The organism is Curtobacterium sp. NPDC089185, from assembly GCF_040685235.1.
GTDB classification, from domain to species: Bacteria; Actinomycetota; Actinomycetes; order Actinomycetales; family Microbacteriaceae; genus Curtobacterium; species Curtobacterium citri.
Window position 1 is genome coordinate 111,888 of sequence record NZ_JBFBHK010000008.1, and the last position, 42,400, is coordinate 154,287.

At 71.8% G+C, this 42,400-nt stretch carries 39 protein-coding genes (1 of these 39 running past the window's edge); 22 read left to right on the forward strand and 17 right to left on the reverse strand.

Going from position 1 to position 42,400, the window contains the following annotated elements; genetic code table 11:
- The 4 genes from araA to AB0N84_RS10655 form a co-directional block, all read right to left on the reverse strand.
- On the reverse strand, window positions 1-1,360 hold the 5' portion of the coding sequence (araA, locus tag AB0N84_RS10640) for an L-arabinose isomerase (RefSeq protein WP_363545991.1). The gene continues 158 nt to the left of window position 1, outside the view; only the first 1,360 of its 1,518 coding nucleotides appear in the window; its start codon is at window positions 1,358-1,360; its stop codon lies beyond the left edge, outside the window.
- Window positions 1,357-2,067, reverse strand: a complete 711-nt coding sequence (locus AB0N84_RS10645; RefSeq protein WP_182045600.1) for an L-ribulose-5-phosphate 4-epimerase — start codon at window positions 2,065-2,067, stop codon at window positions 1,357-1,359. Before AB0N84_RS10645 ends, araA begins: the two co-directional genes overlap by 4 nt.
- Complete coding sequence (locus AB0N84_RS10650) at window positions 2,064-3,827, reverse strand: FGGY-family carbohydrate kinase (RefSeq protein ID WP_363545994.1); 1,764 nt, start codon at window positions 3,825-3,827, stop codon at window positions 2,064-2,066. Before AB0N84_RS10650 ends, AB0N84_RS10645 begins: the two co-directional genes overlap by 4 nt.
- Window positions 3,828-4,441: 614 nt before the next feature.
- Window positions 4,442-5,446 carry a LacI family DNA-binding transcriptional regulator gene (locus AB0N84_RS10655; RefSeq protein ID WP_363545997.1) on the reverse strand — a complete coding sequence of 335 codons (1,005 nt, stop codon included), beginning with the start codon at window positions 5,444-5,446 and terminating at the stop codon, window positions 4,442-4,444.
- A 139-nt stretch (window positions 5,447-5,585) separates the two neighbouring features.
- Here AB0N84_RS10655 and AB0N84_RS10660 point away from each other — a divergent pair, with 139 nt between their 5' ends.
- Entirely contained in the window at window positions 5,586-7,586 is a 2,001-nt protein-coding gene (locus tag AB0N84_RS10660; protein WP_363546000.1) for a beta-L-arabinofuranosidase domain-containing protein, read from the forward strand.
- A gap of 36 nt (window positions 7,587-7,622) precedes the next feature.
- Here the strand turns inward: AB0N84_RS10660 and AB0N84_RS10665 are convergent, their stop codons facing one another.
- Complete coding sequence (locus tag AB0N84_RS10665) at window positions 7,623-8,669, reverse strand: substrate-binding domain-containing protein (RefSeq protein WP_363546003.1); 1,047 nt, start codon at window positions 8,667-8,669, stop codon at window positions 7,623-7,625.
- A 180-nt stretch (window positions 8,670-8,849) separates the two neighbouring features.
- On the opposite strand from AB0N84_RS10665, the gene chvE reads away from it, so the two are divergent.
- From chvE to mmsB, 3 genes are all read left to right on the forward strand, one after another.
- Entirely contained in the window at window positions 8,850-9,980 is a 1,131-nt protein-coding gene (gene chvE / locus AB0N84_RS10670) for a multiple monosaccharide ABC transporter substrate-binding protein (RefSeq protein WP_363546006.1), read from the forward strand.
- Window positions 9,981-10,081: 101 nt separating this feature from the next.
- Window positions 10,082-11,632, forward strand: a complete 1,551-nt coding sequence (gene mmsA, locus AB0N84_RS10675; RefSeq protein ID WP_363546009.1) for a multiple monosaccharide ABC transporter ATP-binding protein — start codon at window positions 10,082-10,084, stop codon at window positions 11,630-11,632.
- Window positions 11,619-12,800: a multiple monosaccharide ABC transporter permease gene (gene mmsB / locus AB0N84_RS10680; protein WP_069713109.1), complete on the forward strand. Its 1,182-nt coding sequence runs from the start codon at window positions 11,619-11,621 to the stop codon at window positions 12,798-12,800. The genes mmsA and mmsB overlap by 14 nt, the downstream gene beginning before the upstream one ends.
- A 91-nt stretch (window positions 12,801-12,891) precedes the next feature.
- Here mmsB and AB0N84_RS10685 read toward each other — a convergent pair whose 3' ends face one another.
- On the reverse strand, window positions 12,892-14,172 hold the full coding sequence (locus AB0N84_RS10685; protein WP_363546072.1) for an alpha-amylase family glycosyl hydrolase: 1,281 nt from the start codon (window positions 14,170-14,172) through the stop codon (window positions 12,892-12,894).
- 123 nt (window positions 14,173-14,295) lie between these two features.
- Here AB0N84_RS10685 and AB0N84_RS10690 point away from each other — a divergent pair, with 123 nt between their 5' ends.
- From AB0N84_RS10690 to AB0N84_RS10700, 3 genes are all read left to right on the forward strand, one after another.
- Window positions 14,296-14,694, forward strand: coding sequence for a DUF3253 domain-containing protein (locus AB0N84_RS10690; protein ID WP_182045593.1), 399 nt, complete (start codon window positions 14,296-14,298; stop codon window positions 14,692-14,694).
- A gap of 35 nt (window positions 14,695-14,729) precedes the next feature.
- Window positions 14,730-15,824 (forward strand): SDR family oxidoreductase, encoded by a 1,095-nt coding sequence (locus AB0N84_RS10695; RefSeq protein WP_182045592.1) that lies wholly within the window; start codon window positions 14,730-14,732, stop codon window positions 15,822-15,824.
- 129 nt (window positions 15,825-15,953) lie between these two features.
- A complete protein-coding gene (locus tag AB0N84_RS10700) occupies window positions 15,954-16,130 on the forward strand; it encodes a CsbD family protein (protein ID WP_182045591.1) in 177 nt (58 codons plus the stop codon).
- An 87-nt stretch (window positions 16,131-16,217) separates the two neighbouring features.
- Here the strand turns inward: AB0N84_RS10700 and AB0N84_RS10705 are convergent, their stop codons facing one another.
- The gene (locus AB0N84_RS10705; RefSeq protein WP_363546013.1) at window positions 16,218-17,291 is read right to left on the reverse strand and encodes a spore photoproduct lyase family protein; all 1,074 of its coding nucleotides are present in this window, start codon (window positions 17,289-17,291) and stop codon (window positions 16,218-16,220) included.
- Window positions 17,292-17,336: 45 nt separating this feature from the next.
- Between AB0N84_RS10705 and AB0N84_RS10710 the strand changes: the two genes are divergently transcribed.
- Both AB0N84_RS10710 and AB0N84_RS10715 read left to right on the forward strand, forming a co-directional pair.
- Window positions 17,337-17,648 carry a biopolymer transporter Tol gene (locus AB0N84_RS10710; RefSeq protein WP_363546020.1) on the forward strand — a complete coding sequence of 104 codons (312 nt, stop codon included), beginning with the start codon at window positions 17,337-17,339 and terminating at the stop codon, window positions 17,646-17,648.
- 33 nt (window positions 17,649-17,681) lie between these two features.
- Window positions 17,682-17,963, forward strand: coding sequence for a hypothetical protein (locus AB0N84_RS10715; protein ID WP_363546022.1), 282 nt, complete (start codon window positions 17,682-17,684; stop codon window positions 17,961-17,963).
- A 106-nt stretch (window positions 17,964-18,069) separates the two neighbouring features.
- Here the strand turns inward: AB0N84_RS10715 and AB0N84_RS10720 are convergent, their stop codons facing one another.
- Complete coding sequence (locus tag AB0N84_RS10720; RefSeq protein WP_289457124.1) at window positions 18,070-19,083, reverse strand: phosphatase domain-containing protein; 1,014 nt, start codon at window positions 19,081-19,083, stop codon at window positions 18,070-18,072.
- Window positions 19,084-19,171: 88 nt separating this feature from the next.
- On the opposite strand from AB0N84_RS10720, the gene AB0N84_RS10725 reads away from it, so the two are divergent.
- A complete protein-coding gene (locus tag AB0N84_RS10725) occupies window positions 19,172-19,939 on the forward strand; it encodes an SGNH/GDSL hydrolase family protein (RefSeq protein ID WP_182045587.1) in 768 nt (255 codons plus the stop codon).
- 12 nt (window positions 19,940-19,951) lie between these two features.
- Here AB0N84_RS10725 and AB0N84_RS10730 read toward each other — a convergent pair whose 3' ends face one another.
- The 4 genes from AB0N84_RS10730 to AB0N84_RS10745 form a co-directional block, all read right to left on the reverse strand.
- Window positions 19,952-21,778 carry a beta-galactosidase family protein gene (locus tag AB0N84_RS10730; protein ID WP_363546026.1) on the reverse strand — a complete coding sequence of 609 codons (1,827 nt, stop codon included), beginning with the start codon at window positions 21,776-21,778 and terminating at the stop codon, window positions 19,952-19,954.
- Window positions 21,779-21,854: 76 nt separating this feature from the next.
- Complete coding sequence (locus tag AB0N84_RS10735) at window positions 21,855-23,189, reverse strand: sugar ABC transporter substrate-binding protein (RefSeq protein ID WP_141718986.1); 1,335 nt, start codon at window positions 23,187-23,189, stop codon at window positions 21,855-21,857.
- Window positions 23,190-23,306: 117 nt separating this feature from the next.
- Window positions 23,307-24,290, reverse strand: a complete 984-nt coding sequence (locus tag AB0N84_RS10740) for a carbohydrate ABC transporter permease (protein ID WP_069713102.1) — start codon at window positions 24,288-24,290, stop codon at window positions 23,307-23,309.
- Window positions 24,287-25,222, reverse strand: coding sequence for a sugar ABC transporter permease (locus AB0N84_RS10745; RefSeq protein WP_363546030.1), 936 nt, complete (start codon window positions 25,220-25,222; stop codon window positions 24,287-24,289). Before AB0N84_RS10745 ends, AB0N84_RS10740 begins: the two co-directional genes overlap by 4 nt.
- Before the next feature lie 200 nt (window positions 25,223-25,422).
- On the opposite strand from AB0N84_RS10745, the gene AB0N84_RS10750 reads away from it, so the two are divergent.
- The 3 genes from AB0N84_RS10750 (at window position 25,423) to AB0N84_RS10760 (ending at window position 28,520) form a co-directional block, all read left to right on the forward strand.
- Complete coding sequence (locus AB0N84_RS10750) at window positions 25,423-26,445, forward strand: LacI family DNA-binding transcriptional regulator (RefSeq protein WP_259346040.1); 1,023 nt, start codon at window positions 25,423-25,425, stop codon at window positions 26,443-26,445.
- Between the two features lie 51 nt (window positions 26,446-26,496).
- Entirely contained in the window at window positions 26,497-27,354 is an 858-nt protein-coding gene (locus tag AB0N84_RS10755; protein WP_289457116.1) for a 3-hydroxyacyl-CoA dehydrogenase, read from the forward strand.
- A 95-nt stretch (window positions 27,355-27,449) separates the two neighbouring features.
- Entirely contained in the window at window positions 27,450-28,520 is a 1,071-nt protein-coding gene (locus AB0N84_RS10760) for a GNAT family N-acetyltransferase (RefSeq protein WP_363546035.1), read from the forward strand.
- 9 nt (window positions 28,521-28,529) lie between these two features.
- Here AB0N84_RS10760 and AB0N84_RS10765 read toward each other — a convergent pair whose 3' ends face one another.
- Window positions 28,530-29,270 (reverse strand): GAF and ANTAR domain-containing protein, encoded by a 741-nt coding sequence (locus AB0N84_RS10765; RefSeq protein ID WP_363546038.1) that lies wholly within the window; start codon window positions 29,268-29,270, stop codon window positions 28,530-28,532.
- Between the two features lie 419 nt (window positions 29,271-29,689).
- Here AB0N84_RS10765 and AB0N84_RS10770 point away from each other — a divergent pair, with 419 nt between their 5' ends.
- On the forward strand, window positions 29,690-30,718 hold the full coding sequence (locus AB0N84_RS10770) for a helix-turn-helix transcriptional regulator (protein WP_363546041.1): 1,029 nt from the start codon (window positions 29,690-29,692) through the stop codon (window positions 30,716-30,718).
- A 32-nt stretch (window positions 30,719-30,750) separates the two neighbouring features.
- Here AB0N84_RS10770 and AB0N84_RS10775 read toward each other — a convergent pair whose 3' ends face one another.
- Window positions 30,751-30,930, reverse strand: a complete 180-nt coding sequence (locus AB0N84_RS10775) for a hypothetical protein (protein WP_182045580.1) — start codon at window positions 30,928-30,930, stop codon at window positions 30,751-30,753.
- Window positions 30,931-31,014: 84 nt separating this feature from the next.
- Here AB0N84_RS10775 and AB0N84_RS10780 point away from each other — a divergent pair, with 84 nt between their 5' ends.
- Window positions 31,015-31,470: a GNAT family N-acetyltransferase gene (locus AB0N84_RS10780; RefSeq protein ID WP_363546044.1), complete on the forward strand. Its 456-nt coding sequence runs from the start codon at window positions 31,015-31,017 to the stop codon at window positions 31,468-31,470.
- A 223-nt stretch (window positions 31,471-31,693) separates the two neighbouring features.
- On the opposite strand, the gene AB0N84_RS10785 is transcribed toward AB0N84_RS10780, so the two are convergent.
- On the reverse strand, window positions 31,694-33,196 hold the full coding sequence (locus AB0N84_RS10785; protein ID WP_363546047.1) for an alpha-N-arabinofuranosidase: 1,503 nt from the start codon (window positions 33,194-33,196) through the stop codon (window positions 31,694-31,696).
- Window positions 33,197-33,424: 228 nt separating this feature from the next.
- Between AB0N84_RS10785 and AB0N84_RS10790 the strand changes: the two genes are divergently transcribed.
- From AB0N84_RS10790 to AB0N84_RS10800, 3 genes are all read left to right on the forward strand, one after another.
- On the forward strand, window positions 33,425-34,795 hold the full coding sequence (locus AB0N84_RS10790) for an extracellular solute-binding protein (protein WP_182045577.1): 1,371 nt from the start codon (window positions 33,425-33,427) through the stop codon (window positions 34,793-34,795).
- A 114-nt stretch (window positions 34,796-34,909) separates the two neighbouring features.
- Window positions 34,910-35,806, forward strand: coding sequence for a sugar ABC transporter permease (locus AB0N84_RS10795; RefSeq protein ID WP_259346038.1), 897 nt, complete (start codon window positions 34,910-34,912; stop codon window positions 35,804-35,806).
- 1 nt (window position 35,807) lies between these two features.
- A complete protein-coding gene (locus tag AB0N84_RS10800; RefSeq protein ID WP_363546051.1) occupies window positions 35,808-36,725 on the forward strand; it encodes a carbohydrate ABC transporter permease in 918 nt (305 codons plus the stop codon).
- 118 nt (window positions 36,726-36,843) lie between these two features.
- On the opposite strand, the gene AB0N84_RS10805 is transcribed toward AB0N84_RS10800, so the two are convergent.
- Together AB0N84_RS10805 and AB0N84_RS10810 are read right to left on the reverse strand one after the other, a co-directional pair.
- Window positions 36,844-37,221, reverse strand: a complete 378-nt coding sequence (locus AB0N84_RS10805; protein WP_363546054.1) for a VOC family protein — start codon at window positions 37,219-37,221, stop codon at window positions 36,844-36,846.
- A gap of 23 nt (window positions 37,222-37,244) precedes the next feature.
- Window positions 37,245-38,072: a siderophore-interacting protein gene (locus tag AB0N84_RS10810; protein ID WP_363546056.1), complete on the reverse strand. Its 828-nt coding sequence runs from the start codon at window positions 38,070-38,072 to the stop codon at window positions 37,245-37,247.
- 28 nt (window positions 38,073-38,100) lie between these two features.
- Between AB0N84_RS10810 and AB0N84_RS10815 the strand changes: the two genes are divergently transcribed.
- The 4 genes from AB0N84_RS10815 (at window position 38,101) to AB0N84_RS10830 (ending at window position 42,270) form a co-directional block, all read left to right on the forward strand.
- On the forward strand, window positions 38,101-39,180 hold the full coding sequence (locus tag AB0N84_RS10815; protein ID WP_289457102.1) for an iron ABC transporter permease: 1,080 nt from the start codon (window positions 38,101-38,103) through the stop codon (window positions 39,178-39,180).
- Window positions 39,177-40,295, forward strand: a complete 1,119-nt coding sequence (locus AB0N84_RS10820; RefSeq protein ID WP_289457101.1) for an iron ABC transporter permease — start codon at window positions 39,177-39,179, stop codon at window positions 40,293-40,295. The genes AB0N84_RS10815 and AB0N84_RS10820 overlap by 4 nt, the downstream gene beginning before the upstream one ends.
- A complete protein-coding gene (locus tag AB0N84_RS10825; RefSeq protein ID WP_363546060.1) occupies window positions 40,292-41,176 on the forward strand; it encodes an ABC transporter ATP-binding protein in 885 nt (294 codons plus the stop codon). The genes AB0N84_RS10820 and AB0N84_RS10825 overlap by 4 nt, the downstream gene beginning before the upstream one ends.
- A gap of 62 nt (window positions 41,177-41,238) precedes the next feature.
- Window positions 41,239-42,270, forward strand: a complete 1,032-nt coding sequence (locus tag AB0N84_RS10830) for an ABC transporter substrate-binding protein (protein WP_182047361.1) — start codon at window positions 41,239-41,241, stop codon at window positions 42,268-42,270.
- Window positions 42,271-42,400: the final 130 nt, after the last annotated feature.

Consider the following 42,400-nt stretch of genomic DNA (forward strand, 5'->3'; position numbering starts at 1 on the left):
TGTGGTGCGCGGCGCCGGCGGTGAGCCAGGCCTCCGCGGCGACGGGGAACGACGGACGCGGTTCCCAGACGGCGCGGCCGACGGGGAGCTTCGGCAGCGCCTCGGTCGGGGGCACGACGTCGACGACGTTCGCGGTCAGGCGGAAGCCGTCGCGGGTGTCGGAGAGCGCGACCACCACGGCCTCGCCGGCGTCGGCCGTGAAGACCAGGCGCACCGGGTCGTCCTTGCCGCCGATGCCGAGCGGGTGGATCTCGAGCGTCGGCGTCGAGGTGGTGAGCGTCGGCGAGACCTCGAGCATGTGCGCGCCGAGGATCTTCTCCGCGCCCGGGGTGAGGTCGTACGTGTAGTCCTCCATCAGGGAGGCCCCACCGGGCAGACCCGCGCCGGCGACGTTCATCGCGCGGACGAGGACGGCGGTCTTCCAGTCGCCCTCGGCACCGAAGCCGTAGCCGTCGGCCATGAGCCGCTGGACCGCGAGGCCGGGCAGCTGCTTCAGCGTGCCGAGGTCCTCGAAGTTCGTGGTGAAGGCGGCAGAACCGTTCTGCGACAGGAGCGCGCGGAGGCCGAGCTCGATCGCCGCTCCGTCGCGGAGCGCCTGGCGACGAGCGCCACCGTCCTGCAGTTCGGGCACCAGGTCGTAGGAGGCGTCGTAGGTCGCGACCAGGGCGTCGATGTCCTGCTCGCTCGCTGCCTCGACCGCTGCCGCGAGCTCGTTCACGGCCCAGGTGTTCACCTGCACGCCGAGCTCGATCTCCGCCTCGGTCTTGTCGCCCTCGGTGACGGCGACGTAGCGCATGTTGTCGCCGAAGCGCGTGAGCTTGAGCTCGCGGACGGCGGCCGCACCGGCCGCGGCGCGGGTCCAGTTCGTCACCCGCTCCTGCACGCGGGGGTCGGAGACGTGCCCGACGGCCGTGGCGTGCCGGACCCCGAGACGCGCCAGGGCGTACCCGAACTCGCGGTCGCCGTGCGCGGCCTGGTTGAGGTTCATGAAGTCGAAGTCGATGTCGCCCCACGGCAGCGCGACGTTCGCCTGCGTGTGCAGGTGCAGCAGCGGCTTCGTCAGCGCCTGGAGGCCACCGATCCACATCTTCGCCGGGCTGAACGTGTGCATCCACGTGGTGACGCCGATCACCCGGTCGTCCGCACTGGCCTCGATGAGGGCGCGGCGGATGCCGTCGGCGTCCTTGAGGACCGGCTTCCACACGAGCTTGACCGGCAGTGCGCCTGCGAGCTGCGCGTGCACGGCCTTGCTCTGCTCCTCGACCTGGCGGAGGGTCTCCTCGCCGTACAGGCCCTGGGAGCCGGTGAGGAACCAGACCTCGTAGCTGTCGAGGGTGGCCTGGGGGTTCACCTGCGTCATCGCATGGCTCCTTCGGGGTTCTGTCCGTAGACGTTCTGGTAGCGGTCGAAGAGTCGATCGACGTCGTCGGGGGCGATGGCCTTCGGTTCGCCGAGTTGGCGGGAGACGTGCACCGTCCGGGCGACGTCCTCGCACATCACGGCGGCCTTCACGGCGTCCTTCGCGTCCTTGCCGATCGTGAACACGCCGTGGTTCTGCATCAGCACCGCGCGGGAGCGGTGGCCGCTGAGCGTGTCGACGATGCCGCGGCCGATCGAGTCGTCGCCGATGATCGCGAAGGGGCCGACCGGGATCGGTCCGCCGAACTCGTCCGCCATCGCCGTGATGACGCACGGGATCTCCTCGGCGCGGGCCGCCCACGCCGTCGCGTAGGTCGAGTGCGTGTGCACGACGCCGCCGACCTCCGGCATGTTCCGGTACACGAAGGCGTGCGCGGCGGTGTCGGAGGACGGGCCGTGCGCGTTGCCCCAGCCGTCCGCCGGGACGCCGTCGAGGGTGCAGACCACCTGGTTCTCCGGGGTCAGGTCGTCGCTCGACACCCCGCTCGGCTTGATGACGAACAGGTCGGTCCCGGGCACGCGCTGCGAGACGTTCCCGCCGGTCCATATCACCAGGCCGTAGCGGACGAGCTCGCCGTGCAGGGCGGCGACGCGCTCGCGGGCCGCGGCGACGGCCGCCTTCGTCTCGTCGGTGGGCGCTTCGGTCATCGGGTCGGCTCCTTCTGCTCGGTCGCTGCTGTCTGCTCGGCCGGGAGGCGCGGCTCGGCTCCGTCGGTCGGCTCGCCCCGGTCGGCGGGCGCGTCCGGGTCGGTCGGCTCGCCCTGGTCCGTCGGTGCGCCGGTGCGGGTCGCCGCTGCCGCCACGTCCTGCACGGGCAGGGCCGCGCGGTACCGGCCGAGGTAGTCCTGGAACCCCTCGACGTCCCGCTGGTCGGGCTCGGCGACGTGGACGGCGTCCCCGCCGAACACCGTGTCGGCGAGGAAGTCCGCCAGCGACCGGTCGGTGTGCTCGAGGTACGCGGCCAGGACGGCGATGCCCCAGGCACCGCCCTCACCGGCGGTCTCCTCGAGGGCGACCGGCACGCGCAACGCCGCGGCGAGCAGGCGCTGCGGTGCCCCGGGCGTGCGGAAGAGACCGCCGTGCGCGGTCATCCGGTCGACGGCGACGTGCTCGCCGTGCAGGACCTCCATGCCGATCGCGAGGGTGGCGAAGGCGCCGTGGACCTCGGAGCGGACCAGGTTGCCGAGGGTGAACCGGGCGCCCGGTGTGCGGAGCAGCAGCGGTCGGCCGTCTTCGACACCGGTCACGGGCTCGCCGGCCAGGTAGTTGAACGACAGCAGACCACCGGCGTCGGGGTCGGCGTCGGCCGCCTCGGCCAGGAGCGTCGCGTAGACGTCGTCGATGCTCGGTGCCGTGGTGCCGGCGCGCTCCCCCGCCGCCTCGGCGAACCGACCGAACACGCGTGCCCACGCCGCGATCTCGCTCGCACCGTTGTTGCAGTGCACCATCGCGACGGCGTCACCCGTGGGGGTCGTGACGACGTCGAGCTCCTCGTGCGGGGTGGACAGCGCCCGCTCGAGCACGACCATCGCGAAGATGCTCGTCCCGACGCTGACGTTGCCGGTCCGGGGCGCCACCGCGTTCGTCGCGACCATGCCCGTGCCCGCGTCTCCCTCGGGCGGGCAGAACGCCACGCCGGGCTGCAGGGTTCCGGTCGGGTCGAGCCAGGCGGCACCCTCGGGGGTCAGCGCACCCGCGTCCTCGCCGGCGACGAGCACGTCGGGCAGCAGTGCGCGGAGGTCGGGGACGCGCTCGCCGAGCAGGTCCTGCGTGGTCGCGAGCATGCCGGCGTCGTAGTCGCGGCGGCCGGGCTCCCCCGGGGCGCTGTCGACCGGTCCGGACTCGATCGGGAACATCCCGCTCGCGTCGCCGACGCCCAGGACGTCCTGGCCGGTGAGCACCCGATGCACGTACCCGGCGAGGGTCGTGATGCCGGCGAGCTGGGCGACGTGGGGCTCCTCGTCCAGCACCGCCTGCACCAGGTGTGCGATCGACCAGCGCTGCGGCACGTTGAAGTCGAGCGCGGCGCTGAGGCGCTCGGCCGCGGGGCCGGTCGAGGTGTTGCGCCAGGTGCGGAACGGCACGAGCAACTCGCCGTCCTCGTCGAACGCCAGGTAGCCGTGCATCATCGCGGAGACACCGGCGGCGCGGAAGGTCGTGGGGCGGACGCCGAACTGCCGCTCGACGTCGGCGACCAGGTCGGCGTAGGCCGCGCGGACCCCGGTCTCGACGGCGACGAGGGGGTAGGTCCACCGGCCGTCGACGTACTCGTTCTCCCACTCGTGGGAGCCGCTCGCGATCGGCCGGAGGTCCTCGTCGACCAGGACCGCCTTGATCCGGGTGGAGCCGAGCTCGATGCCGAGGGTCGTGCGGCCCTGTTCGACCTGCTGTCGGCGGTCGTCGCTCATGTGTCCTCCCGAGACCTCGTCGTCCTGCGTGAGCGCTCACATCCTGGCACGTGAGCGCTCACGCCTGCAACGCGACGGCGCGCCGCCCTGCTCGCGCGCGCCGGACCCACCCGCCGCCCGCCCGCCGAACGCCCACCGCCCGCTCGCCGAACGCCCTCCGCCCGCCCGCCGAACGGGCCGTTCCCGTAACCCTCGACGCCGCCCGGCGACGGATCCCGCCCGCTCGACGATCCTCACGCGGCGTGTCCTGCCCGCTCGGCGCCGTCCCACTCCACCCGCCTCGCCCGCACACCCGCACCCGCACCCGCCCGGAACCGTGGGGCGCCGGCCGCCCTCCCGCTGAGCGGGCCGTTCCCGTCACACCCGACGCCGCCCGGCGACCGATCTCGCCCGCTCGGCGATCCACGCGCGGAATGTCCTGCCCGCTCGGTGCCCGACCCACTCCGCCCGACTCATCCGCGCCGACCCGCCCGGGTCGTGCTCGCCGAGGTCCCACGACTCGCCGCTCGCGTGCCGTCGGGGTCCCGAGGAGCAGGGCGCAGGCCGCCGAGATGCCGCAATTGCGGAACCCGGGGAACCAGCGCGACGCCGAGCGCGACGCCGGGCCGCCCGGCCTAGGCGCCGACCGTGCTCTCGCGCACCACCAGGGACGGCGTCACCGACACCGACGCGGGCCGGCCACCGGCGACGAGCTCGAGCAGCGACCGCCCGGCGATCCGCCCGAGTTCGTCCAACCGCATGTCGACGGTCGTCAGCGGCGGACGGCTCGCCAGCGCCACCACGTCCCAGTCGTCGTAGCCGGTCACCGCGACGTCGCCGGGGACGCTCCGGCCGGTCTCGCGCAGCCGGTCGCACACCCCGCGGGCGATCTGGTCGTTGCCGCACACCACCGCGTCCACGTCGGCCTGGGCACGGTCGAGCAGGTCCACGGCCTGCCGCCCCCACCGCTCCGACCACTCGCCGTGCATCGGCTCCCCCACCATGCGGTCCCCGAGCACCGACCGGGCTCCGGCCGCGCGGCTGACGGCGGAACGGGCGTCGGCCGGGCCGGAGACCACGGCCACCCGGCGCCGCCCGAGTGCCAGCACGTGCGCCGCGGCGTCGGCCGCACCCCCGGCGTCGTCGAGGGTGACCGACACGTCCGTCGCCGAGGTGGACGGGGTCAGCGCGTAGACGACCGGCACGGGGACGGGGACGTCGATCGGGGGGCGGGCGTCGGCGGAACGGCCGGTGACGATGATGCCGTCGACCCCGCGGGCGACGAGCGAGCGGAGGTAGTGGGCCTCGCGGACGTGATCGTCGCGGGTGTCGGCGAGCAGGACCATGACCTCGCCGGCGGACAGGGCGTCCTCGGCCCCGAGCAGCACCGGCATCGTGAACCGTCCGAACGAGTCCGTCGTGACCATGCCCACGGTGTACGTGCGTCCGGACGACAGCGCACGAGCCCGGGCGTCGCCGACGAACCCGAGCTTCTCGGCGGCGTCCTTCACCCGCGCACGGGTCTCGGCGCGCAGCTGCCCCGTGTCGTTGAGGGCCTTCGAGGCCGTCCCGATCGACACCCCGGCGAGCGCGGCGACGTCGGTGATGCGGGTGGGGCGGCCACTGCGGTCCTGGGGCACGGCAACGTCCTTTCCGATCGGCGGTCGCGGTCCGAGCTTACGCACAGCGGGTCTTGTGCAGCCGCGCGGCCTGCCGTAGCGTCAGCTGCGGAAAGCGCTTTCCGCTCGGATCGCCGCTCGCCGGACGCAAGGAGGCGCCATGACCACCACGACCGCGACCGCCAGTGGTACGCACACCGCGACCCCGGCCCTCCCGACCGAGGACGCACACCTCGCACTCCGCCCGCTGCCCGCCGGGCAGGCCCGCATCACCGGCGGCTTCTGGGCACTCCGTCAGGAGCGCAACGGGCGGGACGCGATCCGCAGCGGGTACCGGCAGCTCGAGGCCGCGGGCAACTTCCGCAACCTCCGCATCGCCGCCGGCGACGAGCAGGGCGAGGCGGTCGGCCCGATCTTCATGGACTCGGACGTCACGAAGTGGCTCGAGGCGGTGGCGTGGGAGTACGGCCGCGCCCCGGCCGACGACCTGCTCGAGCTGCAGCGCGAGGTCACCGCCCTGTACGGCCGGGCACAGGCCGACGACGGCTACCTCGACTCGGTGCAGCAGGTCCGCGGCGCGGGCGAGCGGTACACGGACCTCGAGTGGAGCCACGAGCTGTACTGCGCCGGGCACCTGTACCAGGCGGCCGTCGCCCAGCACCGGGCCACGGGCGACACCGGGCTGCTCGAGATCGCGACCGAGAACGCCGACCACCTGGTCCGCACGTTCGGCGACGGCACCGCACCGGACGGCACGCCGAAGCTGCACGACATCGACGGCCACCCCGTCGTCGAGACGGGACTCGTCGAGCTGTACCGCGAGACGGGCACCCGCGCCTACCTCGACCTCGCGCACTGGTTCGTCGACGCCCGCGGGCACGGCATCATCGAGCGCGCCGGCGGCGAGCCGACGTACTTCTCCGACCGGGTCCCGGCGCGCGAGGCGACCACCGTCGAGGGGCACGCCGTGCGCGCGGTGTACCTGGCAGCCGGAGCGGTGGACGTCGCGATCGAGACCGGCGACACCGAACTCCTCGCTGCGAGCGAGCGGCAGTTCGCCGACATGCAGGCGACGAAGGCGTTCATCACCGGTGGGCTCGGCGCGCGCTGGGACTGGGAGGCGTTCGGCGACCCGTACGAGCTCCCGACGGACCGCGGCTACGCGGAGACCTGCGCCGCGATCGGCGGGATCCAGTGGGCGTGGCGCCTGCTCCTCGCGACCGGGAAGCCCGTCTACGCCGACGCGATCGAGCGCCTGCTCTACAACGCGTTCCTGCCGGGCGTGAGCCTCGCCGGCACCGAGTACTTCTACGTGAACCCGCTGCAGCACCGCGACGCCGCCCACCGGGACGAGAACCGCTCCCCCGCGCACGGCCGCCGCGGCTGGTTCGACTGCGCGTGCTGCCCGCCGAACATCATGCGGACGTTCGCGAGCCTGGACGGCTACCTCGCGACGACGACCGACGGCGGCCTGCAGGTCCACCAGTACGCCACCGCGGACCTCGGACCGGTGCGCGTCGAGACCGGCTACCCGCACGACGGCCGCGTGGTCGTCACGGTCACCGAGGACGGCCCTCTGGCCCTCGGCCTGCGCATCCCCGCGTGGTCGGACACCACGACGGTCACGGGCGCGGGCGGCGAGGCCGACCCGGCCCCCGGCACGCTCCACGTCGTCGAGCGCGAGTGGACCGCCGGCGACACCGTCGAGCTCCGCTTCGACACGACCCCGCACCGGTACGTCGCCGATCCCCGCATCGACGCCGCCCGCGGACAGGTCGCGATCGAGCGCGGCCCGCTCGTCTACGCCGTCGAGCAGGCGGACCAGCAGGGCTTCACGGTCGACGACCTGACGGTCGACGCCACCGCGCCGATCACCGAGGAGCGCCGCGACGACCTGCTCGACGGCGTCGTCACGCTGCGCGTGTCCGGGTCCGCCCCGGCGCAGCACGAGCAGCCAGCGTGGCCGTACCGACGGCTGGACGAGCCGGGAGGCGCTGGTCGCGCCGGGCACGCGACCATCGTCGTCGACGCGGCCGACCCCGGCGACGCGACCACGGGCCTCGAGGCCGGGTCACCCGTCACCGCGACCGCCGTGCCGTACTACGCGTGGGCGAACCGCGGCGCCGCACCGATGCGCGTCTGGCTCCCGCTGCAGCGCTGAGCCGGGTGCCCGACCGGGGCCCGCAGCGCGCCAGGGTCACGCGCTCCGGCGCACCACCAGCTCCGGCCGCAGCAGCGCCTGGTCCATCGGCGCACCCTCGACGACCGCACGCACCGCCGCGAGCACCCGCTCCCCCATCGCCACGAAGTCCTGCCGCACCGTGGTGAGCGGCGGGGTGAAGTGCGCGGCCTCCGGGATGTCGTCGAAGCCCACGACGGCGATGTCGTCCGGCACGCGGAGCCCCTCGTCCGCGAAGGCGTGCAGGACCCCGAGCGCCATCTGGTCGTTCCCCGCGAACACCGCGTCGACGGCGTGCACGTCGATCGTCCGCGCCGCCGCGAAGCCGCTCGCCGGGGTCCAGTCGCCGTCGAGGACGACCGGCTCGAGGCCCGCCTCGCGCATGATCCGCTCGAAGGTGGCGCGGCGCACCTCGGACTCCTGCGACACCGCCGGTCCGGCGATGTGCACGATGCGTCGGTGCCCGCGCGCGAACAGGTGGTCCATCACGAGCGTCGTGCCCGCGGCCTGGTCGATCGCGACGGCGGCCACGCTCGGCGCCGCCGGGGTCAGGGCGTCCCGCTGCACGGCGTTGGCGACGACGACCGGCACCGAGACCGGGATGGTCAGGGACGCGAGGGCGTCGAGCACGCGGTTGTCGGCGGCGACGAGCACGATCGCGGCGACGTCCTGCGCCAGCAGCGTGGTGAGCGCCCCGGACAGGTCGATCGGGCGCGGCTCGTCCGGCAGCGTCGAGAGCAGGACGTGGTAGCCCGCCGACCGGGCCGCCCGCTCGAAGCCGATCGCCGTGCTCGACGGCCCGTACAGCGCGTCGCCCGCGGTGATGATGCCGAGCGCCCGGCTGCGTCCGCCGGCGAGAGCCCGGGCCGCGGCCCGCGGGCGGTACCCGAGGGCCGCGACGGCGTCCGTCACCTGGGACCGGTAGGCCTCGCGCACGGTCGGGTCGCCGTTGATCACCCGGGAGACGGTCTGGTGGGAGACGCCCGCGCGCTCGGCGACGTCGAAGATCGTCGGGGCCTTGCGGCGTCTGCCGCCGGGACCCCCGAGCGCGGTCGTGGTCGTCACCTGGCCGAGCGTAGCGCCCGGTCCGCCCCGCGCGGCAACATCTCGGATCGGTCACGACGAGTTGACACCCCGCCACGGAACCCTCAGTATGTGAGCGCTCACACGAGCACATCCCACGGGGCACAGCAGCCCCGGCACCCGAGTGCGTCGATGTCGACGCGCAGGAACAGAGGTACTTCGATGATGAAGCGCAGGATCGTCGCGGGCGTCGCAGCCTTCGGCATCGCCATCGCACTGGCCGGCTGCTCCGCAGGCGGACGCGGCGCCACCGGCAGCGGTGACGGCGGCGGCGACAACAAGGGCGCCCTGGTCGGCGTCGCCATGCCGACCAAGGTCTCCGAGCGGTGGATCAAGGACGGCGACGCCGTCAAGAGCGACCTCGAGAAGGCCGGCTACAAGGTCGACCTCGAGTACGGCGACAACAAGGTCCAGCAGCAGGCCCAGCAGGTCAGCAACATGATCACCAAGGGCGCGAAGGTGCTCATCATCGCGTCGATCGACGGTGGCGCGCTCTCCGACCAGCTCGACCAGGCGGCGAAGGCCGGCATCAAGGTGATCTCGTACGACCGCCTGCTCACCGGCAACAAGAACGTCGACTACTACGTGTCGTTCGACAACTACAAGGTCGGCGTCGACCAGGCCACCTCGCTGCTGACGGGCCTCGGGCTCGTCGACGCGGACGGCAAGAAGACCGGCAAGAAGGGCCCCTTCAACATCGAGGTCTTCGCCGGCTCGCTCGACGACAACAACGCGGGCTTCTTCTTCAACGGCGCGATGGACACCCTCAAGCCGTACCTCGAGGACGGCACGCTGAAGATCGGCTCCGGCCAGGACCAGCTCTCGCAGGCCGCCACGCAGCAGTGGGACCCGGCGACCGCCAAGGCCCGCATGCAGAACCTCGTCGCGTCGACCTACTCCGGCGGCACGAAGCTCGACGGCGTGCTCTCGCCCTACGACGGCATGTCGATCGGCATCATCTCGGCCCTGCAGGGCGCCGGCTACGGCTCGGGTGACCGTCCGCTGCCGATCGTGACCGGCCAGGACGCCGAGGCCGCCTCGGTCAAGTCGATCATCGCGGGCCAGCAGTACTCCACCATCTACAAGGACACGCGCAAGCTCGCGAAGCAGTCCGTGACGATGGCCGAGGACCTGCTCACCGGCAAGACCCCCGAGACGAACGACGACAAGAGCTACGACAACAAGGTCAAGGTCGTCCCGACCTACCTGTTCCAGCCGACCGTCGTCACGAAGGACAACTACAAGGAAGTCCTCGTCGACTCGGGCTACTACACCGAGGCCGACCTCAAGTAGTCGCAACCATCCACAGGACTGGAGGCGCGGTGCGGCCCCGCACCGCGCCTCCAGTCCGTCTCCACCCGCGCGCACGCGCGGACGACGGAAAGGCGGTCCACATGGCGGACACCATCCTCGAGATGCGGGACATCACGAAGACCTTCCCCGGTGTGAAGGCGCTGCAGGGCGTCTCGATCGAGGTCGAGCGCGGCCAGGTCCACGCGATCTGCGGCGAGAACGGCGCGGGCAAGTCGACCCTGATGAAGGTGCTGTCGGGCGTCTACCCGCACGGCTCCTTCGACGGCGAGATCCTGCTCGACGGCAAGCCGGTGCAGTTCGGTGACATCAACGACTCCGAGAAGGCGGGCGTGGTGATCATCCACCAGGAGCTCGCACTCAGCCCCTTCCTGTCGATCGCCGAGAACATCTTCCTCGGCAACGAGCGCGTCAAGGGCGGGCTCATCGACTGGAACAAGACGAACCTCGAGGCCGCGGCGCTGCTCAAGCGCGTCGGGCTCAAGGACAACCCCGTCACCAAGATCACCGACATCGGTGTGGGCAAGCAGCAGCTCGTCGAGATCGCGAAGGCACTCTCGAAGGAGGTCCGGCTCCTCATCCTCGACGAGCCGACCGCCGCGCTGAACGACGACGACTCGGAGCACCTGCTCGAGCTCATCCGCTCGCTGCAGGCCGAGGGCATGACGGCGATCATCATCAGCCACAAGCTCAACGAGATCGAGGCGATCGCCGACAAGGTCACGATCATCCGCGACGGCAAGACGATCGAGACGCTCGACATGCACGGCGACGACGTCTCCGAGGACCGGATCATCCGGGGCATGGTCGGTCGCGACCTGTCGAGCCGCTACCCGGAGCGCGAGCCGAAGATCGGCGAGGAGCTCCTGCGCATCGAGGACTGGACCGTCCACCACCCGCTCGACGGCTCCCGCGAGATCATCCACCAGGTGAACCTCGACGTCCGCGCCGGCGAGGTCGTCGGCATCGCCGGCCTCATGGGCGCGGGCCGCACGGAACTCGCGATGAGCGTCTTCGGGCACTCGTACGGCACCGGCATCTCCGGCACGGTCTACAAGCGCGGCGTGCCGATCAAGACGAACACCGTGACGCGGGCGATCGACAACGGCATCGCCTACGCCACCGAGGACCGCAAGCGGTACGGCCTCAACCTCATCGACGACATCAAGCGGAACATCTCCGGCTCGGCGCTCGGCAAGCTCGCCGACTGGGGCTTCGTGAACGCGTCGAAGGAGACCACGGTGGCCGGCGGCTTCCTGAAGAGCATGAACATCAAGGCGCCGAACGTCGACGCCGTGACGGGCAAGCTCTCCGGCGGCAACCAGCAGAAGGTCGTCCTGTCGAAGTGGATGTACGCCGACCCCGACGTGCTCATCCTCGACGAACCGACCCGCGGCATCGACGTCGGCGCGAAGTACGAGATCTACACGCTCATCAACGCGCTCGCCGACCAGGGCAAGGGCGTGATCGTGATCTCGTCCGAGCTGCCCGAGCTGCTCGGCATCTGCGACCGCATCTACACACTCTCCGAGGGCACGATCACCGCTGACGTGCCCCGCTCCGAGGCCACACCCGAGGTCCTCATGCAGTACATGACCCAGGAACGGGAGACCCCAGTCAATGAACGCGCTTAAGTCCGCCGCCGGCTACCTGACCGGGCAGCTCCGACAGATCGGCCTGTTCATCGCGCTGATCGTCATCGTCATCTTCTTCCAGGTGGCGACGAGCGGCATCACGCTGGCCCCGATCAACGTCTCGAACATCATCGTCCAGAACAGCTACATCCTGATCCTGGCGATCGGCATGGTCATGGTGATCATCGCCGGCCACATCGACCTGTCGGTCGGGTCGGTCGTCGCCTTCAGCGGCGCGATGGCCGGCGTGATGATCACGCAGTGGGGCATCCCGTGGCCCGTGGCGGCACTCCTCTGCCTCGTCGTCGGTGCGCTCGTCGGCGCCTGGCAGGGCTTCTGGATCGCGTACTTCGGCATCCCGGCGTTCATCGTGACGCTCGCCGGCATGCTCGCCTTCCGCGGTGCCACCCAGATCGTGCTGCAGAACCAGCAGATCTCGCCGTTCCCGGAGGGCTTCCGCTCGCTCGGCTCCGGCTTCCTGCCGTCGTTCGGCACCACGGGCTACGAGCCGCTCACGATGATCCTCGGCATCGCGGCCGCCGCCGTCATGGTGATCTCCGCGTTCCGTGGGCGCATCACGCGCCGCAAGTACCAGCTCGAGAGCGAGCCGTTCGCCTGGTTCATCGTGAAGACGGCCTTCGGCGCCGCACTCGTGATCTACGTGGCGCTGCTGCTCGCCAGCTACAACGGCACCCCGATCGTGCTCGTCGTGCTCGGCCTGCTCGTGGTCGTCTACTCGGTGGTCATGCGCAGCTCGGTGTTCGGTCGCCACGTCTACGCGATCGGTGGCAACGCCCTCGCCGCGCAGCTGTCCGGCGTCAAGACCAAGCGCGTCACGTTCCTGCTCTTCGTGAACATGGGCGTCATCGCGGCCCTGGCGGGCGTGGTCTTCACGGGCCAGCTCAACCTGGCCGCCCCGGGTGCCGGCAACGGCTTCGAGCTCGACGCCATCGCGGCCGTGTTCATCGGTGGCGCCGCGGTCACCGGCGGCATCGGCACGGTGCCGGGTGCGATCGTCGGTGGTCTCATCATCGGCATCCTGAACAACGGCATGTCGATCCTCGGTGTCGGCACCGAGTACCAGTCGCTCATCAAGGGCCTGGTGCTGCTCGCCGCCGTCGCGTTCGACGTGTTCAACAAGCGCCGGGCAGCGTCCGCGCGCAAGTAGCGGTCGGTCCCCGGCCGCCGAGGCTCGGGTCGGCGGACAGTTTCGTGGTCGTGGGACCACGGGACCGTCCGCCGGCCCGAGTCTCGTTGCGTCAGGACGTCAGGACGGCCCACCCGGCGGCCGGGAGGCGCAGGGTGCCGTCCCGCAGGTCGCCACCGCCCGCCTCGACCCGCGTCGCGTCGGCGGCGGGCAGCTCGACGGGGTCGTCCGCCAGGTTCAGGGCGGTCACCACCGCGACGTCGGCCGTCGCGGTGCGCAGGACGACCGCGGTGTTGGTCAGGTGGACGACGTCGGTGTGGGCGCGGTGCAGCCACGGGTTGCGCCGCCGCAGGGCCACGAGCGCCTCGACCGCGTGGGTCAGGTCGGTCGGCTCGGGCGCGGTCGACGGCAGCTCCGGTCGCACCGCGTCGTCGCCGCCCTCGCGCTCCTCCTTGACCGCGGTCCAGCCGTACTCGTCGCCGGCGTAGACGACGGGCGTGCCCGCGACGGTGAACAGCACCGCCGCCGCGTGCCCCGCGAACCGCTCCCCCACCGCGCTCGCGATGCGGGTGACGTCGTGGTTGCCGACGAAGGTCGTCGGGACGAACGTGCCCAGCAGAGCGTCGTGCCGTTCGACCGCGTGCGCGAGCTCGAAGCAGTTCCGGTCCGCGATGCCGTGCCAGACCGCCTGCCACAGCTCGTACTGCGTGGTCGAGTCCATCGTCGACTGTGCGACGACGGCCGCCGCGTCGCCGTGGATGACCTCGCCGCTGAACCACGCGTCGGGGAAGCGCTCCCGGACGCGCGGCAGCACCCGCGCCCAGAACGCCGGCGGCACCGCGTAGGCCGCGTCGAGCCGCCACCCGTCGATGCCGCGCCCCAGCCAGTACGTCATCACCTCGACCACCAGGTCCTCGGCGGCACGGCCCTCGTGGTCGAGCGCGACGAGGATGTCGTGCCCCTCGAAGTCCCGGACCGGCACGGGGTCCCCGGCCTGCCAACCGGACCGCTCGACCGCGAAGAGCTCCGCGGTCGGGGCGTCCGGGCCCTGTTCCTCGAGCGCACGGAAGGCGGGGTGCTCGCGCCCGACGTGGTTGAACACGCCGTCGAGCACGACCCGGACGCCGCGCTCGTGGGCAGCCCCGACGAGTGCGTCGAGGTCGGCGTCGTCGCCGAGCCGCGGGTCGACCCGGAAGTGGTCGACCGTGTCGTACCCGTGCGTCGAGCTCGCGAACACCGGGCCGAGCAGCAACCCGTTCAGCCCGAGGTCGACCACGTGGTCGAGCCAGGGCACGAGCCGCTGGAGCCGGTGCTCGACGGCACGCTCGTCGACCGGGGTCCCCGGTCGGACGTCGGCGCCGACGGCCCCGAGCGGGTAGACGTGCCACCACATGACGTGCTCGACCCAGGCGGGCTCGTGCGGGCGGAGGGGATTCGGGACCGGGTTCACCGCTCCGATGCTGCCAGCCGGGTCCGGGCTGTGCACAGGTCCGGACCCGGGGACGAGGATGGGTGCATGGGACGATCGATCAGGACCGCCGAGGACGCGGCGGCGTCGGAGCAGGCGCACGCGGAGCGGACCTGCGCATCGTGCGGCCGCCGGATGCCGTCGTCGGCCCCGCACGACGCGAAGTACTGCTCGGCGGCGTGTCGGAAGCACGGCCTCGACGACACCGACCGCGCGCTCGAACAGCGGATCGACGAGCTCCTCGCCGCCCGTGCGCGGAGCGCGAGCATCTGCCCGTCCGAGGTCGCCCGGTCCGTCGCCCCGGACGACTGGCGCCCGCTCATGGAGCCGGCACGACGAGCGGCCCGGCGGATGGTGGCGCGGGGCGAGGTCGAGATCACGCAGCACGGCAGTGTGGTCGATCCGTCCACGGCGAAGGGCCCGATCCGGATCCGCCGCCCCCGGTAGGGAACACCTGTCGTCGGCACGCGTTGCACCCGACGATGACGACCACCACAGAACCGATCCCCGCCCGCCCCGAAGCCCTCGTCGTGGGGGCCAGCGGCATCACCGGCTCCGCCCTCGTCGACCACCTGCTCGACCTCGGGTGGGCCGTGACCGCGCTCTCCCGCCGTCCGCTCCCCCGCGACGGCGTCCGGACCGTCCCCGCGGACCTGCGCGACCCGGACTCGCTCCGGGCGGCGCTGGCGGACGAACGCCCGACGCACGTGTTCTTCACCGCCTGGCAGCGACAGGACACCGAGGCCGAGAACATCCGGGTCAACGGCGGCATGGTCCGGGACCTGCTCGCCGCCCTCGCGCACGCGCCGCTCGAGCACGTCGCGCTCGTCACCGGCCTGAAGCACTACCTCGGCCCGTTCGAGGCGTACGCCGCCGGCGAGATGCCGGACACGCCCTTCCACGAGGAGGAGCCGCGCCTGGACACCCCGAACTTCTACTACGCGCAGGAGGACGAACTGTTCGGCGCCGCCGAGCGCCAGGGCTTCACGTGGTCCGTGCACCGCTCGCACACGGTGATCGGCCACGCGGTCGGCAACGCGATGAACATGGGCCTGACGATCGCGGTCCAGGCCACGCTCGCCAAGGAACTCGACCTCGACTTCGTCTTCCCCGGCAGCGAGGCGCAGTGGAACGGCCTGACGGACATGACCGACTCGGGCATCCTCGCCGAGCACATGGTGTGGGCGGCGACCAGTCCCGAGGGGGCAGACGAGGCGTTCAACGTGGTCAACGGCGACGTCTTCCGCTGGCGGTGGATGTGGCCGCGGCTCGCCGCGCACCTCGGCGTCGACCCGGCACGCGTCGTCGGGTACGCGGACCGTCCGCGCCCGCTCGAGGAGCAGATGGCCCCGCACGAGTCGGCGTGGGCGGACATCGCGGAGCGGCACGGACTCGTCGAGTCCGACATCGCGCGCCTGGCGTCCTGGTGGCACACCGACGCCGACCTCGGCCGTGCGATGGAGGTCGTGACCGACATGGGCAAGAGCCGCGAGGCGGGCTTCACGGCCTTCCGCCGGACCGAGCGCGCCTTCACCGAGCTGTTCGACCGCTACCGCGCGGACCGGCTCGTCCCGTAGTCGTACCCCGCTGGTACCGGTCGGGGTACAGCAACCTCCGGCCCTGCCGCGAGCCGTCCACCGAAGGGTGGTTGTGTCGAGTGCACAGGCGCCGGGGACCCTCGGCGGTTCCCGGAGGAAGGAAGCACCATGTCGCTCGGAGACAAGGCCAAGGACGTCACGCAGAAGGTCGCCGGCAAGGTCGAGGAGGCCGTCGGCAAGAAGACCGACGACGCCGAACTCAAGCACCAGGGCCAGAAGGACCAGGTCATGGGCGAGGGTCGCCTCGACAAGGAGAAGGCCAAGGACGCGTTCGACGGCAAGTGATCGTCGATCACCCGTGACGCCCGCACCGCTCGACGGTGCGGGCGTTCGTCGTTCCGGGCCGTCGCCGACGTCGGCCTGGCCGTCGACTCAGAACGCGTAGCGGATGGTGCAGGACGGCAGGTGCTCGGCGACGAGCTCCCGGAAGCGCTCCACGAGCTGCCCCTTCATCCCCGACCGGTAGCGCACGTTGACGGCGCCGTTCTGCGACACCTTCTGCTCCTGCAGGTCGGGACGCCAGAGCAGGTCCTCGGCCTTCGGGTGCCAGCCGAGGTTCACCTCGTGCAGGGGCTGGTTGTGCGTGAGGAAGATCACCTCGGCGGCGAGCTGCGCCTTCGCGGCCGGTGACAGCACGTCGTCGACCTGACGGAGCAGCTCGGCCCAGTCGGCCTCCCACGTCTGGGTGAGGATGACCGGCGAGAAGTTGAGGTGGACCTCGTACCCGGCGTCGACGAAGTCGTTCACCGCGGCGATGCGCTCGGCGATCGGGCTCGTGCGGATGTCCGTCACCTTCGCGGTCTCGTGCGGCATGAGGGAGAACCGGATGCGCGTGCGCCCCAGCGGGTCCCAGTCGAGCAGGTCGCGGTTGACGTACTTCGTGGCGAACGAGGCCTTCGCCGTCGGGGTCATCCGGAACAGGTCGCAGAGGTCGCGCACGTTGTCGCTGATCATCGCGTCGACCGAGCAGTCGCTGTTCTCGCCGATGTCGTAGACCCAGGCGTCCGGGTCGCACTGGTTCGGCTCGGTCTTCGGGCCGTGCTTGGCGATGTTCCTGGCGACGTGCTTCGTGATCTGCTCGATGTTCGCGAACACCGTCACCGGGTTCGAGTACCCCTTGCGGCGCGGGACGTAGCAGTAGGCGCACGCCATCGCGCAGCCGTTCGCGGTCGACGGGGCGATGAAGTCCGCGGAGCGACCGTTCGGCCGGGTCACGAGGGACTTCTTGACGCCGAGCACGAGCGCCTCGGTCTTGATCCGCACCCAGCGCTGCACGTTCCGCTCGTCGCCGTGCACCTCGGGGATGTTCCAGTGCGAGGCGACGGGCACGATCTCGGCCTCGGGCCAGCGCCCGACCACCTCCTGCCCCCGCGGGAGCTGGAGGGCGGCGTCCTCGGCGTAGATCCGCTTGACGTCGAGCATCGGACGGGTGCGCGCTTCGGTCATCGACACCTGTCTACCGCCGACCACCGACGGTGCAGACTCGGGAGCATGACCGCCGAGCCCGACGACCACTTCTTCGTCGTGGACGGCCGCCGCTGGCGCCGGACCGACCCCGCGCTCCCGGAGGACGTCGCCGCGGCCCTCCGCTCCCACCTCGGTCGCGGTCGCAACGCGGTGAAGCGGGCGAAGCAGGCCGGCGACGAGGACGCCCTCGCTGCCGCCCGGCACCGCAACGGCCTGGCGAAGCACGGCCTCGGCGAACGCGGGCCGGAGTGGTGGTCGCGCCCCGAGGCCGACCGGATCGCCGACGCCCGTCGTGCCCTGGCCGACCTCGACGCCCTCGACGCGGACTCACCGTGACGATCCTGACCCGGTAGCCCCGTCCGGACGGTCGTGTCGGTCCGGCTCCCCCGCGTCGCCGTCCGCCTGACCGAGGACCGACTCGAGTACGTCGGCTTCCTGCTCTCGTGGTCCGCACCGCGGGCCGGGATCGACACCGTGCTCGACGACGCCTTCGTCGAGTGGCGGGACGAGCGCGGTGTCGAGCACCGGCGGCAGATCGGGTTGCTGACCCGAGCATGGGAGGACGACGGCACGAGGTCCGCTCCGCGGTGGCGCTGGCGCCGCGAAGGGTTGCTCCGGGTGCGCCACTGGGCGGACGCCCGCGCCTGCTGATCCTTCCCAGGACGCCCGCGATGGGAAGCGAGAACGGGCGTACCCGGTCGGGCGTTCCCACCAGGGACGCCCGTTCCGACCAGCTCCGCCCGATCCTCCGCGGCGGTCAGCGCAACGCGGCGCGGAGCAGCGGCAGGAGGGCATCGCCGTCCGTGCCGCGGACGACCGGGACCCCGGCGAGCTCCGAGGTCCCTCCGGCGTCCCGGGCGTCCGGCGCCACCTGTCGCAGCGCGATGGCGTCGACCGACCCGGGGTGCGCGCGGGCGAACTCCTCGTAGAGGTCCGGATCGTGCTCGCCGTCGTCGCCGATCAGCACCCAGGACACCTCGGGCAGGTCCTCGTGCAACCGCACGAGCGAGGAACGCTTGTGCTCCGAGCCGTCGCGGAACCACCGCGTCGGCGTGATGCCCCAGTCGGTCATCAGGACGGCGCCCGCGGGGAACCCCTGCTTCCGGAGGAAGCGTGTGACGACACCGGCGAAGTTCCACGGCCCATTGCTGAGGTACACCGTGGCCGCTCCCTCCTGTCGGCGAGCGGCCTCGCGGACGAGGGCCGCCATGCCGGGGACCACCCGGCGGGTCGAGCTCGTGCCGAGGAGCGTGCGTCGTGCCGCCTGCAACGGGTGCCCGATCCCGGTCACCCAGACCGTGTCGTCGATGTCGCAGACGACACCCCGTCGTGCGGTGACGACGTGGACCGGGACCCTGGCCGGGGGCCGGCCGTCCACGTGCAGCAGCGCCGTGGCCGGACCGTCGCCGAGCGGCTCGTCCAGCGGGACCGTCACGTCGACCAGCCCACCGTCGTCGCTCGACACGGTGGTCGTCACACCGGCGAGCTCGACGCGCACCTCGGCCGCCGGGCACTCCAGGGTGAGGAGCCGCCGCCACGCAGCGACACCACGGCGGGCAGCGGGGTCGGCCGACGCCGGAGCGAGCACGACGCGCGCGAGGACCCGCGCCTGGTGCGTGCTCGCGTAGCCCGAGTACGGGAGCAGTGCGGGCCGCCACCCGACGCGCTCGGCGAGCGCCGACGCCCCTGCCCGGAGCCGGGTCCCCGTCGCGTACGCGACCGGGACGGCCCCCTGCTGGACGGCACGCAGGAGACGGGTCAGGGCAGCCATCGGCCCACCCTACCGACGCGTCCGTGAGCGGAGCCGGGTGGACGCCGGGCCCAGCACCGGGATCCTCCGCCGTGCATACGATGGCCGGATGACCGTGCCCGAGGACAGCCCGATCCGGTACGTCGCCGTCGGCGACAGCTTCTCCGAGGGCGTGGGCGACGAGGGGCCGGCGCCGTTCACCGGGTGGACGGGGCGGCTCGCGAGCGCCCTCGCGGCGACCACGAGCCAGCCGGTCTGGTTCGCGAACCTCGCTATCCGCGGACGGTTGCTCGACGGGGTGCTCGGCGAACAGGTGCACCAGGCACTCGCCCTCGACCCGCAGCCGACCCTCGTGACGTTCTGCGCGGGCGGCAACGACCTGCTGCGGCCCTCCTTCGACATCCCCGCGCTGATCGGGCGGCTCGGAGCGGCCGCCGAACGCTTCCGGGAACGCGGCATCCTCCTGGCGCTCGTGAGTCCGGCAGACCCGAGCGCGCGGCTCCCCCTCGGACGGTTGATCAACCGCCGTGGCGACGCGTGGGCCACCGCGTTGTCGGAGCTCGCTGCGGAGCGGGGACTGCCGTTCGTCGACGTCTCACGGGACGTCCAGCTCGGCCAGCCGGAGTTCTGGTCGACCGACCGCCTGCACATGAACGCGCTCGGGCACCAGCGCGTGGCGGAACTGGCGCTCCGCGCGATCGCCGACGGCCCCGGCCCGGTCGACGCGGCAGCACCCGAGGCCGTGGGGACCCGCCTGGCCGAGGAGCTGCGGTACTACCGCGAGTACGTGGTGCCCTGGCTCGGTCGGCGGATCAGGCGCCGGTCGTCCGGGGACGGCCGGACCGCGCCGTTCCCGACGTGGACGCCCGTGTCCTGATCCGCCGGCCCGTCAGGCCTCGGTGTGCCCCAGGTCCGGCTCGGCGAGCAGGCAGACCGTACGGGACGCCGCCGCGTGCAGCTCCAGGACGACGACCTCGTTCCGACCGGCACGGAGCACCGGACCCGGCACGGCCAGGGTCTTCTGGGGTCCCCGCGACCAGTACCGGCCGAGGCAGAAGCCGTTGACCCAGGCGACACCCTTGCGGAAGCCGTCGAGCGACAGGTACCGGTCGTCGGCCGTCGCCAGCTCGAACGACCCCGCCGCGACCACCGGACCGGCGAGCACGTCGCCACCCGTCGGCACGACGTCTGCCAGTGCCGACAGCGCTGCCGGGGCGATCGGGTCGAGGGCGAGCGGCGACGCGGACCACCGGGCGAGCGGCACGCCGTCGACGGCCACGCCGCCGATCAGGCCCTTCGGCTCGCCGATGCGGGGCCCGTAGTCGACGCGGCCCTGGTCCTCGACGAGGAGCTCGAGCGTGCCGACGACCGGCGGGAGGGCGATCGCCCGGTCGTGGTGCTCGCGTTCGAGGACGCCGACGACCACCCCGTCGACGGAGACGACCGCACGGTCGCGGACCTCGGTGCCGACGGTCAGGACGCCCCCGGTGGGCAGGTCGACCTCGGTCCGGTACAGCACGAAGCCGCTCGCAGCGCCGAGGGCGTCGAAGGTCGGCGGCTCGTCGTGCGTCGACCAGTCGGTGAGCGTGGGCAGCAGGGAGCGGAGCGACGCGACGCGGTCCAGGCGGACGGCGAGGTCCGTGGCGGGGGTGACCCGTGCCTCCCGGCCGCTCGGATCGTCATACGGATCAAGGCGACCCGAACCACCCTCCCGCATCGACTCGGGCAGCGGCGGGACGGGCGCGTAGCGCTCGATCACCGCGCGGAAGGCGTGGAACTTCGCCGTCGGGCGACCTGCCTCGTCGAGCGGAGCGTCGTAGTCGTACGAGGTCGCGATCGGACGGTACACGCCCTTGTCGTTCGCGCCGTTGGTGAAGCCGAAGTTCGTGCCGCCGTGGAACATGTAGATGTTGACGGAGCCGCCGGCGGCGAGCAGGTCGTCGAGGTCCGATGCCGACGCGGACGCCGGGGTGGTGTGGTGGTGCTCGCCCCAGCTGTCGAACCAGCCGTCCCAGAACTCCGAGCACATGAGCGGCCCGGTCGGCTGCGCCTGGCGGAGTCGCTCGAGCCGCGCGGTGGAGCGCGAGCCGAAGGAACCGGTCTTGTGGAGCGAGGGCAGCGACCCGTCCTCGAGCATCGAGTCCATCGGCTGGTCGACGCTCGTGAACGGGACGGTCAGGCCGATGGCCCGGTGCATCGCCTCGAGCTCCCGCAGGTAGGACGCGTCCGAGCCGTAGGCGCCGTACTCGTTCTCGACCTGCACGAGCACGATCGGCCCGCCCTGGTCGATCTGGCGCGGGACGAGCACCGGGGCGAGGTGCTCGAGGTACTCCCGCACGGCGGCGAGGAAGCCCGGCTCGTTCCGGCGGACGCCGACGGTGCCGTCGGCGAAGAGCCAGTACGGCAGCCCGCCGTTGGTCCACTCGGCGCAGATGTAGGGCCCGGGGCGGACGATGGCGTGCATGCCCTCGGCGGCGACCAGGTCGAGGAACCGGCCGAGGTCGAGGCCGCCGGTCAGGTCGAACACACCGGGACGGGGCGCGTGAGCGTTCCACGCGACGTAGGTCTCGACGGTGTTCAGGCCCATCAGCTTCGCCTTGCGGATCCGGTCCTGCCAGAGGTCCGGGTGCACGCGGAAGTAGTGGATCGCGCCGGACAGGACCCGGTGCGGCTCGCCGTCGAGCAGGAAGTCGGTCTCGCCGATGGCGAAGCGCATGAGGTGACTCGTTTCGTACGACGGGGCCGTGCGGACGGGAGTGTCCGCACGGCCCCGGTGGGGGTGTGACGGGGTGCTACTTGGAGGTGACCGTGAAGCCCTGGTCGTTGCCGTACTTCACGAGGGCCTTCTGCCAGGCCTGCAGCCCGCTCTCGAGCGAGGTGCCCTTCTCGTACGACTGCCCGACGGTGTCGGCGTAGACGCTGTTCGCGTACACCTGGTACGGCAGGTAGGTGAAGTCGTTGGCCGACGTCTTCGACGCGTCCACGAGCACCTCGTTGATCTGCTGGCCACCGAAGTACGACGGCTTCTCCTGCAGGAACGAGCTCGAGTCGAGGTCGGCGGTGGTCGACGGGAAGCCGCCGGACTCCATGAAGACCTTCGTCGACTCCTCGGAGGAGTTCAGCCACTTGAGGAAGCCCGCGGCGAGGGCCGGGTTCTTCGACTGCTTCATGACGACCTGGGAGCTGCCGCCGTTGCTCGCGGTCTGGGCCTGGCCGCCGTCGTAGGTCGGCATCGGGGCGACGCGCCAGTCACCGGCGGACTCCGGGACGCTCGCGATCAGGTTGCCGGGCATCCAGGCACCGGTCACCATCGTGGCGATCTGGCCGTTGCCGAGCTGCTTGTACCAGTCGTCGGTCCAGCCGGTGGTCTTCGAGAGCAGGCCCTGCTCGACGAGCTGGTCCCACGTGCTCGCCCACTTCTTGGTGCCGGCGTCCTCGAGGTTGATGGTGATCTTGTCGCCGTCGGTGGTGAAGGGCGTGCCACCGGCCTGGGCGATCATGCTCGTGGTGAAGCCGGCGTCGCCGGAGTCCGCGGCGATGTACGCCTCGGGGTCGGCGGCGTGCAGCTTCTTCGCGGCGGCGATGTACTCGTCCCACGTCTTCGGCACGGCGATGTCGTACTTCGAGAAGACCTTCTCGTTGTAGAACAGCGCCATGGGGCCGGAGTCCTGCGGCAGGCCGTAGACCTTGCCGTCCATCGCGACGTTGCTCCAGGTGCCCTTCGAGAACTTGCTCTCGAGGTCGCCGAAGCCGTACGACGACAGGTCGACGAGCGAGTCGGACAGCGCGAACTGCGGCAGCGCGTAGTACTCGACCTGCGCGACGTCGGGGGCGCCCGAGCCGGCCTTGATCGTGTTCTGCAGCTTCGTGTACTGGTCGGCGCCGGTGCCGGCGTTGACGAGGTTGACCTTGACCTTCGGGTACTGCTTCTCGAAGGCGGCGACCTGCGCCTTGGCCGAGGGGGTCCAGGACCAGTAGGTCAGCGTCCCGCCGTCCTTCAGGGCCTTCGCGATGTCGTCGGACGAACCGCCCGCGGACGAGCCGCCGGAGGCGCAGGCCGCGAGGGCGATCGCGGCGGTGACGCCGATGGCGAGGGCGCTGAGCCCGCGCCGGATGCGCTTGTGCATTCGGGTGCCTTTCACTTCTTTGTGAAGAAGGGACTTCTTCGTGGAGAGGGGGTGGTGCTGCTGCGTGTCGGTCGGGAGGCGCGGGGCGGGCTGCCGGCGTGCCTCCCGTCCGGCGGGTCAGGCCTTGACGGAGCCGGCCGCGAGGCCGGACTGCCAGAAGCGCTGGAGGAAGAGGAACGCGACCACGATCGGGATGATCGTGAGGAGCGAACCGGTGACGACGAGGTTGTAGATCGGCTGCGCGCCGGACCCGGTGGCCTGCGCGTTCCACTGGTTGAGGCCGACCGTGAGCGGGTACCACTTCGGGTCGCTCAGCATGATGAGCGGCAGGAAGTAGTTGTTCCAGGTGGCGACGACCGCGAAGAGCAGGACCGTGACGACACCGGGCGTGAGGAGCTTCAGCGCGATGGTGAAGAAGATCCGGAACTCGCCGGCGCCGTCCATGCGGGCGGCCTCGATGAGCTCGGTCGGGATCGCGTCGATCGCGTACGTCCAGATGAGGTACATGCCGAACGGGCTGATGAGCGACGGCAGGATGATCGCCCACGGGGTGTTCGTCAGGCCGAACTGCGAGAAGAGCAGGAACGTCGGGACGGCGAGGGCGGTGCCCGGCACGGCGATGGCACCGAGGACCACGGCGAACACCGCGCGGCGGCCGGGGAACTGGAACTTCGCCATGCCGTAGCCGGCGACGGTCGCGAGGAGCGTCGCTCCCCCGGCGCCCACGACGACGTACAGCAGCGTGTTGCCGAGCCACTGCATGAAGATGCCGTCGTTGTACGTCAGCGTGTCGACGATGTTCTGCCAGAGGTTGAAGTCACCGCCGAACCAGAGCCCGAAGGTCGACAGGAGCGATGCCTGCGTCTTCGTGCTGTTCACGAGCAGGTAGAACAGCGGAGCGAACGAGTAGACGACGAAGACGACCATCACGGCGGTCAGCAGACCGGAGCGCTTGACCTTGCGACCGGCGACCGGCGCGCGGCCCCGACCCGGACGGGAGGCACGGGTCGCCCGGTCGCGCGGGTCGCGCTGCGTCGTGGTCGCCTCGGTGACCGTGGCCGGCGTGGTCGCGCCGGCGGCGGGCTGCTGCAGGGTGCTCATCGGTTCTCCTGGCGGGTTCCGCGGACCTGGACGACGTACGCGATCACGGCGGTGATGACACCCATGACGATGGCGACGGTCGCGGAGTAGTTGAACTGCTGGCCGCTGAAGGACAGCGAGTAGGCGTACATGTTCGGGGTGAAGGAGCTGCCGATGACGTTCGGGGCGAGCGTCTTCAGCAGGTTCGGCTCGTTGAAGAGCTGGAAGCTGCCGATGATCGAGAAGATCGTCGCGATGACCATCGGGCCGCGGAGGGCCGGCAGCTTGATCGAGAACACGGTCCGCATCGGGCCGGCGCCGTCGAGCTCGGCGGCCTCGTACAGCTCGCCCGGCACGACCCGGAGGGCGGCGTAGAAGATCAGCATGTTGTAGCCGAGGAACTCCCACGTGACCACGTTGCCGATCGACGTGAGGACCCAGCTCGCGCTGAACGGCTGGAGCAGGTCGATGCCGATGAGGTCGTTCGCCGCACCGGTCAGGCCGAACTGGTTGCCGTAGATGAAGCCCCAGATGAGCGCCGCGACGACACCGGGGACGGCGTAGGGCAGGAACACCGCGATGCGGAAGAACCCGGTGCCCCACAGGCGGGCGCTGTCGAGGGCGAGGGCGGCGACGAGCGCCAGCCCGAGCATGATCGGCACCTGCACGAGCAGGAAGAGCGTGACGCGGCCGAGGCCCTGCCAGAACGCGCTGTCCTGGAAGAGCTGCACGTAGTTGGCGAACCAGACGAACTGGTTGCCGCCGACGAGCTGGTCGCGGAACAGGCTGAGCCAGAGCGCGTACCCGATCGGGACGATCAGCATGGCCACGAGCACCACGACGAAGGGGCCGACGAAGAGCCAGCCGGTGTACCGCCCCCGGGGCTTCGGGCGGCGAGCGGACGGCCGCGGGGCGGAGGCCGCCTCGGCCGGGCGCGCTGCGAGCGTGCTCATGTGACTCCCTTGTCTGCTGCGTCCGGGTCCTCCGGGTCGAGCGGCTGCGCTCGTCCGCGCGGTGGCGGCGATCCGGAGGGACGTCGATGTTGACGTCAACATCGAACGACGTCACCGTAGCATGGCAACGTCAACATGCGCTAGCGTGCGGGCATCCCGGTCGTCGTCCCTGCGACCGGCGGACCGGGGAGGAGCGTGCGTTGAGCACCGAGCTGACCGCTGCGCGACGCGCCCCGTCGATGGCCGCCGTCGCCGATGCCGCCGGCGTCTCCATGCAGACCGTCTCGCGGGTGGCGCGCGGCTTCGACAACGTCAGCCCGGAGACGCGCGAGCGGGTGCAGCGCGCCATGGACGAACTCGGCTACCGACCGAACCGGGCCGCGCGGGCCCTGCGGTCCGGACGCTTCCGGACCATCGGCGTCGTCATGTTCACGCTCGCGTCCTTCGGCAACATGCGCACGCTCGAGGCCATCTCCGCCGCAGCGGCCGCCGCGGACTTCACCATCACGCTGCTCCCGATGGCGTCGCGTACCGGCGAGGGTGTCCGGTCGGCGCTGTCCCGGCTGCACGAGCAGGCCGTCGACGGTGTCGTGATCGTGATCGAGTCGCACATCATCGACACCGCCGAGGTCGCGCTGCCCGACGGCGTCCCCCTGGTCGTCGTCGACTCCACGGGCACCACCGACCGGCCGTCCATCGACATCGACCAGGCCGAGGGTGCCCGGCTCGCGACCCAGCACCTGCTCGACCTGGGCCACGAGACCGTCTGGCACGTCGCCGGCCCGGACGGGTCGTACTCCGCGGACCGACGGCTCGCCGCCTGGCGCGACACCCTCGAGCACGCCGGACGAGCGGTCCCCCCGGTCTTCACCGGCGGGTGGGCGAGCTCGGACGGGTACCGGGCAGGGCAGGAGATCGCGGCGCGACCGGAAGTGACGGCCGTCTTCGCGGTGAACGACCAGACGGCGCTCGGGGTGCTCCGCGCCGCGCACGAGGCCGGTCGGTCCGTGCCGGGCTCGCTCAGCGTGGTCGGCTTCGACGACTTCCCCGAGTCGGAGTCCTTCTGGCCGCCGCTCACCACCGTGCACCAGTCGTTCGACGAGGTGGGCCGCCGTGCCGTCGCGACGCTCCTGGCGCAGATCGAGGGTGCGCCGGCCGGACCGTCGACCGACCTCGTGCCGGTGCGCCTGGTGGAGCGCGCGAGCACGGCGCCGCCCGCCTGACCCTCCCCCGCTCCCGGCCGGGCACCGACCACCGCGGAGCAGACTGACGGCATGACCACGTTCACCTCCGTCACCGTGCTCGGCGCCGGCGTCCTCGGCACGCAGATCGCCCTCCAGACCGCTCGGCACGGCGTCCCCGTCGTCGTGTACGACATCAGCGACGACGCCGTCGCGGCCGGCCGGGAGCGTCTCGCCGGCATCGTCGAGCAGTACCTCGGCGACGTCGGCGAGGACGCCCGCCCCGACGCCGACGCCGCCGTCGCGCGGATCGACTTCGCCACCGACCTCGCGCAGGCCGTCGCCGCCGCCGACCTCGTGATCGAGGCGGTCCCCGAGCGGCTCGACCTGAAGCGCGACGTGTACGCGCGGCTCGCCGAGGTCGCACCGGCCGACACCGTCTTCGCCACGAACTCCTCGACCCTGCTGCCGAGTGCGATCGCCGACGCGACCGGCCGCCCGGACCGCTTCCTCGCGCTGCACTTCGCGAACCACGTCTGGCGGCAGAACACCGCCGAGGTGATGGGCACCGAGCAGACCGATCCGGCCGTGTTCGAGCGGGTCGCCACCTTCGCCGAGGAGATCGGGATGGTGCCGATCCGCCTGCACAAGGAGCAGCCCGGCTACGTGCTCAACTCGCTGCTCGTGCCGCTGCTCGACGCTGCCGCCGGCCTGGTCCTCCGCGGGGTCGCGGACCCCGAGACGGTCGACACCACCTGGCGCATCGGCACCGGCGCCCCGATGGGTCCGTTCCAGGTCTACGACGTCATCGGCCTCCGGACGGCGTACGCGGTCGCCAGCGCGTCGCCGGAGCCGGGCGCGCAGGCGTGGGCGGAGCACCTGCGCACCGAGTACCTCGACCAGGGCAGGTACGGCGTCGAGTCCGGCGAGGGCTTCTACCGCTACCGCTGACGACGGACCCGCCCCCGGCTCGCGATCGCGCCGGGACGGACGGGAGGCGCGTGGCGGCGCCGCCACGCGCCTCCCGTCCGTCCTAGGCTCGCCGGGTGGAACTCGTCGCACCGTCTCCCCGGTACTTCCCGTCCTTCGTCCGGTCCCTCCGCGAGTGGGGCGACGCCCACCAGGACGGCGCCGGGATCCGTGACGCCGCGACCCTCACCGACCGGGTGGGCTTCGAGCGGTGGGTCGACCAGCTCCTCGCGGAGGAGACCGTCCCGGCCTCGCCGGCCCACGTCACCTGCACCTACCGGTGGATGGTCGACGGCGACGAGTACCTCGGCAGCATCGCCCTCCGGCACGAGCTGAACGACTGGCTCCGCGAGTACGGCGGCCACGTCGGGTACGGCGTCCGGCCGTCGGCACGCGGTCGGGGCCTGGCGTCCGCGGCGCTCGCCGGGACGGTCCGCCTGGCAGCCGAACGCGGCATGCCCGAGGTGATGCTGACGCACGACGCGACGAACCCGGCGTCCGGACGCGTCATCGAGCACAACGGCGGCCGGTACGAGCGGACCGTGGTCGACGACGAGGGCCACCGCCTGCTGCACCACTGGATCCGCACCGGTGCACACGCGGCCGCGGACGTCGTCGACGTCGACATCGTCGGCGGGCCGGAGCCCCTGCGCGTCGGCCTGCACGACCACGACCCGGCGTGGGCGACCCGCTTCGCGGAGCACCGGGCACGCATCACCGCCGCGCTCCCCGGACTGCACGTCACGATCGAGCACATCGGGTCGACCTCGGTCCCGGGTTTGGCGGCGAAGCCGATCGTCGACGTCGCGGTCTCGGTCCCCGACGTGACCGACGAGGCCGCGTACCTCGAGCCGCTGCTCGCCGCCGGGTACGTCCTGCGCGTCCGGGAGCCCGGGCACCGTCTCGTCCGGACGCCCGAGCGCGACGCGCACGTCCACGTGTACGAGCACGGCGCCCGCGAGGTGGACGACTACCTGCTGCTCCGCGACCACCTGCGGCGCGACGACGCCGACCGGCAGCGCTACGAGGACGTCAAGCGCGGGCTCATGACCCGGTCGTGGGACGACTCGAACGCCTACGCCGACGCGAAGACCACCGTCATCGACGCGATCAAGGAGCGGGCTCGCGCCGCGAACCACCCGTCCTGACCGTTCGGATCACCGCCCAGCGTCCGCCGGGGCCGGCCCCGGGATGGCGAGTCGGCGCTCGACGACGGCCAGCGCCACCTCCCGCAGCGGCCGTCCCGCCGAGCGGGCGTGCCCCCGCAGCATCGTGAACGCCTGGTCGGGGTCCACCTGATGGGTGTGGGCGAGGAACCCCTTCGCCTGCTCGATCACGATCCTGCTGTCCAACGCGCGCTGCAGCTGGTCCCGGGTGCGAGCGGCCTGGTCCGCGCTGCGCTGCTGCAGGATGCTGATCGACGCCACGTCGGTGAGCGCCCGCGCCGCCGTCGCGTCCTGGTCGTCCAACCGGCCCGGCGCCCGCCGGAACAGGTTCATCGACCCCAGGACGGCCGTGTGGCTCCGCAACGGGATCGAGTGGACCGAGGCGAACCCGGCGCGTTCGGACTCCTCCGCGAAGTGCGTCCAGCGACGCCGCATCTCCTGCCGGTCCGCGACCGACACCGAGCGGCCCGTCTCGTACGACTCGATGCAGGGCCCCTCGCCGGCCTCGAGCTGGAGGAGCCCGAGGAACGCGCTCGCCTCGCTCGTCGACGCCGCGACCTCGAGCCGTCGCTGCGGGTCGGCGAGCAGGATCCCGACCGCGTCGACGGCGAAGATCCCGGCGACGTCGTCGACGAGGGTCTGCAGCATCTCCACCACGTCGTAGTCGCCGACGACCCTGCCGGTCGCGGCGAGGAACGCGTCGACGAGCCGACGCTCTCGGGTGTCGGTCACGGGGCTCCTTCCCGGTGCGTGCGCGGGTGCGCGCCCGGTCGGGAACGGCACCGCCTCGAGTCGCCTGCCGACGGTCGGCGTGGACGACTGCAGCACACTCTGCTCGTCCGGTGGGCGCACCGCCCGACCGCGATCGGCGGTTCGTCCGCACGGTCCGGTTCCGGCTCGTCGTCCGCGCAGATCGGATGGTCGGCGGGTCCGGGCTGTTGTCACGTCCGCCCGCCTGCCCTACCGTGACGGCAGCAGCCCCAGACCCAGGCAGCGGAACGTCAGAACACGTCCTCGGAACCGTTCAGGGTGGTCCAGATGATGCACGTCACAGGTACCCGGACACTCGGTCACCACCGGGTGCTCCGCACCACGTCCTCGCCGGCCGTCCGGCCCGACCCGACGTCCGCCGACTCCTTCCCGGGGTCCTGATGACGACCACCGCATCGCACCCACGGCTGTCCCGTCCCGAGAGCCCGGGGACGGGACGGTCCGACCAGGACGGTCCCACCACCGGCCGGCACGCCGTCCGGCTGGAGGCGTCCGGGGACCACCCGGACGCCGTCATCGACGAGGTCGGCGGCCTCTACGACGGTCACGGCTGGGCGGCGCACGCGACCGACCAGCCGTTCACCTACCGGTACACCGCCGTCGGCGACGCCGCGGTGACGCTGCGTCGGTCCCGCATCACCGGGTACATCCGTGGTGCGATCCCGTGCACCGACGACTACATCGTGCAGTGGCTGACCGAGGGCACCGGCGTGCCGGACGTCCGGCGTGACCGGGTCCCGATGCAGATCGGCGTCCCGATGCTGTTCCCCACCGACCGCGAGTTCGTCTTCGAGTACCAGGACTACGACCAACGGCTCGTGCACCTCTCCCGCGAGCTCGTCGACGACGTCGCCGCCGAGCGCCACCGGACCGGCGCCGTCGGCAGCCTGCAGCCCGACCACCTCCGCACGCTGGACCCGGCGGCCGTGGCGAGGTGGCGGAACCAGATGACGCTCCTCGCCCGTGAGCTCCGGAACGGCGTCGGGACGCTCCTCTGGCACACCCTCACTCGGGACGCGGCCGCGGCCTTCCTCGACCTCTACCCGCCGGCGGCACCCGAGCTCCCGGCGGTGGTGTTGCTGCCGCGCCGGGCGCGGCTCCGTGCCGCCGTCGAGTTCGTGCACGAGCACCTCGACCAGCCGCTCACCGTCGCGGAGATCGCGCAGGCGGCCGGCCTGAGCATCCGTGCCGTGCAGGAGTCGTTCCAGCGGGACCTCGGCACGACGCCGATGGCGTACCTCCGTCGGGTGCGACTGGAGTGCGTCCGCCTCGAGCTCCAACGCGGTGACCCGTCGAACGCCAGCGTGCAGGAGATCGCGCGGCGCTGGGGGTTCTCGCACCTCGGGCGCTTCTCGGGCGAGTACCTGCGCCAGCGCGGTGAGTACCCGCGCCAGACGCTCCGACGCTGAGCCGCTGTACCCCCGCACCCCCGGACGCCGCGTCAGCCGCTGTGGTCGCGCGCCCGCTCCGTCCCGGCGGGTGCGTCCACGCGGTCGCTGTCGTCCGCCGTCCGCCGGGGGTCCACGGCGGGCCAACCGTCCATCGACGCGAGGAAGTCGTCGACGAACCCGCCCAGTGCGCCCGCACCGACCGCCCCGTCCGCATCGCTCGTCCCGGTCATGCGCAGCACTGTAGGCAGCACCCGTCGCCGTCACACGGTGAGTGCGGAGACCGGACACCGGGAGGGTGGCCCTACGATCGGGTCGTGACCGTCCTCGTCCGTCCCGTGACCGCCCACGACGAAGCACAGTGGTGCGCGCTCTACGCCGGCTACCGCTCCTTCTACCGGCTGCCGGACGACCCCGCCGCGGTCCGCACCACGTGGCAGTGGGTCTCCGGAAGCGAGCACGGTCTGCTCGGCCTGGTCGCAGAGGACGCCGACGGTCGGCTCCTCGGGCTCGCCGACCTCCGACGGTTCGCCCGACCGTCGTCGGCGACCACCGGGCTGTACCTCGACGACCTCTTCACCGCGCCGGCAGCGCGCCACCAGGGTGTCGCGACGGCCCTCCTGCACGAGGCCGCGGCGGTCGCTGCCGCCGAGGGCGCGAGCGTCGTCCGCTGGATCACCGCCGAGGACAACACCGCCGCGCGTGCGGTCTACGACCGCGTCGCCACCGCCACGCCGTGGGTCACCTACGACATGCGCCCGTCGGCGGTCTGACGCCGAGGCGGACGGGAGGCGCGTGGCGGCCCCGCACCGCGCCTCCCGTCCGACGCGTCCGCACCGTCGGGCCGGGCCGCCCACGGCCGGGCAGCCGTCCGCCGGCCGGGCACGAGCGAAGGGCGCCGGTCCGCTCGCGCGGACCGACGCCCTCCGTGCTCACTCGACGCTCACCGGAGCGCGCGCCGAGGCGTCTGCACGCCGACCGTGGTCGGCGGTCGGTTCAGCCGATCGACACCGCGGTCCAGGAGACCGGCGGCAGCTCGATGGTGATCGTGTCGCCCTCGCGGCGGACGGTCTCGTTCGTCCGGAGCGCCACCCGCTCGCGGTTCCCGAGGTCGTTGACCGCGTGGAGGTCGTCGTCCCAGACGCCCTCGGCACGGACGTCGCCGTCGACCTGCAGGCCGGCGAGGTCGATCGTGACGGAGGTCGTCTCGGTCTGGTGACGGTTCACGAGGAACACCGCCGCCTTGCCGTCCTCGACGGTGGCGGCCGAGTCGACCACCGGGACCTCGCCGTGCTTGCCGCCGTCGACGGTGTCGCCCGAGGCCTTGACCTGCAGCGACGTGCCGTTGGCCAGGCGCGACGTCAGCGAGAACGGGAAGAACGTGGTCTGGCGCCACGCCGGACCACCGGGCTCGGTCATGATCGGGCCGATGACGTTGACGAGCTGCGCGATGCTGGCCGAGGCCACGCGGTCCGCGTGCCGGAGCAGCGAGATGAGCAGGCCACCGACGACGACCGCGTCGGCGACGGTGTAGACGTCCTCGAGCAGGCGCGGCGCGACCGGCCAGTCCTGCAGCTCGAAGGTCTTCTGCTGCTCCTCCCACTTGCTGATCGACCAGACGTTCCACTCGTCGAAGGAGATGTCGATGCGCTTGTCCGACTTCTTCTGCGCCTGCACGTGGTCGGCCGCCGTCGTGACCGTCTTGATGAAGTGGTCCATGTTGACGCCGGAGGCGAGGAACGACGTCAGGTCGTCACCCTCCTCGTAGTAGGCGTGCGCGGAGATGTAGTCGACGTCGTCGTAGGTGTGCTCGAGGACGGTCCGCTCCCACTCGCCGAACGTCGGCATCGACGCACCGGAGGACCCGCAGGCCACGAGCTCGAGGTCGGGCTGGATCTGCCGCATCGCCTTGGCGGTCATCGCCGCGAGCTTGCCGTAGTCCTCGGCGTTCTTGTGGCCGAGCTGCCACGGGCCGTCCATCTCGTTGCCGAGGCACCACATCTGGATGGCGAAGGGCTCCTGGCGGCCGTTCGAACGGCGGTACTCGCTCAGGGCGGTGCCGGCGTCGATGTTCGCGTACTCGAGGAGCTCGATGGCCTCCTGCGCGCCACGGGTGCCGAGGTTGACGGCGAGCATCATCTCGGAGCCGACCGCGTCGAGCCAGTGCTGGAACTCGTGCAGGCCGACCTCGTTGGTCTCGGTGGAGTGCCAGGCCAGGTCGAGACGTCGCGGACGCTGCTCGACCGGGCCGACGCCGTCCTCCCACTTGTAGCCGGAGACGAAGTTGCCGCCCGGGTACCGGATCGCGGAGACGCCCAGCTCCTTGACGAGCTCGACGACGTCCTTCCGGAAGCCGTGCTCGTCGGCGGTCTCGTGGGCCGGCTCGTGGATGCCGTCGTAGACGTGGCGGCCGAGGTGCTCGACGAAGCCGCCGAAGAGCCGACGTCGCACCGGCCCCACGGTGAACGCGCTGTCGAGGACGAGGTGTGTGCGAGGCATGGATCTCCTTTGATCTGCTGGGGGCTCGTGCGGACGTGATCGGCCCGGTACGAAAGTGAGCGCTCACGTCTCCCTGAACGCTAGCGGGTTTGCACCGCGCGCGGAAGCCGGGACGCAGCCCGGCCGTGACGTTCACGAAAGGGGTGGCGGACCCCCGGGTCCGGCGCTACTGTGAGCGCTCACGGAGCAATGACCGCTCCGCTCGGCCCGTCCCGATGGAGTGATGCCATGCCGATCCGATCCGTTGTACCCACCCCGCAGTCCCGCGGCAGCGCGTTCACCCGACGGACCCTGCTCGCCGGCGCAGCCGCCGGTGCCGCGGTCCTGCCGCTCGCCGCGTGCTCCAGCCCGATCGCCGCCGGCATCGCCGGAGCCCCGCTGAACCCGGAGACGCTCGTCTTCTGGAACCTGTTCGGCGGTGGCGACGGCCTCCGCATGCAGTCGATGGAGGCCGGGTACGCGAAGCAGCACGGTGGTTCCTCGTCCCTGCAGGCGACGACCTTCGCGTGGGGCAACCCGTACTACTCCAAGGTCACACTGGCCACCGTCGGGAACAAGCCGCCGGACGTCGCGATCGCCCACCTCACGCGCGCCAAGCCGCTGTGGGACGGCGACCTGCTCGACCCGATCACCGAGGACGACCTGGCGAGCGTCGGCCTCAGCGCCAGTGACTTCAACCAGAAGGCGTGGACGGCGCAGAAGACCGACGGCAAGAACATCTGCATCCCGCTCGACACGCACCCGTTCGTGCTCTTCTACAACGTCGACGTCTGCCAGAAGGCGGGCCTGATCGACGGTGACGGCAAGCTCAAGGACCTGAACGGGCTGGAGAACTTCGAGGCCGCGATGGCCGCCGTCGCGAAGGTGACCGGCGGCACCGCGCTGAACGTGGCGAACGTCGTGCCGGAGACCGCGACCCCGTGGCGCTTCTTCTGGACGATGTACAACCAGATCGAGGGCGCGACGCCGTTCATCAGCGACGGCGGGGCGAAGCTCACCGTCAACGAGGACGCGTACAACAAGGTCACCGACATGACTCAGAAGTGGGTGGGGAACGGCTGGCTGAACAAGGCGCTCGACTACGCGACCGCCCAGTCACTCATGTTCGACGGCAAGGCCGGCTTCTTCATGCAGGGCGAGTGGGAGATCAGCACCGCCCAGTCGATCAAGGGCCTGAAGTTCGGCATGGTGCCGATCCCCCAGCTCTTCGACAAGCCCGCCACCCAGGCCGACTCGCACACGTTCATCCTGCCGAAGAAGGACCGGACGCCCGAGCAGCGCAAGGCGCACATGCTCTTCATCAAGCAGATGCTCGAGCAGAGCCTGACCTGGGCCGAGGGCGGACACGTCCCCGCGTACATGCCGACCTTCGACAGCCAGCAGTACAAGGACCTCACCCCGCAGTCGAACTACGCGTCCGCCGCCGAGTCCGCCGTCTTCGACGACCCCGCCTGGTACGGCGGATCCGGGTCGACGTTCGAGGGCATCGTCGGCGCCCAGCTCGCCCTCGTCCAGCAGGGCAGCAGCTCCCCCGCACAGGCGCTCTCCGCCATCAAGGGCCAGCTCGCCACCTACCTGAACACCCCGAGCCCGCTGTGATCGCGCGCTCGCTCCCTGTGGACCCCGCACGAGAGGCACGATGACGTGACCGCTGCACCAGTTCTCACCCGACCCACGGACGCCGCGACCGTCACCCGGCGCGAACGTCCCCGCGTGAACTCGACGAACCGCGGACAGGGCCGCACCGGGTGGCTGTTCCTCGCCCCGTTCGGCCTGTTCTACGCGGCCTTCCTGCTCGGCCCGACGGTGTGGATGCTCATCACGAGCTTCTTCAACACTTCGACCGTCCGCACCGGACTCGGCACCTTCGCCGGCTTCGCGAACTACGCCGAGATGCTCGGACGCAGCGACTTCTGGTCGTCGCTCTGGCACACGCTGCAGTTCACGCTGTACACGACCCCGCCGCTCGTGATCCTGGCGTTCGTGTTCGCCGTGCTGACGAACCGGATGAACCGCGGACAGTGGTTCTTCCGCCTGGCGTTCTTCCTGCCGTTCATCCTGCCGTCGGCGACGATCTCCCTCATCTGGGTGTTCATCTTCACGCCGGCGACCGGCCTCTGGGCGAGCCTGCAGACCGCGCTCGGCATGACGCCCGGCTCGGGCATGCTCTCCAGCCCGAACACCGCGATGATCGGCGTCGCGATCGCAACCGTCTGGTGGACCCTCGGGTTCAACTTCGTGCTCTACCTGGCCGGCCTGCAGGAGATCCCCCGTGAGCTCTACGAGGCCGCTGCGGTCGACGGCGCGTCGAACTGGCAGCAGATCAAGTCGATCACGCTCCCGCTGCTCGGCCGCACGACGACGCTGGTCATCCTGCTGCAGATCATCGCCAGCCTGAAGATCTTCGACCAGGTCTACCTGATGACGAACGGCGGCCCGGGCATCTCGACCCAGGTCTCGCTGCAGCTCATCACCGGCGTCGGCTTCACCGACAACCGCCTCGGTGCGGCGTCCGCCGCGTCGGTGCTCCTGTTCATCGTGATCGTCGCGATCGCGGTCATCCGGCAGCTCGTCGAACGCGCCGCCGCCAAGCGAGAGATCGGTGCCTGACGTGACCGCCACCGAGAGCATCACGACGTCCCGTCCGCGGAAGCTCCGCTCCGGGGTGTCCGCCGCCGCGCCCGCCAACGCCGCGAAGATCGGCGTCTCCGGCAAGGGCTTCAACATCGCGGCCGCGATCATCCTGACGGTGTTCGCGATCATCTGGCTCATCCCGAGCCTGTTCGCCCTGAAGACGTCGCTGTCCGACAACGGCGTCGCCGCGCTCGGCGCCAACTCGATCCTGTCGAACTGGAACCCGACGCTGCACTCCTACGCGTCGCTGTTCCAGGCCGGCGACATCTGGAACTGGTACCTCGCCAGCGGCATCACGAGCCTGATCACCGCGGCCCTGACGGTGCTGTTCGCGTCCATGGCCGCGTTCGCGCTGTCCCGCCTGGTGTTCCGCGGCCGGAACGTCGCGTTCCTGCTCATCATCCTCGGCATCATGATCCCGACGCAGGTCCTGATCATCCCGATCTTCCAGGAGCTCAACGCCGTCGGCCTGCTGAACACCTACTGGTCGGTGATCTTCCCGCAGGTGCCCGCCGTCATCGCGGTGTTCATCTTCAAGCAGTTCTTCGACGGGATCCCGAAGGAGCTCGAGGAGGCCGCGCGCATCGACGGTGCGGGCATGTGGAAGATCTACTGGTCGGTCATCCTGCCGCTGTCGCGTCCGGTGATCGCCGCGGTGACGATCCTGACCTTCGTCGGCGTCTGGAACAACCTGCTCCTGCCGCTGTTCGTGCTGTCGAACCCGGACCTCATGACGATCCCGGTCGGGCTCGCCACGGTCCAGGGCAGCTTCGGCCAGCGCTACGCCGACATCCAGGCCGGGGCGATCCTGGCGGCGCTGCCGCTGATCATCCTCTACCTGGTCTTCCAGCGGCAGATCGTGGAGGGCGTGACGGGCTCGGGCCTCAAGGGCTGACGCCTCCACACGACGGACGGGAGGCGCGGTGCCGGCTGGCACCGCGCCTCCCGTCCGTCGTGCGGCCTGGCCTGCCTGCTCCTCCCGGGTGCACCAGGTCGGACCGGGCGAGCGCGGGTCAGAGCGGGTCGAGGCGTGTGCGGAGCAGGCAGAACTCGTTGCCCTCCGGGTCCTGCAGCACGTGCCAGGACTCCTCCCCGGTCTGCCCGACGTCGGCCGGACGGGCGCCGAGGGCCAGCAGCCGCTCGAGCTCGGCGTCCTGGTCCTGGTCGACCGGCGAGAGATCGATGTGCAGCCGCAGCGGCTGGGCCTCCGCGTGGTCCACGCGGTTCAGGATGATCGTCGGCGTCGCGCCGCCGAAGCCCGACGCGGGCCCGATCTCGACGCCGTCGTCGTCCTTGCCGAGTTCGACGTAGTCGAGCACCGCGCACCAGAAGCGTGACAGCTCCTCGGGGTCGCGGCAGTTCAGGACGAGTTCGCTCAGTCGGCTGCTCATGCCCGCACGGTACCCGGACGGGGTCAGGTCGGGACGGCCTGGGGCGCGTCGTGCTTCCAGAAGCCGGAGAAGGTGATCCGCGACTTCGGCAGGCCCGCGCGGTGCAGGTGTCGGCGGCCCTCGGTGGCCAGCGTCGACTCCCCCACGACGAAGGCGTACCCGCGGTCGTCGACCGGCACGTACCGCTGGAGTTCGGCGAGCGCCGCGCGTCCCGGCACGGCGTGCTCGGTGTCCTCGCGCACGATCCACGTCACCTGCACGCCGGCCGGGGCGTCGAGGACCCGGACGTCGGCCGCGGTCGGGACCTCCTGGATGATCCGGCCGACGGCGCCCCGCGGGAGCGATGCGGCGATCCCCACGACGCCGGGGAGCCCGGTCTCCTCGGCGACCACGACGACCTCGCTGGCGTCGTCGGGGCAGTCGAAGATGCAGCCCTGGTCGAGCATCGCGAGCTGGTCGCCGGGCCGGGCGCCGCACGCCCAGATCGCCGCACGGCCCTCGGGCTCGCCGTCGGAGCCGCAGTGCACGACGAAGTCGACGTCGAGTTCACCGGTCTCCGGACGGAAGGCGGCGACGGTGTAGTTCGCGCAGTGCGGCCGGACGTCCTCGGGGATCGCGAGGAACGAGGGCCACCAGCGACGACCGTCGAGCTCCGGCATGCGGAAGCCGTCCTGGTCGGGACGCGGGAGGAACAGGCGGAACCAGTGGTCGAACCCGAGGAACGGGAACTCGTGCAGGTCGGCCCCGGTGACGGTCACGCGCTGGATCGACGGGCTGTGCCGCACGGAGCGGAGCACCCGGGCACGGAACAGCCGGGGCGCCTCGGGCATGAGCCGCGGGATCTTCGCCATGAGGAAAGGCTAACCTAATATGGCTTCCGTGCCACTCCCCGAACCCGTCCTGACGCCCGCACGGGCTGCCCGGACCGACACCGCCCCGCGTGCCGACGGCGTGCACCGGACCGCGGTCCGGCGTCGCCTGCTGGTCGTCGCGGTCCTGGTGGTCGCACTGGTCGCCGCCGCGGTCGCGAGCATGCTGTTCGGCAGCAACCGCCTCGGCGTGGACCAGGTGGTCGCGGGGCTGACCCGGACGGGGTCGAGCACCGCCGAGGCCGTGGTCTGGGGATCGCGCATCCCGCGCACGCTCATCGGAGCGGCGGTGGGTGCGGCGCTCGGGATCGCGGGGCTGCTCATGCAGGGGCACACGCGGAACCCGCTCGCCGACCCCGGCCTGTTCGGGGTCTCCTCGGGCGCCGGGCTGGCCGTCGTGCTCGGCGTGTACGTCTTCGGCGTGACGAGCACCGGTGCGACGGTCTGGTTCGCCCTGGCCGGTGCGGTCGTCGCGAGCGTCGTCGTCTTCTCGGTCACGGTGGCCGGCAGCGGCACCGCGAGCCCGGTGCCGCTCGCCCTGGCGGGTGCGGCGGTGTCCGCGCTCCTCGGTGCCGTGACGTCGTTCATCGTGCTGACCGACCAGGACTCCCTCGACGCCTACCGCCTGTGGGTCGTCGGCTCGCTCGCGGCCCGGCAGCTCGACGTCCTCGTCGCGGCCGCCCCCTTCCTGCTCGTCGGTGCCGTGCTGGCGGTGTGGAACGTCCGGGCGCTCGACGCGCTGGGGCTCGGCGCGGAGCTCGCACGGGGGCTCGGCGAGAACGTGCTCGTCGCGCGGCTCGTCGGCCTCGGCGGCATCACGCTCCTGGCGGCCGGCGCCACCGCGGCCGCCGGCCCGATCGGCTTCGTCGGTCTGACCGTGCCGCACGTCGCCCGGGCCCTGGTCGGCACGGGTCACCGCTGGACCCTCCCCGTGTCGGCGCTGGTGGGCGCCGCCCTCGTGCTCGTGGCCGACGTGGTCGGACGGCTCGTCGGCGGGTTCTCCGAGGTCGAGGTCGGCATCGTGCTCGCCGTGCTGGGCGGCCCGGTCTTCGTCGCCGTCGCCCGCCGCCGATCGCTGGTGTCCCTGTGAGCGCGGCGACCGACACCCCGCGCACGGCGGGGCAGCGCGACACGGCAGCCGACCACACCGCCCCCGGGCGCCGCGGGGTCCGTCTCGGTCCGATCGGCCTGGCCTGGCGTCCCCGCGTGCTCGGCTACACCGTCGGGGCGGTCGCCCTCGCGCTGGTCCTCGTGGTGCTCGGCGTCGCCGTCGGCAGCACCTGGATCGCGCCCGGGACCGTCGTGCGCGCGCTCGTCGGCGCGGAGGGCGGACCCGACGGCTTCATCGTCACGACGCTGCGACTCCCCCGGGTCCTCACCGGCGCCCTCGTCGGCCTCGTGCTCGGCACCGCCGGCGCACTGACCCAGACCGTCACCCGGAACCCGCTCGGCACCCCGGACATCATCGGCGTCACCTCGGGCGCGAGCGTCGGTGCCGTCGCCGCGATCGTGGTCGGTGGCGGCACGTACTCGGTCTCGTCGGCCGTGCTGAGCGGCGGCATCCCGGTCGCTGCGACCATCGGCGCCCTCGTCGCCGCGGCCGCCGTGTACGGCCTCGGCTGGCGCGGCGGCGTGCAGAGCTACCGGCTCGTCCTCGTCGGCATCGGCGTGAGCGCGACGCTCGACGCCGTCACGAGCTACCTGCTCGTCCGCGCGAAGATCACCGTGGCGACCGCGGCGTCGCAGTGGCTCGTCGGCAGCCTGTCGAGCACGTCGTGGTCGACCGTGTGGCCGCTGGTCGTGGTCGCCGCCGTCTGCGTCCCGATCGCCCTCGCCACGAGCGCCGCGCTCGGCATCGGCCAGCTCGGCGACGAGGTCGCGACGGGTGTCGGCCTCGGCGTCCAGCGGCACCGGCTGCTCGTCATCGCCCTCGCCGTCGTGCTCACCGCCGCCGCCGTCGCGGCCGCCGGTCCGATCGGCTTCGTCGCCTTCGTCGTCCCGCAGGTCGCCCTGCGCCTGGCCGGGACGAACCGGCCGCCGCTGCTGCTCGCCGGCGCCCTCGGGACCGTCCTCGTCCTGGTCGCGGACCTGCTCGCCCGCTCGGCCTTCCCCTGGCAGGTCCCCGTCGGGATCGTGACCACGGTCGTCGGCGCCCCGTACCTGATCTGGCTCCTCGTCCGCCACCGCAAGGAGATGTCCCGATGACCGCCGCCACCACGAACCGACGCGATGCGCGCGTCCCGGGCGCCGACGCGACCACCCGCCGGACCGCCGGCGACGACGCGTCCGGCACGGTGCCTCCCGTCCTCGAAGCCCGCGGCCTGTCCGTCGGCTACGACCGCGAGCCGGTCCTCCGCGACCTGGACCTGCGCATCGAGCGCGGCAGCGTGACGACGTTCCTCGGGGCGAACGGGTGCGGCAAGTCGACGCTCCTCAAGGCCTTCGGCCGTGTCCTCAGGCCACAGGCCGGCGAGGTCCTGCTCGACGGCGTCCCCATCCGCAGGGAGCCGAACCGCGCCGTCGCCCGCCGCCTCGCGATCCTGCCGCAGACGCCCGTCGCCCCGGCGGGCACGAGCGTGCTCGACCTGGTGATGCGCGGGCGGAACCCGCACCAGTCGTGGGCGAAGCCGTGGACCGCCGAGGACGCCGACGTCGCCGAGCAGGCCATCGCGGCGACCGGGCTGACGGCCGTCGCCCACCGCGACGTCGCGAGCCTGTCCGGCGGTCAGCGGCAGCGCGCCTGGATCGCCCTCGTCGTGGCGCAGCAGGCCGAGACCCTGCTGCTCGACGAGCCGACCACCTACCTCGACCTCGCGCACCAGCTCGACGTGCTCCGCCTGGTCCGGCGGCTCAACCGCGAGCAGGGGTCGACGGTCGTCATGGTGCTCCACGACCTGTCGCTCGCGGCGCGGTACTCCGACCGGCTCGTGGTCCTGCACGACGGCAGCGTGGTCGCGGACGGCACGCCGCACGAGGTCCTGACGCCGGCGCTGCTCGCGACCGCGTTCGGGCTGCACGCCCGGGTGGTCGCGGACCCCGTGACGGGTGCGCCGATGATCGTGCCCGAGGCCGACGAGCACGACTGAGTCCGAAGGCTGCCGACGCCGGGGCTGGTCGAACACACAGACTTAGGTTAGGCTCTCCTAACGTGAAGATCCCCCGCCGCGGCTCCCTGCGCGCCGCCCTCGTGACCTCCGTGGCCGTCTCGGCCCTCCTCCTCACCGGTTGCTCCGGAGCGAACGGCTCCGACGACGCCCGGACCGGAGACGGCGCCGGCACCAGCTCGGCCGCCGCAGGACCCTGGTCCTACGAGGACGCCACCGGCAAGAAGGTCGAGCTGGACAGCACGCCGAAGCGCGTCGTCGTCCTCAACGACCTCGCCATCTCGTTCATCGAGTACGGGCTCCGACCGGTCGGCACCTTCGGACAGCTGACCATGGCGAAGGACGCCCGGTTCGAGGGGCTCGACACCGACGGCATCACGCAGCTCGGCGAGGCGTACGGCGACATCGACCTCGAGGAACTCGCGGCGCTCAAGCCCGACCTCGTCGTCACGTCGGTGTACCCGAAGGACGAGCAGGGCACCCTCGACGACACCCAGCCCGGCTACGGCTTCAAGGACAAGGAGCAGGAGCGGCAGATCCAGGCGATCGCGCCCGTCGTGCAGGTCGAGTGGGGCGGCAAGGGCGAGGACGTGATCGAGGAGATCGCCGACCTCGCCGAGTCCCTCGGTGCCCCGGAGTCGAAGGTCGAGGCCGCCGAGCAGCGCTTCGACGAGGCCGAGGACACCCTCGAGCAGGCCGCGAAGCGGAGCGACGTGTCCGTCGTCTCGATGTACGCGGACGGCTCCGGCGCGTACGTGACCCGTCCGGCCGACGAGCCGACCCTGCAGATGTACTCGTCCTTCGGGGTCGACTTCGTCCAGCCGAAGCCGAAGGGCTTCTACTGGGGCATCTACTCGTGGGAGAACGCGGGTCAGATCACCGGTGACGTCCTCCTGCTCTCGCAGCAGGGCTACCAGGTCGCGGAGCTCGAGAAGCAGCCGACGTTCGCCGACAACCCGGCGCTCGATGCGGGTCAGGTCCACAGCTGGACCTTCCCGGCGCTCGACTACGCGTCGCAGGCCGACTACATGACGAAGCTCGCCGGTTGGCTCGAGGACAGCAAGAAGGTCTCGTAGCGATCCGAGGACGGACGGGAGGCGCGGTGCCAGCTGGCACCGCGCCGCAGGTTGCGCGTCGGTGCGTCGGGAGCGTTCGCCGCCTCGGTCAGGGCCTGAAGCTCAGGCCCGTGCTCCATCAGGGCCAGCT

Excerpts from the sequence above, each read along its gene's own strand:
- AB0N84_RS10645 (WP_182045600.1), bottom strand. The coding sequence starts at position 2,067 with ATGACCGAAGCGCCCACCGACGAGACGAAGGCGGCCGTCGCCGCGGCC.
- AB0N84_RS10650 (WP_363545994.1), bottom strand. The coding sequence starts at position 3,827 with ATGAGCGACGACCGCCGACAGCAGGTCGAACAGGGCCGCACGACCCTC.
- AB0N84_RS10660 (WP_363546000.1), top strand. The coding sequence starts at position 5,586 with ATGACCACCACGACCGCGACCGCCAGTGGTACGCACACCGCGACCCCG.
- chvE (WP_363546006.1), top strand. The coding sequence starts at position 8,850 with ATGATGAAGCGCAGGATCGTCGCGGGCGTCGCAGCCTTCGGCATCGCC.
- mmsA (WP_363546009.1), top strand. The coding sequence starts at position 10,082 with ATGGCGGACACCATCCTCGAGATGCGGGACATCACGAAGACCTTCCCC.
- mmsB (WP_069713109.1), top strand. The coding sequence starts at position 11,619 with ATGAACGCGCTTAAGTCCGCCGCCGGCTACCTGACCGGGCAGCTCCGA.
- AB0N84_RS10685 (WP_363546072.1), bottom strand. The coding sequence starts at position 14,172 with ATGTGGTGGCACGTCTACCCGCTCGGGGCCGTCGGCGCCGACGTCCGA.
- AB0N84_RS10690 (WP_182045593.1), top strand. The coding sequence starts at position 14,296 with ATGGGACGATCGATCAGGACCGCCGAGGACGCGGCGGCGTCGGAGCAG.
- AB0N84_RS10695 (WP_182045592.1), top strand. The coding sequence starts at position 14,730 with ATGACGACCACCACAGAACCGATCCCCGCCCGCCCCGAAGCCCTCGTC.
- AB0N84_RS10700 (WP_182045591.1), top strand. The coding sequence starts at position 15,954 with ATGTCGCTCGGAGACAAGGCCAAGGACGTCACGCAGAAGGTCGCCGGC.
- AB0N84_RS10705 (WP_363546013.1), bottom strand. The coding sequence starts at position 17,291 with ATGACCGAAGCGCGCACCCGTCCGATGCTCGACGTCAAGCGGATCTAC.
- AB0N84_RS10710 (WP_363546020.1), top strand. The coding sequence starts at position 17,337 with ATGACCGCCGAGCCCGACGACCACTTCTTCGTCGTGGACGGCCGCCGC.
- AB0N84_RS10720 (WP_289457124.1), bottom strand. The coding sequence starts at position 19,083 with ATGGCTGCCCTGACCCGTCTCCTGCGTGCCGTCCAGCAGGGGGCCGTC.
- AB0N84_RS10725 (WP_182045587.1), top strand. The coding sequence starts at position 19,172 with ATGACCGTGCCCGAGGACAGCCCGATCCGGTACGTCGCCGTCGGCGAC.
- AB0N84_RS10730 (WP_363546026.1), bottom strand. The coding sequence starts at position 21,778 with ATGCGCTTCGCCATCGGCGAGACCGACTTCCTGCTCGACGGCGAGCCG.
- AB0N84_RS10735 (WP_141718986.1), bottom strand. The coding sequence starts at position 23,189 with ATGCACAAGCGCATCCGGCGCGGGCTCAGCGCCCTCGCCATCGGCGTC.
- AB0N84_RS10740 (WP_069713102.1), bottom strand. The coding sequence starts at position 24,290 with ATGAGCACCCTGCAGCAGCCCGCCGCCGGCGCGACCACGCCGGCCACG.
- AB0N84_RS10745 (WP_363546030.1), bottom strand. The coding sequence starts at position 25,222 with ATGAGCACGCTCGCAGCGCGCCCGGCCGAGGCGGCCTCCGCCCCGCGG.
- AB0N84_RS10755 (WP_289457116.1), top strand. The coding sequence starts at position 26,497 with ATGACCACGTTCACCTCCGTCACCGTGCTCGGCGCCGGCGTCCTCGGC.
- AB0N84_RS10770 (WP_363546041.1), top strand. The coding sequence starts at position 29,690 with ATGACGACCACCGCATCGCACCCACGGCTGTCCCGTCCCGAGAGCCCG.
- AB0N84_RS10775 (WP_182045580.1), bottom strand. The coding sequence starts at position 30,930 with ATGACCGGGACGAGCGATGCGGACGGGGCGGTCGGTGCGGGCGCACTG.
- AB0N84_RS10785 (WP_363546047.1), bottom strand. The coding sequence starts at position 33,196 with ATGCCTCGCACACACCTCGTCCTCGACAGCGCGTTCACCGTGGGGCCG.
- AB0N84_RS10790 (WP_182045577.1), top strand. The coding sequence starts at position 33,425 with ATGCCGATCCGATCCGTTGTACCCACCCCGCAGTCCCGCGGCAGCGCG.
- AB0N84_RS10805 (WP_363546054.1), bottom strand. The coding sequence starts at position 37,221 with ATGAGCAGCCGACTGAGCGAACTCGTCCTGAACTGCCGCGACCCCGAG.
- AB0N84_RS10810 (WP_363546056.1), bottom strand. The coding sequence starts at position 38,072 with ATGGCGAAGATCCCGCGGCTCATGCCCGAGGCGCCCCGGCTGTTCCGT.
- AB0N84_RS10825 (WP_363546060.1), top strand. The coding sequence starts at position 40,292 with ATGACCGCCGCCACCACGAACCGACGCGATGCGCGCGTCCCGGGCGCC.